The 54,734-nt window shown below is 71.6% G+C and carries 42 protein-coding genes and 3 pseudogenes; 24 read left to right on the top strand and 21 right to left on the bottom strand.

Translation table 11 applies throughout. The features are described 5' to 3' along the window. Nucleotides 1-150: 150 nt before the first annotated feature. From IE198_RS32365 to IE198_RS32350, 4 genes and pseudogenes are all read left to right on the top strand, one after another. Nucleotides 151-1,413, top strand: coding sequence for a D-alanyl-D-alanine carboxypeptidase family protein (locus IE198_RS32365; protein WP_189893138.1), 1,263 nt, complete (start codon nucleotides 151-153; stop codon nucleotides 1,411-1,413). 132 nt (nucleotides 1,414-1,545) lie between these two features. Beyond that, nucleotides 1,546-2,334: an Fpg/Nei family DNA glycosylase gene (locus IE198_RS32360; protein ID WP_189893160.1), complete on the top strand. Its 789-nt coding sequence runs from the start codon at nucleotides 1,546-1,548 to the stop codon at nucleotides 2,332-2,334. Between the two features lie 29 nt (nucleotides 2,335-2,363). Next, nucleotides 2,364-2,601, top strand: a pseudogene (locus tag IE198_RS32355) (substrate-binding domain-containing protein); the annotation flags it as partial. A gap of 30 nt (nucleotides 2,602-2,631) precedes the next feature. Next, entirely contained in the window at nucleotides 2,632-3,120 is a 489-nt protein-coding gene (locus tag IE198_RS32350; protein WP_189893157.1) for a flavin reductase family protein, read from the top strand. Between the two features lie 29 nt (nucleotides 3,121-3,149). On the opposite strand, the gene IE198_RS32345 is transcribed toward IE198_RS32350, so the two are convergent. From IE198_RS32345 to IE198_RS32325, 5 genes are all read right to left on the bottom strand, one after another. Beyond that, nucleotides 3,150-4,712: a GMC family oxidoreductase gene (locus IE198_RS32345; RefSeq protein WP_189893132.1), complete on the bottom strand. Its 1,563-nt coding sequence runs from the start codon at nucleotides 4,710-4,712 to the stop codon at nucleotides 3,150-3,152. A 34-nt stretch (nucleotides 4,713-4,746) separates the two neighbouring features. Continuing rightward, complete coding sequence (locus IE198_RS32340) at nucleotides 4,747-6,285, bottom strand: APC family permease (RefSeq protein WP_189893128.1); 1,539 nt, start codon at nucleotides 6,283-6,285, stop codon at nucleotides 4,747-4,749. Further along, nucleotides 6,282-7,751 (bottom strand): aldehyde dehydrogenase family protein, encoded by a 1,470-nt coding sequence (locus tag IE198_RS32335; RefSeq protein WP_189893125.1) that lies wholly within the window; start codon nucleotides 7,749-7,751, stop codon nucleotides 6,282-6,284. The genes IE198_RS32340 and IE198_RS32335 overlap by 4 nt, the downstream gene beginning before the upstream one ends. A gap of 684 nt (nucleotides 7,752-8,435) precedes the next feature. After that, nucleotides 8,436-8,606, bottom strand: coding sequence for a hydrophobic protein (locus tag IE198_RS32330; protein WP_189893155.1), 171 nt, complete (start codon nucleotides 8,604-8,606; stop codon nucleotides 8,436-8,438). A gap of 247 nt (nucleotides 8,607-8,853) precedes the next feature. Beyond that, nucleotides 8,854-9,717 carry a class II glutamine amidotransferase gene (locus tag IE198_RS32325; protein WP_189893124.1) on the bottom strand — a complete coding sequence of 288 codons (864 nt, stop codon included), beginning with the start codon at nucleotides 9,715-9,717 and terminating at the stop codon, nucleotides 8,854-8,856. A gap of 430 nt (nucleotides 9,718-10,147) precedes the next feature. Here IE198_RS32325 and IE198_RS32320 point away from each other — a divergent pair, with 430 nt between their 5' ends. Continuing rightward, nucleotides 10,148-11,662, top strand: a complete 1,515-nt coding sequence (locus IE198_RS32320; RefSeq protein WP_229834683.1) for an MFS transporter — start codon at nucleotides 10,148-10,150, stop codon at nucleotides 11,660-11,662. A 45-nt stretch (nucleotides 11,663-11,707) separates the two neighbouring features. On the opposite strand, the gene IE198_RS32315 is transcribed toward IE198_RS32320, so the two are convergent. After that, on the bottom strand, nucleotides 11,708-12,808 hold the full coding sequence (locus tag IE198_RS32315; protein ID WP_189893122.1) for a carboxylate-amine ligase: 1,101 nt from the start codon (nucleotides 12,806-12,808) through the stop codon (nucleotides 11,708-11,710). Nucleotides 12,809-13,067: 259 nt separating this feature from the next. On the opposite strand from IE198_RS32315, the gene IE198_RS32310 reads away from it, so the two are divergent. The 3 genes from IE198_RS32310 to IE198_RS32300 all read left to right on the top strand — a co-directional run bounded on the left by IE198_RS32310 (nucleotide 13,068) and on the right by IE198_RS32300 (nucleotide 16,825). Continuing rightward, nucleotides 13,068-13,406 (top strand): hypothetical protein, encoded by a 339-nt coding sequence (locus IE198_RS32310; protein ID WP_189893120.1) that lies wholly within the window; start codon nucleotides 13,068-13,070, stop codon nucleotides 13,404-13,406. A 4-nt stretch (nucleotides 13,407-13,410) separates the two neighbouring features. Continuing rightward, entirely contained in the window at nucleotides 13,411-14,589 is a 1,179-nt protein-coding gene (locus tag IE198_RS32305) for an MFS transporter (RefSeq protein WP_444545431.1), read from the top strand. Between the two features lie 151 nt (nucleotides 14,590-14,740). After that, nucleotides 14,741-16,825 carry an FUSC family protein gene (locus tag IE198_RS32300; RefSeq protein ID WP_189893118.1) on the top strand — a complete coding sequence of 695 codons (2,085 nt, stop codon included), beginning with the start codon at nucleotides 14,741-14,743 and terminating at the stop codon, nucleotides 16,823-16,825. 111 nt (nucleotides 16,826-16,936) lie between these two features. Here IE198_RS32300 and IE198_RS32295 read toward each other — a convergent pair whose 3' ends face one another. Next, nucleotides 16,937-17,980 (bottom strand): NAD(P)/FAD-dependent oxidoreductase, encoded by a 1,044-nt coding sequence (locus IE198_RS32295; protein WP_189893116.1) that lies wholly within the window; start codon nucleotides 17,978-17,980, stop codon nucleotides 16,937-16,939. A 105-nt stretch (nucleotides 17,981-18,085) separates the two neighbouring features. Here IE198_RS32295 and IE198_RS32290 point away from each other — a divergent pair, with 105 nt between their 5' ends. Together IE198_RS32290 and IE198_RS32285 are read left to right on the top strand one after the other, a co-directional pair. Continuing rightward, a complete protein-coding gene (locus IE198_RS32290) occupies nucleotides 18,086-18,565 on the top strand; it encodes an MSMEG_6728 family protein (protein ID WP_189893114.1) in 480 nt (159 codons plus the stop codon). Between the two features lie 186 nt (nucleotides 18,566-18,751). Next, nucleotides 18,752-19,330, top strand: a complete 579-nt coding sequence (locus IE198_RS32285; protein WP_189893112.1) for a Dps family protein — start codon at nucleotides 18,752-18,754, stop codon at nucleotides 19,328-19,330. Nucleotides 19,331-19,711: 381 nt separating this feature from the next. Here the strand turns inward: IE198_RS32285 and IE198_RS32280 are convergent, their stop codons facing one another. The 7 genes from IE198_RS32280 to IE198_RS32250 all read right to left on the bottom strand — a co-directional run bounded on the left by IE198_RS32280 (nucleotide 19,712) and on the right by IE198_RS32250 (nucleotide 29,482). Next, on the bottom strand, nucleotides 19,712-20,683 hold the full coding sequence (locus IE198_RS32280; protein ID WP_189893110.1) for a DUF8832 domain-containing protein: 972 nt from the start codon (nucleotides 20,681-20,683) through the stop codon (nucleotides 19,712-19,714). Nucleotides 20,684-20,995: 312 nt separating this feature from the next. Further along, on the bottom strand, nucleotides 20,996-23,131 hold the full coding sequence (locus tag IE198_RS32275) for a SpoIIE family protein phosphatase (RefSeq protein WP_189893108.1): 2,136 nt from the start codon (nucleotides 23,129-23,131) through the stop codon (nucleotides 20,996-20,998). 425 nt (nucleotides 23,132-23,556) lie between these two features. Beyond that, nucleotides 23,557-24,147 carry a GTP-binding protein gene (locus IE198_RS32270; RefSeq protein WP_229834682.1) on the bottom strand — a complete coding sequence of 197 codons (591 nt, stop codon included), beginning with the start codon at nucleotides 24,145-24,147 and terminating at the stop codon, nucleotides 23,557-23,559. Next, on the bottom strand, nucleotides 24,134-24,499 hold the full coding sequence (locus tag IE198_RS32265) for a DUF742 domain-containing protein (protein ID WP_189893106.1): 366 nt from the start codon (nucleotides 24,497-24,499) through the stop codon (nucleotides 24,134-24,136). Before IE198_RS32265 ends, IE198_RS32270 begins: the two co-directional genes overlap by 14 nt. Further along, nucleotides 24,499-24,903 (bottom strand): roadblock/LC7 domain-containing protein, encoded by a 405-nt coding sequence (locus tag IE198_RS32260; protein ID WP_100105847.1) that lies wholly within the window; start codon nucleotides 24,901-24,903, stop codon nucleotides 24,499-24,501. Before IE198_RS32260 ends, IE198_RS32265 begins: the two co-directional genes overlap by 1 nt. Beyond that, nucleotides 24,900-27,155 carry a sensor histidine kinase gene (locus IE198_RS32255; RefSeq protein ID WP_229834681.1) on the bottom strand — a complete coding sequence of 752 codons (2,256 nt, stop codon included), beginning with the start codon at nucleotides 27,153-27,155 and terminating at the stop codon, nucleotides 24,900-24,902. Before IE198_RS32255 ends, IE198_RS32260 begins: the two co-directional genes overlap by 4 nt. A 626-nt stretch (nucleotides 27,156-27,781) precedes the next feature. Next, nucleotides 27,782-29,482: a penicillin-binding transpeptidase domain-containing protein gene (locus IE198_RS32250; RefSeq protein ID WP_189893102.1), complete on the bottom strand. Its 1,701-nt coding sequence runs from the start codon at nucleotides 29,480-29,482 to the stop codon at nucleotides 27,782-27,784. Nucleotides 29,483-29,864: 382 nt separating this feature from the next. On the opposite strand from IE198_RS32250, the gene IE198_RS32245 reads away from it, so the two are divergent. Next, nucleotides 29,865-30,530, top strand: coding sequence for a DUF4389 domain-containing protein (locus tag IE198_RS32245; RefSeq protein ID WP_189893100.1), 666 nt, complete (start codon nucleotides 29,865-29,867; stop codon nucleotides 30,528-30,530). Nucleotides 30,531-31,149: 619 nt separating this feature from the next. On the opposite strand, the gene putP is transcribed toward IE198_RS32245, so the two are convergent. Next, the gene (gene putP / locus IE198_RS32240; RefSeq protein WP_189893098.1) at nucleotides 31,150-34,713 is read right to left on the bottom strand and encodes a sodium/proline symporter PutP; all 3,564 of its coding nucleotides are present in this window, start codon (nucleotides 34,711-34,713) and stop codon (nucleotides 31,150-31,152) included. A gap of 262 nt (nucleotides 34,714-34,975) precedes the next feature. Then, a complete protein-coding gene (locus tag IE198_RS32235) occupies nucleotides 34,976-35,482 on the bottom strand; it encodes a MarR family winged helix-turn-helix transcriptional regulator (protein ID WP_189893095.1) in 507 nt (168 codons plus the stop codon). 72 nt (nucleotides 35,483-35,554) lie between these two features. On the opposite strand from IE198_RS32235, the gene IE198_RS32230 reads away from it, so the two are divergent. From IE198_RS32230 to IE198_RS32200, 7 genes and pseudogenes are all read left to right on the top strand, one after another. Then, nucleotides 35,555-37,657 carry an MMPL family transporter gene (locus IE198_RS32230; RefSeq protein ID WP_189893093.1) on the top strand — a complete coding sequence of 701 codons (2,103 nt, stop codon included), beginning with the start codon at nucleotides 35,555-35,557 and terminating at the stop codon, nucleotides 37,655-37,657. Between the two features lie 406 nt (nucleotides 37,658-38,063). Continuing rightward, nucleotides 38,064-39,635: an SDR family oxidoreductase gene (locus IE198_RS32225; protein WP_189893091.1), complete on the top strand. Its 1,572-nt coding sequence runs from the start codon at nucleotides 38,064-38,066 to the stop codon at nucleotides 39,633-39,635. 37 nt (nucleotides 39,636-39,672) lie between these two features. Further along, nucleotides 39,673-41,037, top strand: a pseudogene (locus IE198_RS32220) (cryptochrome/photolyase family protein); the annotation flags it as partial. A gap of 296 nt (nucleotides 41,038-41,333) precedes the next feature. Beyond that, nucleotides 41,334-42,473 carry a polyprenyl synthetase family protein gene (locus tag IE198_RS32215; protein WP_189893089.1) on the top strand — a complete coding sequence of 380 codons (1,140 nt, stop codon included), beginning with the start codon at nucleotides 41,334-41,336 and terminating at the stop codon, nucleotides 42,471-42,473. Beyond that, nucleotides 42,470-44,035: a phytoene desaturase family protein gene (crtI, locus tag IE198_RS32210; protein WP_189893087.1), complete on the top strand. Its 1,566-nt coding sequence runs from the start codon at nucleotides 42,470-42,472 to the stop codon at nucleotides 44,033-44,035. The genes IE198_RS32215 and crtI overlap by 4 nt, the downstream gene beginning before the upstream one ends. Further along, nucleotides 44,022-45,026: a phytoene/squalene synthase family protein gene (locus IE198_RS32205; RefSeq protein ID WP_189893086.1), complete on the top strand. Its 1,005-nt coding sequence runs from the start codon at nucleotides 44,022-44,024 to the stop codon at nucleotides 45,024-45,026. The genes crtI and IE198_RS32205 overlap by 14 nt, the downstream gene beginning before the upstream one ends. Next, nucleotides 45,019-46,026, top strand: a complete 1,008-nt coding sequence (locus IE198_RS32200; protein ID WP_229834680.1) for a DUF5914 domain-containing protein — start codon at nucleotides 45,019-45,021, stop codon at nucleotides 46,024-46,026. The genes IE198_RS32205 and IE198_RS32200 overlap by 8 nt, the downstream gene beginning before the upstream one ends. Nucleotides 46,027-46,104: 78 nt before the next feature. Here IE198_RS32200 and IE198_RS32195 read toward each other — a convergent pair whose 3' ends face one another. The 5 genes and pseudogenes from IE198_RS32195 to IE198_RS32175 all read right to left on the bottom strand — a co-directional run. Next, on the bottom strand, nucleotides 46,105-47,673 hold the full coding sequence (locus IE198_RS32195; RefSeq protein WP_189893084.1) for an FAD-dependent oxidoreductase: 1,569 nt from the start codon (nucleotides 47,671-47,673) through the stop codon (nucleotides 46,105-46,107). Next, a complete protein-coding gene (locus IE198_RS32190) occupies nucleotides 47,670-48,401 on the bottom strand; it encodes a methyltransferase domain-containing protein (RefSeq protein ID WP_189893083.1) in 732 nt (243 codons plus the stop codon). Before IE198_RS32190 ends, IE198_RS32195 begins: the two co-directional genes overlap by 4 nt. Next, nucleotides 48,398-49,621, bottom strand: a complete 1,224-nt coding sequence (locus IE198_RS32185; RefSeq protein WP_229834679.1) for a lycopene cyclase family protein — start codon at nucleotides 49,619-49,621, stop codon at nucleotides 48,398-48,400. Before IE198_RS32185 ends, IE198_RS32190 begins: the two co-directional genes overlap by 4 nt. Next, nucleotides 49,618-50,046 (bottom strand): SDR family oxidoreductase, encoded by a 429-nt coding sequence (locus IE198_RS32180; RefSeq protein ID WP_189893081.1) that lies wholly within the window; start codon nucleotides 50,044-50,046, stop codon nucleotides 49,618-49,620. Before IE198_RS32180 ends, IE198_RS32185 begins: the two co-directional genes overlap by 4 nt. A 302-nt stretch (nucleotides 50,047-50,348) precedes the next feature. After that, a pseudogene (locus IE198_RS32175) lies at nucleotides 50,349-50,671 on the bottom strand (transcriptional regulator); the annotation flags it as partial. 61 nt (nucleotides 50,672-50,732) lie between these two features. Here IE198_RS32175 and IE198_RS32170 point away from each other — a divergent pair. The 6 genes from IE198_RS32170 (at nucleotide 50,733) to IE198_RS36240 (ending at nucleotide 54,634) form a co-directional block, all read left to right on the top strand. Continuing rightward, nucleotides 50,733-51,452 (top strand): siderophore-interacting protein, encoded by a 720-nt coding sequence (locus IE198_RS32170; RefSeq protein ID WP_189893079.1) that lies wholly within the window; start codon nucleotides 50,733-50,735, stop codon nucleotides 51,450-51,452. 74 nt (nucleotides 51,453-51,526) lie between these two features. Further along, entirely contained in the window at nucleotides 51,527-52,183 is a 657-nt protein-coding gene (locus IE198_RS32165) for an isochorismatase family protein (RefSeq protein ID WP_189893077.1), read from the top strand. Nucleotides 52,184-52,246: 63 nt separating this feature from the next. Beyond that, a complete protein-coding gene (gene argC / locus IE198_RS32160; protein WP_189893074.1) occupies nucleotides 52,247-53,287 on the top strand; it encodes an N-acetyl-gamma-glutamyl-phosphate reductase in 1,041 nt (346 codons plus the stop codon). Beyond that, nucleotides 53,284-53,583, top strand: a complete 300-nt coding sequence (locus IE198_RS32155) for a bifunctional ornithine acetyltransferase/N-acetylglutamate synthase (RefSeq protein ID WP_189893072.1) — start codon at nucleotides 53,284-53,286, stop codon at nucleotides 53,581-53,583. Before argC ends, IE198_RS32155 begins: the two co-directional genes overlap by 4 nt. Nucleotides 53,584-53,600: 17 nt before the next feature. After that, nucleotides 53,601-54,512: an acetylglutamate kinase gene (gene argB / locus IE198_RS32150; RefSeq protein WP_189893070.1), complete on the top strand. Its 912-nt coding sequence runs from the start codon at nucleotides 53,601-53,603 to the stop codon at nucleotides 54,510-54,512. After that, on the top strand, nucleotides 54,509-54,634 hold the full coding sequence (locus IE198_RS36240; RefSeq protein ID WP_268246518.1) for a hypothetical protein: 126 nt from the start codon (nucleotides 54,509-54,511) through the stop codon (nucleotides 54,632-54,634). Before argB ends, IE198_RS36240 begins: the two co-directional genes overlap by 4 nt. Nucleotides 54,635-54,734 lie beyond the last annotated feature (100 nt).

The following is a 54,734-nucleotide window of genomic DNA, read 5'->3' as shown; positions in this document are numbered from 1 at the left end:
GGGGCAAAAGTCATGCCGGGCCCGGAGGCCAGCGGCCCTCTTGCAGGACCGCGGAAAACATAACGGGAGCAGGACGCCGAGACGGCTGCGGCTTCCACCGGTCGGCTCAGCGGACCTGCGCGTCCCCCCACCCGTTCCTACGCTGGCCGAATGATCATCAGATTTACTGCACGGTTGGCCTGTTGTTGCGTGGCGGCCGTCGCCGCGAGCGCCCTCGGACTTCTGCCGGCCTCCGCCGTACCGCGGACCGACACCACACCCCCTCCCACCGCCGCCGACGCGTCGCTGTTGCAGCAGGAGGGAACGCATGTCGGTTCCCTCAACGGCGCGCCCGAACTCCCCGAAGACGTCTCCGCCCTGTCGTGGCTGGTCTCCGACGCCGACACCGGCGATGTGCTCGCCGCCCATGACGCACACCGCAGGCTTCCGCCCGCCAGCACCATCAAGACCCTCTTCGCCGTCACCGCGCTGCCGAACCTGGTGGACGCCGCCCCGCACACGGTCACCGAGGAGGAACTCGAGGCCGTGGGCGAGGGAAGCAGCCGCGTCGGCATCGCCGCCGGCCGCACCTACACGGTCGAGGACCTGTGGCGGGGCGTCTTCCTCAGCTCCGGCAACGACGCCGTGCACGTACTGGCCTCGATGAACGGAGGCTGGACCGAAACGGCCGAGCAGATGCAGGCCAAGGCCCGCGCGCTGGGCGCCTTCGACACCTACGTCGTCTCACCCGACGGCTACGACGAACCCGGCCAGGTGTCCTCCGCGTACGACCTGGCGGTGTTCGGACGGGCCGGACTCGAGGACCCCCGGTTCACGTCGTACGCGTCGACCGTCGACGCGCAGTTCCCCGGCGGCACCGACGACGACGGCAGCCCCACCTGGACGTACGGCATCCAGAACACCAACCGGCTGCTCACCGGCGCGGACGGGGTGGAGAAGTACCAGGGGATCATCGGCATCAAGAACGGCTACACCTCCCAGGCCGGCAACACGCTGATCGCCGCCGCCCGCCGTGACGGCCGGACCCTGCTGGTGACGGTGATGAACCCTCAGGCGGGAGGCGGGCACGCGGTGTACGAGGAGGCCCGGTCGCTGCTGGACTGGGGGTTCGCGGCGGCGGATGACATCGAGCCGGTGGGGTCGCTGGAGCCTCCCGACGTACAGAAGGCTCCGGCGCCAGGGCCCGGGCCCGTCACGCGGGCCGCCACGCCGCCGGCGCACGCCCCGCCGGCCGTCTCTCCGGATGCGGGGACGGGTATCGCATACGTCTGGGTGGGAGCCTTCGTGGGCGCGTCCTGCGTGGCGGCGGCCATCGTCCTGCGGCGGCACCGCAGGGCGCGATTTCCCGAGGTCCGGGCGGCCGGCTCGGCCGTGAACCCGGCCGGCGGCAGCGTAGGCTCGCGGCATGAGTGACGCGGTGCCGCTTCTGATATTCACCGGTTCCTCGTCGAGATCATGGGTTGCTGCGCTTCGGGCGGCTCGAGCCCGGCTGCTGACGCGTCCCGTTGCCCCACCGGGCCGCGATGAGAATCGGTGGAGGATGTCGTGCCCGAGCTGCCCGATGTCGAGGGATTCCGGGAGGTCCTGGCCTCCTGCGCGCAGGGCAAACGGATCGAGCGGGTCGAGGTCGGCGACACGGGCGTGCTGCACGGGGTGAGCCCGGAGCGGCTGCGCCGAGATCTGGAGGGGCGTCGGTTCACGGAGCCGGAACGGCACGGGAAATGGCTGCTCGCCCGCACGGACGGGCCGACCGTACTGCTGCACTTCGGAATGACCGGACAGCTGGTCTGCTGTCGCGCGACGGACCCGCCGCATCCGCACGACCGCGTCGTCTTCACCGTCGGCCGCCGACAACTCCGCTACCGCGACCAGCGCAAGCTGCGCGGCCTGTGGCTCGCCGACGACCCCGACGCGGACGTCGCGCGGATCCTCCACGACCAGGGGCCGGACGCGATGTCGGTGGACCGGGCCGAGTTCGACAGGCTGCTCTCCCGCCGGCACGGCCGCGTCAAACCCGCCCTGACCGACCAGTCGGTGCTCGCCGGGCTGGGCAATCTGCTGGCCGACGAGATCCTGTGGCGCGCCCGCCTGCATCCCACGCGCCGGGCCGACCGGCTGGACGCGGACGAGCGCCGTCGGCTGCACACCGAGATGCGCCGGACCCTGCGCTCGTCGGTACGCGCCGGGCGCGTTCCGCCGAGGAGGACTTGGCTCACCGGCCGCCGTGACGACTCCGACCCGAGGTGCCCGCGCTGCGGCGGGCCGCTGAAGCATGAGCGTGTCGGCGGGCGCGGCACGGTGTTCTGCCCCCGGTGCCAGCCGGAGGGCCGGTGAACGCGGCCGTGCGGCCGGCTCCGCTCCCGATGGCCCAGGGCGTCCTCGACGCACTGAGCCGTGCCGGGCGCAAGGTACCCGAGGAGGTGCCCGTCGGCGGCTTCGACGACTCGCCCGCCGCGCTGTCGACCCGCCCCCGGCCCACCACGATCCGTCAGCCGTGGGACCTGATCAGCGAGGAAATGGTACGAATGCCCCTGGCCCGGATCGGCAGGGAGGACCCCGCGATGGTCACTGCCGACGGAGTTGGTGCGCCGGGAGTCGGCCTGCCCCGGGCCTCGTACGGAAGGACGCGTCATGGTGGCAGTGGACAGGTTCACCGGACTGCTGGATCCGCCGGTGTACGTCGTGACGGCGGCTGCGCACGGGCAACGGGCCGGCTGTCTCGTCGGGTTCGCCTCACAATCGTCGCTGAGTCCGGTGCGGTTCGTGGTGTGGCTGTCCAAGGTGAACCGCACGTACCGCGTGGCGCGCCGGGCCCCGTTCCTGGGCGTGCATCTGCTCCGCAGCGACCAGCACGAGCTCGCCAGGCTGTTCGGTGGCGAGACCGGCGACCGGGTCGACAAGTTCGCGCGGGCACGCTGGGAGCCGAGGGGTGAGGGCGTTCCGGTGCTCGACGACGCCTGCGCCTGGTTCATCGGCCGGGTCGAGGAGCATGCCGACTGGGGGGACCATGTGGGGTTCTGCCTGACACCGGTCGACGCTGCGGCCGAGTCCCTGCCGCGCGGATCGCTGCTCACCCTGGGCGACGTCACCGATCTGCGCCCGGGCCACCCGGCGCCCTGACCGCGGCGCCCTGGTGGGACCGCCCTTCGTCATCCCTCTTTGATCATGTCGGCGCACTTCTCGCCGATCATCATCGTGGTGATGCAGGGATTGACGGTGGTGAGGAACGGCATCACCGACGCGTCGGCCACCCGCAGACCGCGGACGCCCTTGACCCGCAGCCGGGCGTCGAGCGGGGAGTCCGGGTCGCTGTCGGCGCCCATGCGCACCGTTCCCGCCGGGTGGTAGACGGTGTTGTGCGTCTCGCGGATGTAGGCGAAGAGCTCCTCGTCACTGACGGCGGCGGCGCCGGGGGCGAGCTCCGTACCGGCCCATTCGTCCATGGGTGCCTGCGCGACGATTTCGCGGGCCAGCCGCAGGCCGTGGGTCATCACCCGGATGTCGTGCTCGTGCGTGAAGTAGCGCGGGTCGACCTTCGGCTTGTCCCGGAAGTCGCGGGTGCGCAGCCGCACGGTGCCGACGGAACGGGCCCGGGTGACGTTGGGGGTGAGGCAGAAGGCGTTGTCGGAGGTGGGGTAGCCGCGCCGGTAGGTGTTCAGGTCGAAGGGCACCTGGCCGTAGTGGAACATCAGGTCCGGCCGGTCCAGCCCCGGCTCGGTCTCCGCGAAGATCCCGATCTCCCACCACTGGGTGGAGCTGGTGACCATGGGCTGTCGGGCCTCCCACATGATCACGCCCTCCGGGTGGTCCTGGAGATGGGACCCGACACCACGGGCATCGACCCTGACGTCGACGCCCACCTCGCGCAGATGCGCGGCGGGACCGATCCCCGACAGCATGAGCAGCTTCGGCGAGTCGATGGCCCCGCAGCAGAGGATCACCTCGCGCCGGGCGGCGACCGCACCGGTGTGCACCGTGTCGGGCAGCAGGAACTCCACACCGGAGCAGCGCCCGTCCTCGGCGAACAGCAGCCGCCTGGCCTGCAACCCGGTCATGACCTCCAGATTGGGCCGCTTGCCCATGACCGGGTGCAGGTACGACACGGAGGCCGACGAACGGGTGCCGTCCTCATGGGCGTTGATCTGGAACCAGTGGGCACCCCGGACGACCGTGGTGCCGATGTTGAAGGGCGTGGTCGGGATCCCGGCCGCCGCGCACGCCTGCAGCAGGGCTCTGCCGCATGGGTCGTTCGGAGGAACGGTACGCAACTGCACCGGCCCGGACCGGCCGTGGTGGTCGCCGGGGGCGTCGTTCGTCTCCAGCCGCCGGTAGAGCGGGAAGCAGTCGGCCGCGCTCCATCCGGTGCAGCCCAGCGCGGCCCACTCGTCGAGGTCCTCCGCCGGCGCCCAGAAGGCGATGCAGGAGTTGTGGGACGAGCAGCCGCCCAGCACTTTCGCCCGGGCGTGGCGCATGAAGCTGTTGCCGTTCTCCTGGGGCTCGACGAGGTAGTCCCAGTCGTAGCCGGACTCCAGGAGCGCCATCCAGCGGTCGAGCCTGAGGATGTTGTCGTCGCCGACGTCCGAGGGACCCGCCTCCACCACGCAGACGGAGACGTCAGGGTCCTCCGTCAGCCGCGCCGCGACGACGGCCCCGGCGGTGCCGCCGCCGACGACGACGTAGTCGAAGACGGGCGGCGATGTCTGTGCGGGCATGGTCTCTCCCATCACGGGGGCCGGCGGTACCGGGTCAGGGGGCGGTGTCCGCCCGGTGCTCCGCCAGTACGCCCGTACGGTGCCGTTGCACGAACCAGTAGTAGGCGAAGCCGCCGACGGCCACGATGCCGATGAACAAGAACGCCCCCCAGCGCAGATACCAGTGCTGCGGACCCGTCGCGTTGTAGACCTCGGCCCTCGGCCACGCCAGGTTCAGCGACATCGCCGCCCCCCACAGCACCGCAAGGATGTTGACGGGCAGACCGAACCGGCCGAGCGAGAAACGGCCCTCCTGCGGCCGCCACCTGCCACGCAGCCGCTGGACGAGCATCGGCCCCGTCACCATCAGGTACGCCACGTAGATCATGATGATCGCGATACTGGTGATCACCGAGAAGATCTGCGGCTGGTTGACGTTGATGACAAGGATGATCACGCCGACGGCGCCGATCAGCACCGCGGGAATCACCGGCGTCCGGAACCGGGGGCTGACCTTCGCGAGAGCCGAGCCGGCCGGCAGGTTGTTGTCCCTGGCCATCGCGAACATCAGCCGGATTCCGGCGGCGTGGACGGCCAGTACGCACACCGTGATGGCGACGACGACGCACCACAGGAAGATCTCGCCGATCGTCGAGCCGAGCGTCTCGAGCACCACGTACTGCAGTCCGCCGGTGGACAGCTCCTTCGCATGCAGATCGGGCACGGCCATCAGGGCGAACAGCAGGATGAACCCGCCGATCAGGAAGGAGGCGATCAGTGCCCGCAGAATCGCCCGCGGGGCGTTGCGCCCCGGGTCATGGGACTCCTCGCCGAGCGAGGAGGCGGTGTCGAAGCCGTACATCACGTACGCCGACGCCAAGGACGCGGTGAGGAACGCACCGAAGTAGCCGAGGCTCCCGCCGCTTCCCAGCCCGTACGTCTCGGTGAGCACGCTGCTCGGCCCGCGGGTGATGTGGGCCGCGAGGAAGACGATCAGGGCGACGGCCGCGATCAGCTCGATGAAAACACCGGCCGAGTTGATCCGGGCCATCAGCTGTACGCCGAACGCGTTGACCACCGTCGAGAAGAGGATCAGCACCGTGCCCAGCAGGACCGCATTGGCAGCGGCGTCACCCGGCCTGCTGCCGTCGCCGACGAACTGGAACCAGTCGTCGATCTGCGGGAGTGTGATCTGGTAGGCGAGCGCGACGGCGGACAGGGTGACCATGGTGGCCGTCGTCATCATCCAGCCGCCGAGCCAGCCCACGTGCGGACCGCCCATCTTCTTGGCCCAGTTGTAGACCGAGCCGGCGACGGGATAGCGGCCCGCCAGCTCGCAGAAGCAGAGCGCCACCATGAGCTGGCCGGCGAACACCATGGGCCAGGACCACCAGTAGGCCGGCCCGCCGAAGCTGACGCCGAAGTAGAACAGCTGGAACGTGCCGGTGAGGATCGAGATGTAGCTGATCCCGGCGGCGAAGGTGTGGAAGTTGCCGAGTGTGCGCTTCAGTTCCGGCCGGTATCCCAGTTCGGCGAGCGAGTCGTCGCCGTGCACCGTTTCGCGTCCGCCGGGGCCCTCCGCCCTCGTGGTCACGAGAACCACCTCTGCGGAGCGGGCGAGAGTCTCCGCCAGACGTGTTTGGCCTCCTGGTACTCAGCCAGCCCGGCGGGCCCCAGTTCGCGGCCGAAGCCGGACTGCTTCATGCCGCCCCACTCGGCCTGGGGGACGTAAGGGTGGAAGTCGTTGATCCACATGGTGCCGGCCCGGACGCGCGAGGCGACCCGGTGCCCGCGGTCGGTGTCCTCGGTCCACACCGCGCCCGCCAGCCCGTAGACGGTGCTGTTGGCCAGTGCCACGGCCTCGTCCTCGTCGTGGAACCGCTCCACGGTCAATACCGGACCGAAGGATTCGTCGCGGATGACGGACATCCTGGCGTCGCATTCGTCCAGGACGGTCGGCAGGTAGTAGAAGCCGTCCTTGAGTTCGGCCTGCTCCGGGCGCTGTCCACCGCAGCGCAGCACGGCTCCCTCGGCCAGCCCCGCGGCCACGTAGGCCTCGATCTTGTCGCGGTGGGCGGCGGAGATCAGCGGCCCGGTGCGGGCGTTCTCGTCGAAGGGGCCGCCGAGTGGAATGCGCTGGGTCTGCTCGACGATCGCGTCGACGAACGAGTCGTGCAGCTCGTCCTGGACCAGCAGCCGTGCGCCGGCCGAGCAGACCTGACCCGAGTGCAGGAAGACCGCCATCAGGGCGTGGTCGACGGCGGCTGCGAAGTCCGCGTCGGCGAAGACGATGTTGGGGTTCTTGCCGCCCAGCTCCAGGGCCACCTTCTTCACCGTCGGCGCGGCTGCCGCCATGATGCGCCGGCCGGTGACCAGGCCGCCGGTGAACGAGACGAGATCGACCCGCGGGTCCTCGGTGAGCGGAGCCCCGGCGGCGGGGCCCGCGCCGAGCAACAGGTTGGCAGTTCCCTCGGGCAGACCGGCCTCGGTGAGCAGCCGCATCAGCATGACGGCGGTGTGCGGGGTCAGTTCACTGGGTTTCAGCACGAACGTGTTCCCGGCGCCCAGTGCGGGCGCCACCTTCCACGCGGTCTGCAGCAGTGGATAGTTCCAGGGAGTGATCAGTGCGCACACACCCACCGGCTCGTGGACGACTCTGCTGTCGACGCCCGGGTCCCCCGTGTCGACGACACGGTCGCCGCCGCCCGCCGCGACCAGGTTGCCGAAGTACCGGAAGCAGTTGGCGATGTCGTCCATGTCGTAGGCGCTCTCGACGAGCCGCTTGCCCGTGTCGAGGGATTCGGCCCGGGCGAGGGCGTCCTTGTCGCGCTCCAGCAGCTCGGCCGTGCGCAGGAGCAGGGCTCCGCGCTCGGCGGCCGGGGTGCGGGGCCAAGGGCCGTGGTCGTAGGCCTCGCGTGCTGCGGCGATCGCCGCGGCGGCGTCCTTCGGCCCGGCCTCGTCGACCGTCGCGACGAGCGAACCGTCGGCCGGGCAGCGGATCTCCCGCGTTCCGCCCTCGGCAGCGGCGGTCCAGACGCCACCGATGAAGAGCTCCGGCATGGCGACCTCCAAGGATCGGACGGGCGTCCGATGAGTCAATCACCGACAGTAGCGGGGGTGGCCGGAACGCGCAGCGCGGCGGACATGGGCACCGGCCCGCTGCCTCCGCGCGATCACGGTTGGCACCTCGACCGTGCACGCGCACCGTGCGTACTGCCGACTCGAGCTGCACACCGGGGACTGCCCGCGACCGAGAACCCGCCGGGACTCGAGACTCCCGCCGCCCTGTGGGTAGGGCCGCTGCTGAGTGAGCCGAGTCGGCTCACGGCCGCCGCCGCACGGCACTCCGCAACGTCGGCGGCTGAGAGCCGTCCTGCTGAACCAGTTACGGATGGCGTCCCGGCACGCCCACGCCCACCGACACCTCAATGCGATGAGGGGCGGGTCGTCGTCGGTGTGGTGCTCCAGCCGGAACTGCGCCTCACCGACCGCGGAAGGGGCGTATCCGTGCGAGCTGTGAGAGGAACGGCAGGGAAGTTGGCCGCGGCGCTCCACGCCGTGCCTGCCCGCCGCACCGGCCTTCTGAAATTTGGCAAGTGCGGCCTGGCGCAGGCACTGCCCGGCGTATGAGCGACCAGCCGGCCCAACCGTCTCGCCCCGGAGTTCTCGAGCGCCTCGACCTGCCGGCGAGATACTGCATCGACGGCGGCGTGCACACCGCCCCCTTTTCGGGCGCGGGAATTTCTACCAGCGGTACCAGCGGCTTCGCCGCCCGCCCGAAGCGGCCGGCCGGATCACGAATCCCAGCAGCCACAGCACGAGGATCACGGCGGCGATCCACCAGAGCGCCTCCAGGGCAAAACCGGCCCCGAAGAGAATGAGCACGAGCAATAGGACCAGAAGCAGGGGAATCATCTTCATCGCCTCCGAAATTCCGTATGCCCCGTGCCGTAAGTGACATTCGTGCGCGGTCGCCTCTTTCCCCGGAACTCCCACCGGGAGGTTTGGTGACGGTCGGCGTGCGGGGCGGGCGGCCGCTCCCCGTGAGGTTCCCGGGCCGGGCAGCGTGCGGAAGCGAGGACGGGGGCGAGTGGGCAGCGCCGGCGCGCGGGCAGGCCGAACCGGTGAACGACGACCGGTTCCGTGGAAGCCGGGCCGGAGGTCAACGCACCGGATGGTGCGACAGTTCACCGTCCGTCGTCAGCGGGACGAACTCCTGGACGAAGTCGTCGCCGGCCCCGACGAGACCGCAACTGCTCTCGGGGAACTCGTTCCAGGCTCCCGGCAGCCCGCTGAGCGGCTCCGACACGACGAGCCGTGTCTCGACGGACAGCCCCTCCAGGAACTGCAGGTCGGGGTGCAGCTCGCGCAGAGTGTCGACCTCGGCGCTGTAGTAGAGCGACCGCGAGCGCCGCTCGCTGGAGTAGCGGAACGCCCACAGCCCCTTCCCGTCCGTCACCGCGACGGTCATCTGCAGTGGATGCTCCACGCCGTGCCGGCGGCCCAGGGTCTCCACATGCCCCGCCATGCGGGCGACGGCCGTCAGCGGGTCCTGGTCCAGGCCGAAGGTGAGCGCCAGGTAGAACATCACCTCGGAGTCGGTCGAGCCCTCGATGTCGGCGAACAGGGACGGGTCGATGACCAGGCAGAGGTCCCGGCGCAGCCGGTGGAAGTCGGCGATCGCGCCGTTGTGCATCCACAGCCAGCGCCCGTGGCGGAACGGGTGGCAGTTCGTCTGCTGGATGGCAGAGCCGGTCGACGCCCGGATGTGGGCGAAGAACATGTGGGAGCGGATGTGCGCCGAGATCTCGCGGAGATTGCGGTTGTTCCACGCGGGCCCCGTTTCCCTCACGACGGCCGGGGTGCCCATCCCGGGGCTGTACCAGCCGATGCCGAACCCGTCTCCGTTGGTCGTCTCGACCCCCATCCTGGCATGCAGGCTCTGGTCGATGAGGGAGTGTGCGGGGCGGTAGAGCACGGAGTCGAGGAGCACGGACGTGCCCGTGTAGGCCAGCCATCGGCACATCTGGGACCTCTCCTCTCCGCCCCCGGAATCGGCGCCTCTCTGCCTGTGCGGCCCGACGCTTCCATGGTCACTTGTCCTGCCGGTTGATCGCCACGCAGGACCGAAGCGGGTGTCCGGCCGCCCATGAGCCTGACTGTCAATGCACCGCCCGGCCCTCCAGGGCCGGCCGCGGGCCGGGGCGACGATCTCGCGGACCGGCCGTGCCCGTCTTCCGCCTGCCGCCCGGTCCGGGCAGGGCCGCATGACCGCTGCAGCGGGGCCCGGCGCCGCGGCCGTTCGTCCGGCCGCGGCCCGGACTGCGCACCGGCCGTCGGTGTGTCCTCGCGCCGTTCGCGAGCCGGTCGGCCCCGGAGCTGCCACAGTGGCGGTGGAGAAGTCGGTGCGCCTCGATGGAACCGCGCGCGGACTACGGTGCAGATGAGGTGGTCTTGTGACATCGGATGCGTCCGGCGGGACCCCGCCGAGCGGTGTCCGACCGCTCGCAGCAGGCGACCTCTCCGGCCGGCAGCGGTGGCAGGCACTCGCCGTCTGTCTCATGGCGGGTTTCATGACACTGCTGGACGTCTCGATCGTGAATGTGGCCCTGCCGTCCATCCGTGAAGGGCTCGACGCGCAGGAGTCCGTCCTGCAATGGGTGCTGTCCGGGTACGCGCTGGCCTTCGGACTCGTGCTGGTCCCGGGCGGGCGCCTCGGCGACGCGCGCGGGCGTCGTGCGGTGTTCATGCTGGGGCTGGCCCTGTTCACCCTGGCCTCGGCCGCCTGCGGTGCTGCCCAGTCGGGCACCTGGCTGGTCGTCGCCCGGGTGGCGCAAGGATTCGCGGGAGGCCTGATCACGCCCCAGATCTCGGCGCTGATCCAGCAGATGTTCCCCGACCACGAACGCGGTCGCGCCTTCGGCGTCTTCAGCACCGTCGTCGCTGTCTCCACCGCCGTCGGCCCCCTGCTCGGCGGACTGATCATCCAGCTCGCCGGGGCACAGGAGGGGTGGCGCTGGGTGTTCTACGTGAACCTCCCGCTCGGTGCGGTCTGCCTGGTCCTGGCCAGGCGGCTCCTGCCCGACACCCCTTCGGCGGGCCGGATCACCGTGCGCCGGCTCGACCCCGTCGGTGTCGTGCTGCTCGGGGCCGGAGTACTGACACTGCTCCTGCCGTTCGTCCAGACGCACCAGTGGGAGGGGCCGTGGAAGTGGCTGCTGCTCGTCCCCTCCGCGGTGCTGCTCGCGTGCTTCGTGGGCTGGGAGCGCCGTTGGCGGGAGCGCGGCGAGGAGCCCGTACTGGACCTGTCGCTGTTCCGGGTCCGCAGCTACTGGCTCGGATGCCTGCTCATCCTCTTCTACTTCGCCGGTTTCACGTCGATCTTCTTCGTCTCGACGCTCTATCTGCAGAGCGGCCTCCAGTACAGCGCGCTGCTGGCCGGGGCCGCCATCACGCCGTTCGCAGTCGGCTCGGGGGTCGCCGCGAACGTGGGTGGCCGGCTGGTGAGCCGGTTCGGCAGACCCCTGATCACCGTCGGTCTGACGATGGTCGCCCTGGGGCTCACCGGAACCGCGATCGCCGTCGGGCTGGTTCCCGGCCGGGGGGCCGGATGGGCCATGGCGGCCCCGCTGCTGTTCGCCGGGCTGGGCGGCGGCCTGGTGATCGCGCCCAATCAGACGCTGACCCTGGGCCAGGTGCCGGTGGGTTCGGCTGGCAGCGCGGCCGGCACGCTGCAGACCGCGCAGCGGGTCGGCTCCGCCGTGGGCATCGCCGCCGTCGGTTCGGTGTTCTTCGCCAATCTCGGTCCGGGTGACTGGTCCTCCGCCTTCGACGCCGGACTGATCGTGTCGGTCGCCTTCGTCGTGGCTGCTCTGGTCATCTCGCTGGCCGATTACGTCGTCGGGCGCAGGCTGCGCCCGACGACGACGCCGGCGGCTCGCGACCGGTGCGCCCGGTCCGGTCGCCGGTGACCTGAGGCCGAGGCCGTCTCGGCGTGATCAACCCTCTCGGCGTGATCAAGGGGCCGTGGTCTCCGCGACCACCATCTCGGTCACCGCTTTCACGCCGCCCTCCGCCAGTGCCCGCCGCTGCCGGTCGGCCGGTGTGCCGTCCTGCAGCAGCCGGTGCACCAGCGCCACCACCTCCCGGCTGTCGCCCGCGGCCTCCAACGCGGGCGCGATGTGCTCCATCAGCAGCGCGACGACGTCGCCCGCGCTCCGCCGCTCCCCCGTCGCGGTGATCAGATGGCCGTTCAGTCCATGCCGGGCGGCCTGCCAGTTCGCTGCCTGCACGATCTCGGGAGGGCCGGTGATCACCGGCGTACCGGCTTGGGCCTCGTGGATCGCGACGGTGACCAGCGCGCGTACGATGCCGGCGAGCATGACCGCTTCGTCGGCACGCAACTGAACGTCGGGGCAGCGGACTTCCACGGTCGGGAAGCGGTCGGACAGCCGGGCCTGCCAGTACAGCTGCCCGGTGTCGGAGATGATGCCGCTGGCCAGCAGCGTTTCGATACGCTCCCTGTGGTCGTAGAGGTCCCGGAAGGCCGGCGGCGGCCCGCTGACCGGCCAGCGCCCGTAGATCACGGTGCGCCAGCTGGCGAATCCGGTGTCCTGCCCGTCCCACAGCGGCGAATTCGCGGACATGGCGACCAGCACGGGCAGCCAGCCGCGGATGCGGTTCAGGACAGCCACCCCGATCTCGCGCGACGGCACCGCCACATGTACGTGCATCCCGTTGACCAACTGCTCCGCCACCAGTTGCGGGGCCTGCACACGCATGGCGCGATAACGGGGCTTCTCGGTCACCAGCGCCGACACGGCCCCCCTGAGCGGCGGCGTCGCGCAGGCAGCGAGCCGGCAGCCGTTGGCCTCGGCGGCGGCGCCGACCGCGTGCCGCATGCGCAGCAGGTGCCCGCCGACCTCCTCGAGGTCGGTGCACACGGGCGTGGCCACTTCCACCTGCACCTGCAGCAGCTCCGAGTGCAGTTCGCCCTCGCCGATGATCGGTGCCAGGCCCGCGGCCGCGCGCACCTGCTCCGCCAGCGATACCGGCACCCATGTCTCCGGGTCGAGCAGCAGATATTCCTCTTCCACCCCTAGGGTGACCGGTTCCATGAGGCCAGTCTCACGGGCCGGGTCACAGGAACCGTGCAGGACACAGGGCGGTCGCCCGAAAGGCGTCGCGGGCCGCCGGCTCGCCGCACACCGGCGCAGCAGTGAATCAGCGACCGTCGCCCACCCGTATGGCGGGCCGGGAGCGCGCGCCGAGGCGCGCTGGCTCCGCGACCCGGCAGCCGTGCGGTATTCCTGACTGAGGCCCGCAGGCGAGGTCGCGCCGGCTTCGGCCCTGCTCGTTCACCCGGTGGGGGTCCCCATGCTCGTCATGCTCGTCCACCCGAGCGCTCCGATGTACGCGGACGGGCGCGGCCCCGCCCCGCGCCCGCCGGCTCGCCCTCACCGGGCACGATCGCGTCGACGACCCCCTCGGCCTGTTGCAGCACGTCTCCAGGCCTCGCCGGAGGCCGCCGCGGCGGGGCAGTTCAGCCGCGTCCACAACGCCGACCGCCAGATCGCCGACCACCGCCGCCCCGTCCAGTACGAACTGCCCCTGCCCACACCTCGTGCCACGGCCCCGCACCGGCAGGACCCGTACATCCACACCAAAGCCCAGCCACGGCGCCGGGAGGCCGACGCCGAGCACGACGGGGTGTGACGTGATCCGTTGCCGGCGACCGGGCTATCCGGCCGCTGCCGCCGTGTTCGCCGTCGGGATGGCCGGGACCACCCTTCCCACGCCGTTGTACGGGCTCTATCAGGAAGAGATCGGGTTCTCCGAGCTGATGGTGACCGTCGTCTTCGCCGTGTACGCCGTCGCGGTCATCACCGTGCTGCTGGTGGCGGGCAACTACTCGGACGAGGTCGGCCGCAGACCTGTCCTGCTGTGCGCCATGGCCCTGTCCGCCGCGAGCGCGGGGTGCTTCCTCCTGCAGAACGGTCTGCCGCTGCTCTTCACGGGGCGGCTGCTGTCCGGCGGGGCGGCCGGTCTGCTGAGCGGCGCGGCGACGGCGGCCGTCATCGAGCTGGCCGGTCCCGGGCAGAAGGCGCGGGCCGGGTTCGCCGCCACCGCGGCGAACATGGGTGGTCTGGGCTGCGGCCCCCTGCTGTCCGGCATCGTCGCGCAGTACACACCCTGGCCGCTGACTCTGCCGTTCTGGATCCACCTCGGGCTGGTCGCCGTGGCCTCGGGGGTCACCTGGTTCCTGCCCGAGACCGTGACGGAGACGAAGCGGTGGCCCCCGTTGGCGCCGCAGGGGGTCAGGGTGCCGCCCGAGGTGAAGGGTGTGTTCGCGCCCGCCTCGCTGGCCGCGTTCGCCGGCTTCGCGCTGCTCGGGCTGTTCACGGCGGTCGCGCCGAGCTTCACCTCGAGGACGCTCGGGGTGGACAACCTCGCGGTGTCGGGCGCGGTGGTCTTCTGCGTTTTCCTCGCGTCGACGCTCGGGCAGTCCTTGACCCGCAGGGTGGGCGCGCGACGAGCACTGCCCGCGGGGTGCGCCGTCCTCGTCGCGGGCCTGCTGCTGGTGGCCTCGTCGCTGATCTCCGAGTCCATGCTGCTGCTCGTCCTGGGCGCCCTGTGCGGCGGCGGTGGCCAGGGACTGGCCTTCCGCGCCGCACTCACCCTGATCGGCGGAGCGGCCCCGGCGCCGCACCGCGGTGGCACCATCTCGGCGTTCTTCGTCGTCGCCTATGCGGGCATCTCGCTGCCGGTGGTCGGCGTCGGCGCCCTGGCGACATGGCTCGGGCTGCGCCCGGCCGGGCTGATCTTCACGGCTTTCGTGATGCTGCTGGCTGCCTGTGCGGGCACGTACGCCGCGCGCAGACCGCCGGCCTCGACGTGACCGCAATACCTCCTCCGCAGGTCGATGCCGGCCGGTCAGGGCGCCGCCTCAGTGCGGCGGCGGGCGGCACCGGGTCACCCGAGCCCACAATGAGAACGCGGGCACGCCCCGTGTCATCGTCCGCGCGGACACCGGCGGAGAGGAGCCCGCCATGGCGGCAGACCGGCGTACCGCACCCGCGCGGGCGGAGGCCGTGCGCCGCGCCGTGCGCGTCACGCTCGCGGCGTCCGCGGGTTTCTACCCCCTCGTGTACGGGCTCCACCAGCCCCAGATGTCGCTCTACGCCCTGTTCGCGCCCGTCGCGCTGGGCATCCTGTCGCCGATCCCCGGCTCCGGGAGGCAGCGGGCCGCCGTCGTCGTTGGCTCCCTCCCGGCGGGTCTGTGCCTGGTGGCGCTCGGGACCGCGCTGGCCGCGAGCACCGCGGCGGCAGTGGCCGGGATGGTGGTCGTCGGTTTCGTCCTCGTCTTTGCCGCGGTTGCGGGACCGCGGGCGGCCGGGGCCGCTCCCGGGCTGCAGCTCTTCTACATCCTGGCGTGCTTCCCGCCGTACGCCCCCGAGACGCTGTGGCAGCGGCTGGTCGGGCTGGCGACCGGCACAGTGCTGTTGGCGCTGTGCGAACTGCTGGTACTGCCCGTCACCGGGAGTCCCTCCTACCGGTCCCGACTCGCCCTTGCCGTGCAGGAGGCCGCCCGCGCCGCGGCGGACGCGGCCGACGGGGCTGCGCCGCCCGATGCGGCCGCCCGGTTGCGCGCATCCAGCAACGGGCTGCGCCTGTCCCGTCTGCCGCCCGCCGAACGGCCCGCAGGGCCGTGGCGCTCCGCCCGCGCCCTTTCCCAGGCCGGTGCCACTACGCGTCGGCTGCTGGAACAGCTGGCGCGGCTGGCCGAAGCCCCGGAGCGGGACCCGCGTCCCGACCCGTCGTCGGCGGTGCTGCTGCGCCTGGTCGCCTCGGTCTGCGCCACGACAGCGGCGTCCCTGCATTCCGGGCGCGCCGACGGCGAACCGGCCGCCCTGCCGCGGGCGATCCAGGACTTCCAGGAGGCCCGCGTGGGCCGCACGGCGGCCGGAACGGCTCCCCGAGCGTCCGTCCTGCGCTGCCAGTCGGCGGTGCTCGCCCTGGCGGCGTCGGCGGACATCCTGCGGACCGCCGTCGCGGTCGGCACCGACGGCCGGCGCACGGCGCCGATCGAGCCCCGTGAACTGTTCTGGTACGCGCACTCCTCCACCGCGGCACTGTGGGCGCGACGGCTGGCCGGCAACACCACGCTGCGGTCCGTACTGTTCCAGAACGCCGTGCGCACCGCGATCGGCCTCGGTGCCGCCCGCCTGGTCGCCGGCTCGCTGGAACTGACCCACGGATTCTGGGTGCTGCTCGCCGTGCTGACCCTGGGCCGCACCACCGCGGGCGAGACCTGGACCACCGTACGGTCGGCGCTGGCCGGCACCCTCGTCGGTGCGCTGGCCGCGGGCCTGCTGCTGTACGCCGTGGGCCGTGACCCGGAGGCCTACGCGGCGGTCCTTGCACCTGCGATGCTGGCCGCGTTCACGCTGGGGCCGCTGTTCGGCGTGGCATGGGCCCAGGGCCTGTTCACCCTGGTGGTGGCCTCCGCCTTCTCCCAACTCGCCCCCGCCTCCTGGCAGCTGGCCGAGGCCCGGATCGTGGACGTACTGGCCGGCAGTGCCGTCGGACTGCTGTGCGGGCTGGTCGCCTGGCCGGCCGGTGCCCGGCGGGAGGTGCGCCGGAGCATGGCCGGTCTGCTGCGGGCCACGGCTCCCCTCACCCCGGCCACAGTCTCCGCCGTACTGTCCGACCGGCCGGCCACCGTACCCGCCGAAGCCACCTGGCACGCCCTCCACAGTCTGCGGCTGGCGGAGGCGGCGTACGCCCAGTACCGGAGCGAGCCGCACGACGACTCCCGCGCGCCGACCGACTGGCACGCGGTTCTCCTCACCGCGCAGCACGTCCTGATCGGCGCGCAATGGCTCCCCCGTCTCGACCGCTCGGCCACCGGCATCCCGCCCGCCGCCGCCGACTGGGCGCGCACGACGGCCGCCCGCCTGGCCGACGCAACCGACCGGACCGCCGACCGCTGCAACGGCGGGGCCACGGCTCCGTGGGACGGCCCGCCCCCGGTACGGATTCCGGTCGACGCCCCGGCGCGCCCCACCCTCGTCGACCTCGAGCAGTGGCTGAACGGCCTCGCGGAGGATCTGCGCCGCATCGCCTCCTCCTGACGGTCAGGCCGAGGAACCGGCTGCCCGCGGGCCGCCCGACGGACGGCACGCGCGGCGTGCGGCCTCGAGGCCGCACGCCGCGCGTGCCTCACGTGCTTGCCGATCCGCCGCTCACAGGCCGCGGCGGCGGGCGCCCGTCGTCAGTTCGCACACGCGGGCCTCGACCTCGGCCGAGAACGGGTGCCGGTGGGCGGCCACCGCCGCTCGGGTCTCCTCCGCGATCAGGTCGGCGTTGATCTGCGCCGCCGCGGTTGCCCCCGCCGCCGCCGCGGCACCCACCTGGGCGGACACGTCGGTGACGTTGCCCGCGGCCCACACCCCGGGAACTTCGGTGCGGGCGGCCGCGTCGGCGGGAATGTGTTCACCGGCCCCGGAGGGGTGTTCCACCGGCAGCAGCCCGAGGCCGGTGAGGAAACCGGCGCGCGCCGTCATCCTCGGCGAGACCGCCAGCGCGTCTCGGCCGACCAGCGTGCCGTCGCTCAGTCGTACGCCCGTGAGACGGTCCTCGATGATCTCCAGCGACACCACTTCGCCGTCCACCACGCGGATGCCGCGGGCCGCCAGCTTTTCCGCCTCCTCGCCGGCCGGCGGGGGCATGGTGTGGGAGAAGTATGTGACGTCGTCGCTCCACTGGCGAAACAGCAGCGCCTGGTGGACGGAGAGCGGCCCGCCGGCCAGCACGCCGATCGCCTGGTCACGGACCTCCCATCCGTGGCAGTACGGGCAGTGCAGGACGTCCCGCCCCCACCGTGCCCGCAGACCCGGCACGTCGGGCAGTTCGTCTCCCAGTCCGGTGGCCACCAGCAGCCGGCGTGCCCGTGCGGACCTGCCGTCGGCCAGCGCCACGGCGAAACCGGCGTCGTCAGGCGCCACGGCAGCGACCTCGGCGGAGACGATTTGGCCGCCGTAACCGCGGACCTCGGCCCGGCCGCGCCGCAGCAACTCGGCCGGCCGCATCCCCTCCCGGGCGAGCAGCCCGTGCACACCCGCCGCCGGGGCGTTGCGCGGAGCGCCCGCATCGATCACCACCACGGAGCGCCGCGCCCGCGCCAGCACCAGCGCCCCGCTCAGCCCGGCTGCGCCACCGCCGAGCACCACTACGTCATAGCCGTCCCTCAGCTGATCGGTCACCTTGACCACCTCCACGACGACCATGCGCACCTGACACCGGAATCGCAAACATTGTTGCCGTTCTGGCAAATGATCTGCCTCGGTCAGGTGCCGGTCGACGGAGGACGCCCGAGCCGGTAGACACAACATGTGCAGACTTTTCTCCCCTGTCCCGACTTCGCGGAGTCCGCAGCGGCGCTCGATCCGAGGCGGCTCGGCAAGCAGCGGGTCGAGGCGCTGCAGGTGCTCCGCGGGCTGATCGTGCCCGGATACGGCTGGCGAAGGCACCCGGCGGTCCGCATGTGGGCGGGATACGAGGAGGCGCTGGTCCGGTACGGCCTGGAGGTCTGCGGCGCATGGACGGCCCAGGGACGCGCGGACACCTGCGCCGTCACGCTGGTGAACGACCTGGCCGGGTCCCGGCAGCGGCCCGGCGACACCGTGCGGTCGCAGGACCGGCTGGCTGCCGACGGCGATCTTCCGCCGTGGTTGGGCGACCCGGCTTTTCACCGCAGCCACCAGTCGTCACTGCTGCGCAAGGACCGCGAGTTCTACGGTGACCGGTTCCCCGGGGTCCCGGACGACCTGCCGTACGTCTGGCCGAAGTCGGACCGCGAGCCCAGCACATGAGGAGACCGCGCGCCATGAGCCCATCGGCCGGGTCGCCGGCCGGCCGCGGGTGTCCCGGCGTGCGCGGCTCGTCACCTGCGTCCGCACCGGTGAAAGATCGCTCGCGCCGCACGCGGCCACGACGGCGGTGACCGCTCCGGCTGTTTTCCTGGACACCTCAGCATCAGGACACCGAGGAGCGCCATCGTGTCGTCACAGCGTCCGGACATCTCCTACACCGTGCCGGGGATGAGCACGCAGGAAAGCGGGCAGATCATCTCGCTGCTGCAGATGCGGCTGCACTCCCTCAACGATCTCGCGCTCACGTTGAAGCACGTTCATTGGAATGTCGTCGGACCGCACTTCATCGCCGTGCACGAGATGATCGACCCACAGGTCGACCAGGTCCGCGCCATGACGGACGACCTCGCCGAGCGGATCTCCACCCTCGGCGGCGAACCCAACGGCACCCCCGGTGCGCTGGTCGACGAACGCACCTGGAACGACTACTCGATCGGCCGTGCCGAAGCCATCGAGCACCTGGGTGCGCTGGACCTCGTCTACACGTCCGTCATCGAGGACCACCGCGAGGCCATGCAGGCCACCGAGACCTCCGACCCGGTCACCCAGGACATGCTCATCGAGCAACTCCGCGGTCTGGAGCTGTTCCAGTGGTTCGTCCGCGCCCATCTCGAGTCCAGCGGCGGCAAGCTCAGCACCCACGGCGCCACGACCGAGACCGCCGCCGCGAGCCAGGCCGCCGACCAGGCCCGTGACCAGCCCTGACCGGCCTGGAACCCCAGATGTGGGCGGCAACCACGGGCACCGGCGTGTGCTGCTCGAGCGCAGGTCGGTGCCGATGAGCCCCCGTACCGGGCGAGTTGCGCAGCGCGTCCGGAACGGAGGTCCCGGCGCGCCGGTCAGTCGGTCTTCCGCTGCTCCGCCGGCGGGTCCGGCTCCGGGCGGAGATCCGGCATCATGGCCCCGTCGGTTCCTTCGACGGGCCGGACGGCACCACGCGCCGGGCCCCGTCGGCCGCTGACGGACCGACGTTCAGCCCTTTGCCGAGTCGCACGGTGCACGCCGGCCTTCCCGCCTTACCCGAGCGAGGGGCGGGCCGTTGCGGGCCGCCCCTTCGTCGTCGACAGCGCATACCGTCCCGGCGTGTCAGTGCTGATGTCCGGACGACTCGTGCCCCTCCGGCTCGGGCTGCTGTGCTGCAGCTACGCCGGTCTGCACGGTGAACGCCGCGGTGCGGACCTTGCCTTCGTGCTGGAAGTCGAGGAAGAGGCGGTATGAGCCCTTGCTGGGGGCCGTCGCAGTGAAGGAGATCTCCGGTCCCGGCTTCGTCCTTCCGTCACCGGGTTCGCCGTTCGGGTGGACGTGCAGATAGGCGAGGTCCCCGGATCGCAGCGCGACGAGGTGACCGTAGGCGCCCAGGTAGGGCTGCAGGTCGGTGACGGCCCGGCCGTCCTTGGCGACGCTGAGCTTCAGTTCACTGCCCGTCCCGGGCCGAAGGTCGCCCTTGAGCGTCACCTCGTAGCCGTCCACGGTCGCCTTCCGCTCCGAGCGCGGCAGGGGCTGCGGGTTCGAGGCGCCGGCGACGGCCAGGTCCGCGCCCAGCGTGAGACCCGAGTCCTTCGCCGCGGGCGCGAAGTCGGCGAAGACCCGGTACCCGCCGGCCTTCGGCAGTTCGACGCGGGTGGACCAGGTGCCGTCCTCGGCGCGCACCGGATGCAGATGGCGATACGTCGTCAGGTCGCGGGAGGCCACGATCAGATGAAGCTCCTTGCCGTGCTCACGGCGGAAGTCGGTCACATTGCGGCCGGCGTCCTGGTCCACGATCGCGAAGCGCAGCTCGCTCGCCTTGCCCGCCTCGACGCGCGGGGTCTTCAGATCGAGGGCGAAGCCCTGGTCGGCGATCTGGAGCCCGCCCGGCAGTGATGTCTCACCGCCTCCCGACTGGTCGTGGCCTTCGTGCGCACCGACACCGTCCTTCTCCTTCGTGGCGTGTCCGGCGTGCTCCGCCGGCTCCGTCTCGGCGACGACCGGGTCCACGGCGCTGCCCACTCCGTAAGCCGTCCCGAACGTCGCCGCGAGCGCCGCCGCAAAAGCCGTGATCTTGAGACCGGTGTTCATGACCTGCTCCTTCGTCAAGGCCGCTCCGGATGCGACCACACGTACCAGGATACCCCCAGGGGGTATGAAGTCAACCGGTGGCGACGCATGTCCGGGGCCCGCCGACGGGCCGACTCCGGGGCCGTGATCTCATCAGCCGCACCGCGGTCCCTCGGCCGGCGTCGGCGTCGCAGCGTCACACCGAGCGCCAGTCCCGCGGTCAGGCCGACGAAGGCGCCGACGGACGCCCGCATGCCCAGCGCGGCTGCCCTCGACGGGCGAGCGGGCGGGTCGCAGCGTGAGCGCACACAGAGGGGAGTCGGCGCCCGATGCTCAGGCCTGCGCGGCGACGACGCGCTGGACGGCGAGCAGGGCGACGTCGTCGATACGCTCCGGGGCGTCGCGTCCGGCCAGGAACTCCACCAGCTCGCCGAGATCCACTTCCTGCTCGCTCAGGTTCCCCCAGCGGTGGATGTCGTCGATCATGTTGCGCACGCACACGTCGATGTCGGCGTCCCGGCGCTCCACCAGCCCGTCGGTGAACAGCACGAGCGCTTCGTCGCCGGCCATGGCCGTCCTTGTCGTCGGGAACACGGCGGCGGTATCGACCCCGAGGGGCGGGCCGCCCGTCAGGACTACTTCGCTCACCACCCCTCGCTGAATACGCAGAGGATGGAGGTGTCCCGCCCTGGCGCCCAGCAGGGTACCGGCCTTCGGGTCGAGGACGAGGTAGGTGCAGGTGGCGAAGCGGTCGGTGTCGAGATCGCAGAGAACCCGGTTGACCTGGCCCAGGAGGGCTCCGGGTGGCAGGCCCGCCTCCGCGCAGGCCCGCAGCGCCACACGCAACTGCCCCATGACGGCGGACGCGTGGGCGTCGTGACCCTGGACGTCGCCGATGACGAGGGCCGCGGTCCCGTCCCTGAGGGGAAGAAGGTCGTACCAGTCGCCTCCGATGTGCATGCCCTGCGTCCCGGGCAGGTAGCGGGAGTGCACTTCGAGCGAGTCCAGCGTCGGCAGATGACGCGGGAGCATCGCTTCTTGCAGGTCGGTGGCGCGCTGATGCTCCGTGTCGAACAGCAGCGCGCGCTCCAGGCTCTGCGTCAGGATGACGGCCACGGCCGTGTAGAACGTCCGCTCACCGGAGTCGAACTTCCGTGGTCCGGCGAAGGCGATGAGGCAGGCACCGGTGATGTGGTCCGTGGATCCCAGGGACAGGACCACCCACGACCGTGGCGGTACGTTGCCTGTGGCAGCGAGTTCGGCGAGTTCCGGTCCCGTGTGCCTGCTGAGGTCCTCGATGAACAGGGCCTGCTCCTGCATGGCAGCCATGGCCATGACGGTGTGGGCGGGTCCGCGCAGGTGCGACAGCGCGGGGGCGATCGCTGTCTCGCCGACGATGGTCAGCCGGCCGGCCTCCTCGATGCCGAGGATGAGGTTCTCGGCGCCCAGGGCCGGCCGTGCGAGTTGGGTCATGACCCGGGTGACGTCCTGCACCGTGACCGCCTGGGACAGCGCCCGCGTGAGCGTGAAGAGGAACGAGTCCCGGGAGCTGTCCGCCGACACCGAGCCGCGCGGGGACCGGTCGTGCTCGGCGCCGGTCTCCATCACCAGGCCGAGCGCACGGGCGGGACGTCCCTGGTCGTCCAGGATCACGCGGCCGAATTCGGCGACCGAGTGCACACTCCCGTCGGCGTGCCGGACGCGGTAGCCGAGGTGGTAGCGACCGGCTTCTTCCGCTGCCCCGTGCGCCCGGGCGGTGACCACCTCTTCCGTCACCCGGGCGATCGCCGCCTGAAGGACGGGCACGTCGTCCGGATACAGCAGGGCGAAGAACGTCTCCCCCTTGCCGTCGAACGTCGCCGGATCGACCCCGTAGATGGAGCATGTCCGCTCGTCCCAGTACACGTTGTCGGCTGTGAAGTCCCATGCGAAGACACCGGCGTGCGCCGCTTGCGCAGCCTCGGCGAGCGGTGTGGCGTCGGCGCGTGCTGTGCCGCCTGCACGTGCTGTGCCGTCCGCGTGGGCTGCGCCGTCCGCTCGCTCTCCGCCACCGGCGTGTGCGGACAGCGCACGGGCGCAGCATTCCGCGAGCACGTCCAGTGCCTCCGGGCGGTCCCGCCATGCGCCGTCCGAGCTGCCGCCGTCGAGGGCGACGGCCAGCGCGCCCCACGGAGGGCCTTCGGAGGACAGGGGCAGTACATGCGTCTGCCGCCCGGCGGCGTTCAGCAGCGTGCGCCGTCCGGTGCGCAGTGCATCGTGGACAGCGTCGAGCAGGCGGTCGCTGTCGTCGTCCGACTCCGCCGGACAGCGGTGCAGGCCCGCGTCGCCCCGCATGTACAGGAAGGTCCGGCCGGCCGGGAAACCGCAGGCGCCCTCTTCGTCGATCGTCAGGGCCTCCAGAAGAGCGCGGGGCTCACGGCAACGCAGCACCTGCGCCAGCAGGTCCACGAGCCCTGCGGGTTCGAACATGCGGGAGCCACACCTTCCCGGATCAGGGACCGGATGAACGATCCCAATCTTAGGAACATCGACTGACATCCTCGCTCGCTGGGACGGATCGGCCGCGGATCACACGGCCACGCACCTGATGCGGCGGCGGGGGTCTACCGATCGGGTGACCCGGGCGTCCACCGCCCGGCGCGCCGGTCCGTCCGCCACGACGACGCAGGGTCGCGAGAAGCGGCCCACCACGGACCACCCGGCGGACGTGCTCGCCGGTGCACGCCCGCCCGGCCAGGACCGTACGCGGCGCAGCAATCGTGGGCAGCTCTGGGAGTACCGCCATGAACGCTCTCGCTCGCGCCCTCCTGGAGGCTGCCGCACGCGGCGACGCCGACGCCGTACGCACCCTCGACGAAGGCGCCACGGTCGACGCCCGCGAGGAGCACGCTCCTTCAGACGGACGCAGCGGTCCTTGCCTCGGCGATGAGCATGTCGAGGAGCGAGAGCAGGACGTCACGGCCGTCCTGACGGGAGCGGGCGTCCAGCATGAGGACGGGAGTGCTCGGGTCACGCAGGTGCAGCGCCGCCCCGATCTCCTCCGCGGTGTACAGCTGCTCGCCGTCGAAGCAGTTCGCGCCGACCACGAACGGAAGGCCGCGGTTCTCGAAGAAGTCGACGGCCGGGAAGCTGCGGTCCAGGCGCCGGGTGTCGACCAGCACGATCGCTCCGAGAGCCCCGTTCAGCAGGTCGTCCCACATGAACCAGAAGCGCTCCTGGCCCGGAGTACCGAACAGGTAGAGGACGACCCCGGCGTCGGCGAGGGTGATACGGCCGAAGTCCATGGCGACGGTGGTCACCGTCTTGGACTCGATTCCGTCGAGGTCGTCCACGCCGACACCCGCGGCCGTCAGCCGCTCCTCCGTACGCAGCGGCTCGATCTCGGAGACCGTCTCGACCAGCGTCGTCTTGCCGACGCCGAATCCCCCGGCGATCAGGATCTTGACGGGGGCCGCTTCACGGGCAGGGGAGTCATATTCCGGCAAGGCTGTCCCTGATTCTCATGAGCAGGTGGACATTGGTGGTCTCGGCCTCCGCCAGGGGCGGCCGGTGGTGGATCAGGCCGCGGTCCGCGAGTTCGCCGAGAAGGACCGTCATCGGAGTGAGGCGCATGTGCATCCGGGCCGCGATCTCGGCGACCGCCCGCCCGTCCGGAGCCGGGCACATGGAGAGGATGGCCTGCCACTCGGTGGGCAGGCCACCGCCGGCGTCCGCGGCGACCGCCGCCGTGATCGTGGTGTCCATGGTCAGGACGGTGTGCGGAGCGGCTGTACGGCCATCGGTCAATGCGTACAGCCGAGTCCTGCGGCGGCCTCCGTGCTGCGGGTCGTCCGGCATTACGACGTGGGCGCCTGGGTGCGCTCAGGTGTGCCCAGCCACTCACCGAGCGCCTGCGCGGTGCGCACCGCCTCGCCGCCCAGTTCCCCGAGCCTCGCCTTGCGGGAGGTCACGACGATGAGCGTGCTGCCCTCTCCACACCCGACGATGCAGAGATACCGGTCGTCCATCTCGACCAGCTGGCGGATCACCCGGCCCCCGTCGACCTCCCTGGAGATGGCCTTCATCGTGGCCGCGATCCCGGAGGATGCCGCGGCTATGCGCTCCGCCTGGGGCCGTTCCAGCAGGTAGGCGCTGAGTTTGATCCCGTCGTTGGAGAGGAGCACGGCTCCCTGGACACCGGCGATCCTGCTCAGGTTGTTGTCCAGGATGCTGTAGATCATGTCGTTCGATGTCGTCGTCATGGCTGATCCTGTCGGAGCTCTTCTTCTGCTGTCTGGGTTCCGTGCTCGTAGTCCGCCCAGGCGTCGGCCACCTCTTCGGGTGTCGCCGCGCTCCGACCGACCGCAGGTTCCGGTGCGCGTGGCTCACGCAGCTGCTCGGCGATATGGGTCTGCGGGACACGCTCGGGCAGGGCGGGCCGCGAGTCGCCGTCCGGCGGCACGGGCCGAACCGGGAGCGTGCTCTCCCGCGACCGCTCGTGCGTCCGACGGCTCGGCAGACCGGACCGCGAATGCAGGACCAGTTCGGGCTTGCGTTCTTCGAGGCGGCGCGGTGGGGGGACGGGCTGAGGGGGGGCGGACCGTACCGACGTGCGCGTCTGTTCCCGCTCGGTCGGCACGAGCAGTTCCTTGGGAATGATCACTACGGCCGACGTCCCGCCGTACACCGACCTGCGCAGCGTGACCCTGGCCCGGAGTTGCTCGGCGAGGTGGCCGACGACGAAGAGACCCAGCCGGTGTGCGTTCTCCGCCAGGACGGCGTACGGCGGGGCCGAGTGGAGCCGCCCGTTCATCTCCTCGTAGGCCGCGGGTGTCACTCGCGGACCGCGGTCCTCGATCTCGACCGACAGACCGTCGGCCACCAGGTCCGCCCGGATGACGACCTTCGACTTCGGTGGGGAGAATCGGGTGGCGTTGTCGAGCAGCTCTGCCAGGAGGTGGCTGATCTGGCTGATCGCCTGCGGTTCCACGCTGATCTCGTCCAGGGCCTGTCGCTCGATCCGCCGGAAGTCCTCGACCTCGGCGGCGGCCTCGCGCAGCAGGTCGGCGACGCGCATGGGTTCGGTGTGCGGGTCGGGGATCTCACCGCCGGCCAGGATGAGCAGGTTCTCGATCTGCCGCCGCATGCCCACCGTCAACTGGTCGGACCGCATCAACTGGGCGAGGAGCGCTTCGTCGTGCCCGAAGGTGTCCTGGAGGTCTTCGGTGAGGCTCAACTGGCGGCTGACCAGATTCCCGGTGCGTGAGGCGATGCCCGCGGCGAACATGCCGAAGCCCTGTCGCTCGTTCGCGAGTGTCCTGTGCCCGTCGACGGATACGGCGACGACCCGGGCGAACGCGTCGCTGATACGTCCGACTTCGTCCTGTTCTCCGCGGACCGTGGGCAGCGTGTCGGCTGTGACGACTTGCCCTCGCTGCAGGCGGTCGACGACGTCCGGCAGCGTGTCCTCGGCGATGGTCACCGTGCGTTCGTGCAGTCGGCGCAGGCGGCGCAGCACCGAGCGCGTGGTGAACACGACGACGGCTGTGACGAGGAGCAGCGCGCCGCCGCTTCCCGTGATCAGCCAGGCGACCTCCGTCTCGAGCTCCGCCGCCTCGGTGTCGGCCTGGGCGAGCAGCCCCCGTGCCCGGCTGGCGTTCAGCTTCTCCAACTGCGGCGCCCACTTCTCGTGCGCGGCCGGCCAATCGCTGACCGCCTGGGGCAGTTTCACGCCGAATCGGGTGTCCGTGTGCTCGGACACGACCTCGTTCTCGATGCGCGTCTTGGTCTGCCAGGCGTCCGAGTGGGCCATCTGAGCGTAGAGCTCGTTCTCCTCGGCAGGCAGATACGGCACGATCCACATGTCGTACAGGTACCTGTGGGCGCCGACGGCGTTCACGATGTCGGCGAACCTCGAGGTGCTCAGCTCCCTGGCCGGCCCGGCCTGCGCGAGGATCGTGTCCTGCTGCGCCAACATCTCGGCGGCCGAGAACAGGGCGACGACCACGCGGCCTTCCTGGGTGAGCCCGCCGTCTTCCGTGTGGCTGAACTCGTCCTGGTAGAAGCGCACCATCTGGCTGATGACGCCGGTGTAGTAGGCGAGCGTACTGTCGGCGCTGCCGCTGCGGGCGTCCGCGCGTTCGCGGTAGGCATCCAGGTCGTCCAGGCCTTCCGTCACCTCCAGGAGGCGACGGTCCGCCTGCTCGGACCGTGCCCCGCCGGTGGACGACGACCGGCGGAACTCGGCGGCCGCCCGGTCCGTGGCGGCGCGCCGTTTCCGCAGGTCCTCCCCGGAAACGGAGGCGCCCGCCCACCTCGCGGCAGTCAGCGTCCGCTCGGCCTGCATCTCGACCATGAGCTCATACAGGGGTACGCCGATCCGCTCACCGGCCGCCACGTCGGCGCGCAGGTGATGCGCACGGTCCATCAACCGGTCCGCGGTGATGGAGGCTTGGACACCCATCGCCATGGTGGGCACCACCGCCAGCCAGATGAGCAGCGTACGCAGGCGCACGGTACGCCGCCGACGAGACTTCGACCGGCCTCGTGACCCTTCGGGTTCTATGGGAGACATCAATCCTCGGGAGCGGGGGAAAGCGGGCGGCTGACCAACAACCGGTCAGGCGCAGTCCTGGGGAGGGGACTGAGGGAACGACTGGTTCCGGTTTCGGTGGGACACAGGGGTGCCGATCATAACCAGCCACGCCGAGAAAGAGAGGGCTTGCCGCAGTGATCAATCACGTGGTATTGGCAGCGGAAAGTGTTGCGAACCGGAGGCCGCGTCGGACCAACCGGTACGCCTACCGAGGCATCCGGCGCCGCGCACGGTTGTCATCGGTCGCCTTCCGCTGCCGCGACCACTCCGGCGGGGGAGGCCGAGCTTCGCACGACGGTGCGGACGGCCCGGCACTGGCGATATGGCCCTCAGCGGGTTGCCGAAATTTCGCCATGTACGGGTGAGCAGTTCGTCGCCTCACTCTCCGGCACCACGGGAGGAGCGCCCTCCTGGAGCGCCGTCTTCACCGAACAACCGGCGAGCAACGGTGGGAGTCGGCGTCCTCCGCCGACCGCGACGACGAGACACGACCGAAGGTGCGCACCGGCATGCCCGTGGGATTCCTTCCCCGCTGGGGGCGGCCGTCAGCTGCCCGCCTTCAGCACCGCCGCCACCAGCGGCCCCGCCGACTTGCCGCCCCGGCCGCCCTGTTGCACCACCGCCGCCGCGGCGAGGTCGCCGCGCCATGCGGTGAACCAGCCGTTGGGTTCGGCCTGGCCGTCGACCTCCGCGGAGCCCGTCTTGCCCCCTATGTCCGAGCCGACGCCCGCCATGGCCTCCGCCGCGGAGCCCGATGTCGCGGTGTAGTTGAGGAGTGCGTGCAGCTGCGTCTGCGCGGTCGCATCCAGCTTGCGCGCGGCCGTCGCGAACGTGCGGCCGTCGACCTCGGGCGGGACCAGGTACGGCTGCCGGAAGACGCCCGTCTTGGCCGTGGAGATGATGGATGCGACGTTCAGCGGGTTCATCCGTACCCCGCCCTGCCCGAGGAGCGACGCCGCCATCTGCGCATTGCTCTGCACCGGCACGGCCCCGTCGAAGCTGGAAACCCCGATCGACCAGTTGTTGAGCCCGAGCCCGAAGACCTGCTGGGCCTGCTTGGTCAGATCGTCGTCGTCGAGCTTTTCGGCCTGCGTGATGAAGGCGGTGTTGCAGGAGGCGGCGAAGCTCGATCGGAACGTGCCGTTCTTGATCTCGAACTTCTCGACGTTCTGGAACTTCCAGCCGCCGTGCGACGCGTACTTGGGGCACGGATGCGGCTTGTCGATCGACGCGAGGCCCTTCTCCAGCAGCATCGACGACGTCACGATCTTCATCGTGGAGCCGGGCGCCAGGGACCCCTGGAGAGCCGTGTTGAAGCCATGGCTCGAATTGGCGGCGGCGAGGATCTCCCCGGTCGACGGCTTCATGACGACTATGGACGCCCGCTTGCGCTCACCCACTTCCCGCTCGGCGGCAGCCTGCACAGTCGCGCTGAGCGTGGTCCTCACTGTCCCCGGCGTGCCGGCGGACAGTGTCAGCAATGTCTTGTCGGGGGTCTCGTCGTCACGCTCCTCGCTCTTTCCCGAGCCGTCGTCCTTCCGCGGGACCTCCGCGCTGCCCCCGCGGACCACCCGCAGTTCGATCCCCGCCGTGCCCCCGGCCTTCTTGCCGTACTTCTCCCGCAGCCCGTCCAGGACGGTGCCGAGCGAGGGGTAGTCCGCCTCGGTGAGCTCCGCCCCGTCACGGTCCACCGCCTTGACGGGCGGGTCCCCTGCCTCACCGGTGACCAAGGTGTCGCCCTGCTTCAGGTCCGGGTGCACGACGGACGGCTGCCACCCGACGAGTGGCTTGCCGTCCGTCGCCCGGCGGACGACCGTGAGGCGGGAGTCGTAGGCCAGGGGCTTGCTCCTGCCCTTGTACGAGACCGTGCCGGAGACCTTGAACGTCATCGTGGCGCCGGACGCCTCGCCACGGGTCAGCGTCACATCGTCGATGTGCGCGTTCTTGCGGAACCCGGTCAGCGCGGTCTGCGCCGCCGCCGTGTCGTCGGTGTACGCGGCGGCCTTCGCGGCGTTGCCTTTCTGCCACGCGGTGAGGAACCCATCGGCCGTGGCCCGGACCTCGGCGGCCGTCACCGGGCCTGCTTTCAACGTCTTCGCAGTGCCTCCGGCCGTCGAATCCTCGTCCCCCGCGGCGCCGTACATGCTGTATACGGCGCACCCCGCGCCCCCCACGACCACCGCGACCACGCCGCCGATCAGCGCAGGATGCGCCCTCCTGCGCCTGGCGCGCCCTCTCTTGCCCACTAGTCCTCCGACGTTCGTCGATCCCCCAGATCCTCACCAAGAGGTCCCCCACACTAGGGGCGGCAGGTGTGCGGCCTTTCCTCAGCCCCCGCAGGGAGAGCGCCGCCGCAGCTGGCCCGCCGCATCGCCGCCGTGGCCGCCCTCCTGGGTCCTGTGGCCGCCGCGACATCGCCCCGGTATCCCGCGGACCGGCTGTTGGACTCGGTCCGGCTGTCGACGTGCTCGTCCTGCTGCCCCTCAGGCGCGTTGGGACGGCTGTGGCAAACCCGAGCAGAAGTGACGGGTCGCGACCTTCCACCACGCATGCGAGTCTGAGTTCGTCGGCGATCACATCGGCAGGGGCACCTGCCGACCGGGACACTCAAAAGGAGTTGTGCCTCCCATGATTCCTGCCGCCGCCTCAGCCGTGCGTATCGAGGCTTCTGTCGATCCTCGGCTGTCCCGATGGATGTGGCTGGTGAAATGGCTTCTCGCCATTCCGCACTACGTCGTGCTGTTCTTCCTGTGGATCGCCTTCATGCTGGTGACCGTCATCGCGTTCTTCGCCATTCTTTTCACCGGCCGGTATCCTCGGGCCCTCTTCGACTTCAATGTCGGTGTGATGCGCTGGAACTGGCGTGTCAGTTATTACGCCCACACGGCACTTGGCACAGACCGGTACCCGCCGTTCACCCTCGCCGACGTGAAGGACTATCCGGCGCACTTCGACATCGCCCATCCCGAGCATCTCTCGCGTGGTCTCGTCCTGGTGAAGTGGTGGCTGCTGGCGATTCCGCAGTACATCGTCGTCGGGATTTTCGTCGGCGGCTGGGGCAATGACGACAGCTGGCGTTACAGCGGGCTGATTCCCTTTCTGTCGCTCGTCGCGGTGATCATTCTGGCGGTCAGAGCCAAGTATCCCGGCCATCTCTTCGACCTCCTGATCGGTCTGGCCCGCTGGGTCGCCCGGGTCACCGCCTATGCCGCATTGATGACCGACCAGTACCCGCCGTTCCGGCTCGACATGGGAGGACTGGAGGCGGTCCCTGCGACGACGCGGCCGAGCTGACCACCCCCGATCCCCTGGCGAGCGTGCGGCCGGGCGTACGCCGGTCGTGCTCGGGCGGTGGGGCGACATCGGTGACGCCGCAGCCGTCGGCAGTCGCGTCTCCGCACCCGCCGCCCTGTCGGCCGGCGTCCCTGCACCGCACATCCCTCGGCCCCGAACAGGCATGCCACCGCGGCGCCGATGCCTCCTGGTCCGCGAGTGCCGGGACGGGCGGCAGCCACGCCGACCGCCGGACGCCAGTGGCGCCTCAGCGCACCCGCCACCAGAGCCCGGCCTGGAGCCGTCCACCAGGACGTTGTGGGCGGGTCCTTCGACAGCTTGGCGGTGCACTCGAGCTCCGGGTGACGCGAGCGCCCGAGGAGCGCCGGTGCATCAACGCTTTACCTCGGGGGCGGCCCCGGCAGGAGCCGAAGGTCCCTGGCGGCTGAGCGGTGCGTCCCCGGTCGGGTGAGCGGTGTGTCCCCGGTGGGGTACGCAGCGTCGGCCGCATCGGTCTCCGCCGTGACGGGGGACGCCGCCTCCCGGAATGCCTGGCTGCGGGACGCACGGCGAGGGGGGCCGAGTCCCGAACACGGCGCTGCCGCCTTGGAGTTCTCAGCGTGCCGCGGGGCCACGTCGGCTACTCGGTGGCAAGGGCCTGCTCCGTCCAAATGATCTTTCCGGCCGATGTGTAGCGGGTGCCCCACCGGTGGGCGAGCTGGGCCACGATCAGCAGGCCCCGCCCGCCCTCGTCCGTGGTGCGGGCATGGCGAGGACGTGGTGCGGTGCTGCTGCCGTCGGACACCTCGCAGATGAGCTCGCGATCGCGGATCAGGCGCAGGTGGACCGGTCCGGCCGCGTGGCGGATGGCGTTGGTGACCAGTTCGCTGACGATGAGCTCCGTGGTGAACGCCAGATTGTCGAGATTCCACTCCGCCAGTTGGCCGACGGCGAGGCTTCGGGCGTGCGCGACGGCGGCCGGGTCGCTGGGCAGGGGCCAGGAAGCGACCTGGTGCGGCGCGAGGGACCGGGTCCGGGCGAGGAGCAGGGCGGCGTCGTCCGGCGGGGGGCCGGTCAGCAGCGCGTCGACCCCTCCCCGCCCGATCTCCTCCAGCGTCGCTCTCGGCACGGCGAGGGCAGCGCCCAGCTGGGAAATCCCCACGTCGATGTCGCGGTCGAAGGTCTCGACGAGGCCGTCGGTGTAGAACGCCATGAGACTGCCCTCGGCCAGCTCCAGTTCGACGGACTCGAAGGGAAGGTAGCCGAGGCCGAGCGGCGGACCCGCGGGCAGGTCCAGGATCTCGACGCCGCCGCCGGGGCGGATGAGCAAAGGCGGGAGGTGCCCCGCCCGAGCCAGGGTGCACCGCATGCTGACCGGGTCGTACACGGCGTACAGGCACGTGGCCCCCAGGAACGCCGCGCCCACGGCCTCGTCCTCGTGCGCCGCCGGCTCCTTGTCGTCGTACGGCCCCATGAGACCGATGACCAGGTCGTCGAGGTGGGCGAGCAGTTCGTCCGGGGCATAGTCCAGGTTGGCGAGCGTGCGTACCGCCGTGCGCAGGCGTCCCATGGTGGCCGCCGCGTTCATACCGTGTCCGACCACGTCGCCGACGACCAGGGCGACCCGGGCGCCGGACAGCGGGATCACGTCGAACCAGTCGCCGCCCACGCCGCTCGGGGCGTCGGCCGGGTGGTACCACGAGGCCACCTCCAGAGCGGATCCCCCCGTCAGTGCCTGCGGCAGCAGGGAACGCTGCATGGAACGGGCCGCGGTGCGCTCCCGCGTGAACCGGCGTGCGTTGTCGACGCACACCGCCGCGCGCGAGACGATCTCCTCGGCGAGACGCACGTCGTCGTCCTCGAAGGGACGGCGCCGGGACCGGGCGAAGGTGGCCACGCCCAGGGTGACGCCGCGCGCCCGTACCGGAACCACCATCAGCGAGCGGAAGTCGTACTTCAGGATGGATGTGCCGAGCGACGGGTCCTCGGTCACCCATGGGCTGGCGGCGCGGTCCAGCGTCCGTTCCAGCAAGGTCCTGCTCTCCAGCAGGGAACGGGTCACGGGTGAGGAGGGGGCCCGCCGGACCGCCTCCCCCACGGCGAGGCTGCCCTCCGGGCAGCCCTCGCGCACCGACGCCTGTCCCGCGCGACGGATCACGGGTGCCATGCCGACGGGTCCAGGGGCCGGTTCCTCGCCTCTCATGACGGAGTCCAGCAGGTCGACGGCGACGAATTCGGCGATGGACGGCACGGCCTCCTCGGCCAGTTCCTGTGCGGTCCGGGTGATGTCCAGTGTGCTGCCGATCCGGGCACCGGCGTCGTTCAGCAGGGCGAGGCGTTTCTGGGCACGCCAGCGTTCGGTGACGTCGATGACCATGTAGAGGATGCCCACGGTACGGCCGTGGCGGTCTTTCATTCCGAAGAAGGAGACCGAGTCCGCGCGGCCACGGTCGGGATCGCTCTCGACGCGGAACTCGGAGTCCATCACCGGATCCCCGGTCCGCAGGACCGTGCGCATCTGTTTCTCCAGGAGTTCGGCCTCCGCTCCTGGCAGCACGTCGCCCACCTGCTTCCCCAGCCGCTGTTCGAGGGGGATCAGGCGGTCCAGGGGTTCGTTCACCCAGACGTAGCGCAGATCCGTGTCCAGGACCGCCATGCCGACCGGTGCGTGGGTGAGGAACGGGGTGAGCACCAGCTGACTCACCCCTCCTCCCGGCATCCGCCAGAAGGCCCGCTTCGGCGGCCGGCCGACGTACCGACCGAAGAGGAGGGCGCCGGCCGTGGCCACCAGGACACCGGGAACCATCTCGTAGATGCCCGACTCGAACGGCCCGAGCAGCGGGTTGATGTCCTCCCACAGCAGCACCGTGAGCGCACCCGACACGATGCCCGCCATGGCCCCCGCCCAGGTCATCCGCGGCCAGTACAGCGACAGCAGCACGACCGGCCCGAAGGCGGCGCCGAAGCCCGCCCAGGCGTGCGCGACGATGCCCAGTACCCCGTCGCCCTTGAGCGCGATCACGAAGGCCACCACGATCACCACGACGACGGCACCGCGCCCGATCCGCACCAGCGACTTGTCCGAGGCGCGCCGGTTGAGGAACGCGTGGTAGAAATCCTCCGTCAGAGCGACCGACGACACCAGCAACTGGCTGTCCGCGGTCGAGATGATGGCGGCCAGCACGGCGATCAGCATCACCCCCGCGACCCAGGGGTTGAGCAGCGTCTGGCACAGGGAGATGTACACCGTCTCGGGGGCGGACAGCGGGGGGTCGACCTCCCCGATTCCCGCGAGGCCCACGAGCGTGGCGCCGACGAGCACGACGACGACCCACGCCGTTCCGATACGACGGGCCGCGGGGACGTCGCGGGTGCTCCGGATGCCCATGAAACGGGCCAGGATGTGCGGTTGGCCGAAGTATCCGAGGCCCCAGGCGAGCAACGAGATGATCGCAACGGCACTGAGCGACCCGTCGGCCGACCACTGGCCGGCCTGATAGTCGACCTGGGCGTCCAGGTCGTGCAGGCCCGGCTCCCTGCTGTTGAGGGCGTCGCCCAGAGAGCCGAAGCCCCCGAGAGCCGTGATGGCGGCCACGGGCACCACGATCAGGGCGGAGAACATGAGCAGGCCCTGCAGCACGTGCGTCAGGCTCACCGCCAGGAAGCCGCCCAGGCACGAGTAGATGACGATCACCAATGCGGTCAGAGTGACCCCGAGCCCGTAGCGGATGCCGAAGACGGTTTCGAACAGCAGCCCGCCCGCCACCAGACCACTGCCCACGTAGACGGTGAAGAACACCAGGGTGACCGCTGCCGAGACCATCCTGAGCATCCGGGTACGGTCCTCGAACCGCTCCTCCAGGTAGGCGGAGAGGCTTACGGCGTTCTCGGCGCGCTCGGTATAGGTGCGCAGCCTCGGCGCGACGAACAGCCAGTTCAGATAGGTGCCGATCGCCAGGCCGACCGCGATCCAGGCGTAACCGATGCCTGCCGCGTAGACGGCCCCGGGAAGCGCCAGGAACAGCCAGCCGGACATGTCGCTCGCCCCTGCGGACAGGGCGGCGACCAACGGACTGAGCCGGCGCCCGCCCAGGGCGAAGTCGGCGAAACTGCGAGTACGGGTGTAGGCCCAGACACCTGTTCCGATCATGGCGAGCGCGTACACGACGAACGTGGTGACGATCGGCGCACTCAAGTTGAACATATTGTCCTCGCCCGCGCGGTTCGCGATCCGGGGTGCGGATGCCGGCCCGCCCGACAACTTCACGCCCTGGCGACAAATGTACAGATTTCGGCCATCAATGAGCATTTGAGCGCACGGCGGTGCCCGACCGGACTTCTCGGCGTGATGGGAATCGGTGGGTGCCGTTCGCCCGAAAGGGACCGTGCCTCCTATCGGCATTTCTCCGCACGAACGGCGAACGGTTACGGTTCAGCCGACCACCGGGAAGCGGCCCACCCGGCACCTACGCGCCGGGAGCGGCCTGGCGGCGCAGGACGACGAGCTCCCGGTTCATCTCGGTCAGAAAGCGGACGACTACGGCCAGTTCCTCGTCGGTGAAGCGTTCGCGTGCGATCCCGGCGCAGCGGGCCAGGGGCCGGAAGTACTCCCCGGCGACGCTTCTGGCCGTCTCCGCGTAGTGCAGGTGCACCACGCGGCGGTCGTCGACAGCCCGGACACGGCGGACGTGACCCGCCTTCTCCAGCCGGTCGATGCACGCGGTCACCGCGCCGGAGGTGAGATTGAGCTGTTTGCGCAGTTGACCGGGCGTCATGGGCCCCTCGGCGGGGTCGGTGTCCAGGATCGCGATCAGGGCCTGCACATCGGTGAGATGCAGCCCCTGTGCGTGGGCGAACTCGTGAGCGATGCGGTTGAACTCGCCGTTCATCCCGCGCAACAGGACCACGAACGATTGCAACCCCGTCGAGTCGTCCTCGGGAGGAGATGACGCGCGGTCGTCTTTGCCGTCCATGTGTCCAGTATAGATTCTCTCAATCATCGAGATACTTGATGGCTGACTTGTTTCGACAGCTTGGGGATGCTCATGAGAACGACGCCGCCGTGGGCGCGATGGCTCGTACCGCTCGTCCTGCTGCTCGTCTGGCTGGGGGTGGGAGGCACGCTCGGGCCCTACGCCAGCAAGCTGGGCGAGGTGGCCACCAACGACCAGGCCGCGTTCCTGCCGCAGAGCGCCGAGTCCACGAAGGTGCTCACGGCGCGTGAGGCGTTCGACCAGTCCGAAACCCTGCCCGCCGTCGTGGTCTGGACGGCGGACGGCGGCCAGGTCTCCGAACGGCAGCAGGCCGCGGCCACCCGCGCGGTCGACGAACTCGCCGGACGGCCCGGGGTCGTCGGCCGCCCTTCGCCCGCCCTCCTTTCCCACGACAAGGAGGCGATGCAGGCCGTCGTCCAGCTCGAACCCGACCTGGGAGAGGCCCTGCCGGACGTCCTCGCCGAGGTTCGCCGGACGGCGCAGGGCGTGCCGGACGCCACGCCGCAGATCGCCGGCCCGGCGGCGAGCCGGAGCGAGCTTTCCGACGCGTTCGCGGGCGTGGACGGGCTCTTGCTGGGCGTGGCACTGGCAGCGGTGCTGCTGATCCTGCTGCTGGTCCAACGGAGCGTCCTGCTGCCGTTCCTGATCATCCTGGGCTCCGTCTTCGCCCTGGGCCTCGCGTGCGCCGTCGTCTACGCGCTGGCGGACCGGGACCTCGTACGGGTGGACGGCCAGGTGCAGGGCATCCTCTCCATCCTCGTGATCGGCGCCGCCACCGATTACGCGCTGCTGCTGTCCGCACGCTTCCGCGAGGAGTTCGCCGTGCGCGGCGACCGGGCCGCGGCCGCGGTGGCGGCGGTGCGCCGCTCGTTCGGTGCCATCACCGCCAGCGCGGCCACCGTGGCACTCGGCCTGCTGGCGTTGCTCGCCAGTGACCTCACCAACAACCGCGCCCTCGGGCCGGTCGGCGCCATCGGCATCGTGTGCGCCGTGCTGTCCACGCTCACCTTCCTTCCGGCCGTTCTCGCACTGCTGGGCCGCAGCGCCTACTGGCCGTCCCGGCCGAAGGCATCGGACGCGTCCGGCGAGGGGCACGGCGTGTGGCGCCGTGTCGCCGCGACGGTGGACGCCCGACCACGCCGGACATGGGTGGTGACCGCGCTCGCCCTGACTGTCTTCGCGGCCTTCTCCCCGTCACTGTCCGCCAAGGGCGTACCGCTGGACGAGATCTTCGTGAACGACGCCTCCTCGGTCGCCGCCCAGGAGACGCTCGGCGAACACTTCCCCGGTGGCTCCGGCAACCCCGCCGTCATCATCGCGGACGCCGACCGTGCCGCTCAGGTGACGGCCGCGGCGAGGAGCACCGACGGCGTGGCGTCGGCAGGGCCGGTGTCCGCTTCGGGCCGTCCGACTGCCGACGAGCCGCTCGTCGTCGACGGCCGCGTCCGTATCGACGCCACGCTGGAGGCCGCGGCCGACAGCGACGCCGCCAAGGAGACGATCCAGCGGCTGCGCGAGGACGTACACGCGGTTTCCGGTGCCGAGGCGCTGGTCGGCGGGTACAGCGCGCAACAGTTCGACACCCAGCGGACCGCCGCCGCCGACCGAACCGTCATCGTGCCCCTGGTCCTCGCCATCATCCTGCTGATCCTGGTGCTGCTGCTGCGCTCACTGCTCGTTCCGGTGCTGCTGGTGGCGACCGTCGCGGTCAACTTCCTGGCGACGCTCGGGGTCTCGGCGCTCGTCTTCGAGCAGCTGCTCGGATTCAGCGGCACCGACGCCTCCGTGCCGCTGTACGGGTTCGTGTTCCTGGTGGCGCTCGGGGTCGACTACAACATCTTCCTGATGTCCCGGGTACGGGAGGAAGCGCTCGCGCACGGCACCCGGCAGGGGGTACTGCGCGGGTTGTCGACGACCGGAGGAGTGATCACCTCGGCCGGTGTCGTACTCGCCGCGACGTTCTCCGCCCTGATGGTGATCCCGCTCGCCTTCCTGGTCCAGATCGCGTTCATCGTGGCCTTCGGCGTCCTGCTCGACACTCTCGTGGTCCGCTCACTCCTGGTGCCCGCGCTGGTGATCGACATCGGTCCCCGCGCGTGGTGGCCCAGCGCCCTGGCCCGCAACGGCGGCACCGGATCCGCGAGCGGACCGTGACCACCCGGCGGGAGGGGGCCGACGCGCCGGGGCCGTCTTCCGTTCCTGCGGTGGGCGGACGGACACGGCGCCGGCGGCCGGGCGGACCACCGCCGGCTCCCGCCCTGCGCGCGAGTGGGCGGGCGGTCACGGACACCTTCGTGCATCCGTCCGTGCCTTCTCGTACGAAAGGTTGTGTGGGCGGTCGGCGCCCGGCCTCTGCGACAGGAGAGCACGTGCACGGCGTGGCGATGGACGGGGCCCGTACGGCGGGCGGGCCGGGACGCCGCGCCGTCCCGTGCGCCCGGGCCGTCCCGTGGGCCCTGGCGGATGCGGCGACCGGCCGCAGCGCCGCGACGTCCCCGGCCGTTGCGGACATGATCGGTGCCACGGGGCACCATCGTCGGCGCGAGCCAGGAGGAGACACGTGGGCACGGACGGACAGCGGCACACGGAGCGGCTGCACTGTCTGGTCACCGGAGCGTCCGGATACATCGGCGGGCGTCTGGTACCGGAACTGCTGGGGGTGGGCCACCGGGTACGGTGCCTGGCCCGCTCCCCCGGCAAACTCCGCGACCATCCCTGGGCCGCAGACGTCGAGACGGTTCAGGGGGACGTCACGGACGCCGATTCGGTCTGCGCGGCCATGCGCGGGATCGACGTCGCGTACTACCTCGTGCACGCCCTCGCAAGCGGCTCCGGGTTCGAGGAGACCGACCGGCAAGCGGCCCGGCTCTTCACCGAACAGGCGCATGCCGCAGGGGTACGGCGGATCGTCTACCTCGGCGGGCTCACGCCCCGGGGCGTCCCGGAAGCGCAGCTGTCCCCGCACCTGCGGTCCCGCACCGAGGTCGGGCGGATCTTCCTGGACGGGCCGGTGCCGGCCACCGTGCTGCGCGCCGCGGTGGTCATCGGCTCGGGGTCGGCGTCGTTCGAGATGCTGCGCTATCTGACCGAGCGCCTGCCGGTCATGGTCACGCCCAGGTGGGTGCACACCCGCACGCAGCCCATCGGGGTACGGGACGTGCTGCGCTATCTCGTCGGCTCGGCCACCATGCCGGCCGATGTCGACCGGGCGTTCGACATCGGCGGCCCGGACGTCCTGACCTACCGGGACATGATGCGCCGGTACGCCGTCGTCGCCGGACTGCGGCGGCGGGTCATCGTGCCGGTACCGGTTCTCACCCCGGGACTGTCCAGTCACTGGGTCGGCCTGGTCACCCCGGTGCCCGCCAACCTGGCCCGGCCCCTGACGGAGTCGCTGCGTCACGAGGTCGTCTGCCACGAGCACGACATCGCCCGGTACGTACCCGACACCCCGGGCAGGCCGCTGCCGTTCGACGAGGCGCTGACCCTGGCGCTGCGCAGGGTACGGGAGGCGCAGGTCGCCACCCGCTGGTCGTCCGCCGCCGCACCAGGGGCGCCCAGCGATCCGCTGCCCACCGACCCGGACTGGGCCGGCGGCAGCCTCTACCAGGACAAGAGGCAGTTGTCGGTCGACGCGTCCAGGGAGTCCCTGTGGCGAGTGATCGAGGGAATCGGCGGCGACACCGGCTGGTACTCGTTCCCCCTGGCCTGGGCGGTCCGGGGCCGGCTGGACCGGTTCGTCGGCGGTGTCGGCCTGCGCCGCGGACGACGTGACGCCGAGCACCTGCGGGTCGGTGACTCGCTGGACTTCTGGCGGGTCGAGGAGATCGAGCCCGGACGGCTGCTGCGTTTGCGTGCGGAGATGCGGCTGCCGGGTCTGGCATGGCTCGAGATGTGCTCCGAGACGGACGAGGAGGGCCGCACCCGTTATCGGCAGCGCGCCCTGTTCCACCCCCGGGGCCTGCTGGGCCACGCCTACTGGTGGTCCGTCTCCCCGTTCCACGCCGTCGTCTTCGGCGGCATGGCCCGCAACATCACCCAGGCCGCCGCCAAGGGCATGAGAGCGCGTGGGACCCCGGCGCAGGCCGGCCGCGCCCGGCGGCCCCGCCGCGCGCGAAGAGTCCGTCATTAGCGCAACAGCACCGCAGCACCCCACCGGGAGTCATGCCATGACCGTCGCGGTCGTCCTGTTCACCTCGGACCTGCGTCTGCACGATCATCCGCCGCTGCGCGCCGCCCTCGCGGCGGGCGACGAGGTGGTACCGCTGTTCGTCCGCGACCCCGGTGTCCGGGCGGCGGGCTTCGACGCACCCAACCGGCGTGCCTTCCTCGCGGACTGCTGACCGATCTCGACGGCTCCCTGCGCCGGCGCGGTGGCCGGCTCGTGGTGCGCTCGGGGCCGGTCGTCCGTGAGGTCGGCGCGGTCGTCGCCGAGTGCGGCGCCGCGGCGGTGCACATGGCCGCGGGCGTCACCCGGTACGCACACCGGCGGGAGGAGCTGCTGCGCCAGGCCCTCGGCGAACGCGGCGTGGCGCTGCGCGTGCACGACGCGGTGATCACCGCCGTCGCGCCGGGCACCGTGACGCCCGCCGGCAGCGACCACTACGCCGTGTTCACCCCCTACTTCCGCCGCTGGTCGCGCGAGCGGCTGCGGGAGACCTGTCCGGCGCGCGCATTGTGCGCGTCCCCGACACGGTGCGCGGCGAGCCGCTCCCTCTCCCGGCGAGCCGTCCGGAGTCTCGCCGGGCCTTCCCTCAGGAGGCGAGACGGCGGGCCGTGAACGGTTCTCGCGGTGGGTCCGGTCGGGGTTGTCCAGGTACGACGAGCAGCACGACGACCTGGCGGCTGACGCGACCTCACGGGTGTCGCCCTATCTGCATTTCGGCGCCCTCTCGCCGGTGGAACTCGCCCGGCAGGCCCGCGCGCAGGGGGGACCCGGGGTGGAGGCGTCCGTCCGCCGGCTGTGCTGGCGCGACTTCCACCATCAGGTCCTGGCGGCCAGGCCCGAATCGTCCGTCCGGGACTACCGCACCCGGCACGACCGGTGGCGGACCGAGGACGAGGCGGCCGAGGACATCGCCGCCTGGCGAGAGGGCCGTACGGGCTATCCGGTCGTCGATGCTGCGATGCGCCAACTGCGCCACGAGGGCTGGATGCACAACCGGGGGCGCCTGCTGGTGGCCGGCTTCCTGACCAGGACCCTGTACGTGGACTGGCGGATCGGAGCCCGGCACTTCCCGGACCTGCTCGTGGACGGCGACATCGTCAACAACCAGCTCAACTGGCAGTGGGCCGCCGGAACCGGCACCGACACCCGCCCCCACCGCGTCCTCAACCCCGTGCTCCAGGGCAGGCGCTACGACCCGAGCGGCGCCTACGTACGCCGCTGGGTGCCCGAGCTTCAGGACATGGACGACCGGGCCGTGCACGAGCCCTGGCGGCTCCCGGAGGACCGACGCGCGGGGCTCCGCCATCCCGCCCCGTTGATCGGCCTAGCCGACGGGGCGGCACGCTTCCGGCACGCCCGCGGCCGCGTCTGGGGAGCCACGCGCCGTACGCAGGCGTCGGCGTACCTGCCCCCGTTGCGGTCCCCCTGGCTCTCCAGGCGCCGCCCCCTGCCCGCGGTGCTCCTGGAGCTTCGCCGACCGGCATCGCGTCGGCCCGGAGACCGCCGGGCTGAGCCATCGCCAGGAGACCTGCGCCGCTGGGCCGGTGGAGTGAGCGGTTCCCCGGACAGGCCCCCGACGGGGCGGCAAATCGGCGCATCCGCACCCCGGTGGGGTACAGAAGCACAGGTGTACAGGTGACCGATGGTGAAGAGGGGCCGAGCATGCTTGGACTGCGGCCGACCGTGGCGGAACCGGCGGGACTCGTCGACGAGCCGCTCACGGCCCTCGACGCCTGCAGGGCCGTCGAGACGGTCCTGGGACACGTCCTCGACGCGGGTCTGGACCGGGCCCGCGGCGTGGACCCCGTGTTCGCCCTGGACGTCGCCGGCCGCGTCGCAGCGTTCGTCCGGCGCGGTGGGAAGCGGCTGCGTTCCGCGTTCGCGTGGTGCGGATGGCGGGCCGTGGGTGGCTCGGGCGACGCCACGGCGGTCGTGCACACGGGAGCGGCCCTCGAACTCCTCCAGGCATGCGCCCTCATACACGACGATGTGATGGACGGATCGCTGCTGCGCCGGGGAGCACCGGCGATGCACGTCGACCTCGCCCGCATGCACTGGGCAGCACGGATGACCGGCTCGGCGGAGTCGTTCGGGACCTCCGCCGCCGTGCTCGCCGGCGACCTGGCGCTGGCCTGGGCGGACGATCTGCTGACGGAGACGGCACTCGGTTCGCCGCACGGCCCGCGGCTCTACCGCGAGTGGCAGGCGATGCGCGGGGAAATGGTCGCCGGGCAGTACCGCGACCTCCACGCGCAGGCAAGCGGCTCGTCCGGCGTCGACGAGGCGCTGACCATCGCCACCCTCAAGAGCGCCCTGTACACCGTCGAGCGGCCCTTGGCGCTGGGCGCGTCGCTGGCCGCCGCCGGCCCGTCCCTGGACGCGTTGCGTGCCGCCGGCCGGTGCGCGGGGTTGGCCTTCCAGCTCCGCGACGACCTCCTCGGCGCCTTCGGTGACCCGGCGTCGACGGGCAAGCCGGTAGGCGACGACCTGGGGTCACGCAAGCTCACCTACCTCCTCGCCGTCGCCCTCGAACTCGCCGACGCCTCCGGGGACAAGGAGGCCGCAGCCGTACTCGCCCCGTCAGCGGGCCCCCGGCCGGAGCACACCGTCGAGCACATGCGAAGGGCGTTGGAGCGGACCGGCTCCCGGGCCGTGGTGGAGTCGAAGATCGTGGAGTTGGCGACCACGAGCCTCGGGCACTTCGAGGCCACCGGCGCCGAGCCCGCCGTCCGACGGGAGTTCGCCGCGCTGGTCGAACGGGCATCGTGCGTCACCCCGCTCCGCACCCAGGGGGACATGTGAGGACGGTGACGGGACCGACCGACCACGTCGTCGTGGTGGGTGCCGGACTGTCCGGCCTGGCCTGTGCCCTCCACCTGCTGGGCGCCGGCCGCCGGGTCACGGTCGTCGAACGGGACGCCGGTCCGGGCGGCCGGGCCGGCCGCGTACGGCTCGGCGGATACCAGGTGGACACCGGTCCCACGGTGCTGACCATGCCGCACCTGGCCGACGAGGCCTTCGCGGCCGTCGGCGACAGCCTCGACCACCATGTCGAACTGGTGGCCCTGCACCCTGCCTATCGGGCGGCCTTCGCGGACGGGACCTCGCTCGACGTACACACCGGCGGCGAGGCGATGGAGGCGGAAGTGCGGCGTTTCGCCGGACCGACGGAGGCGGCGGGCTACCGCAGGCTGCGGGACTGGCTTCAGCGGCTGTACCGGGCGCAGATACGACGCTTCATCGACACCAACTTCGACTCGCCCCTCCCACTCCTGCACCCGGATCTGGCACGTCTGGCGGCGCTCGGCGGCTTCGGGCGGCTGGACCACCAAATCGGCCGCTTCCTCTCCGACGCCCGGCTGCGCCGTGTCTTCTCCTTCCAGGCCCTGTACGCCGGGGTGGCCCCCGCCCGAGCCCTCGCGGCCTACGCGGTGATCGCCTACATGGACACCGTGGCCGGCGTCTGGTTCCCCAAGGGCGGCATGCACGCGCTCCCCCGCGCCATGGCCGCGGCGGCTGCCGACGCCGGTGCCCACCTGCGATGGTCGGCCGAGGTGAGCACGCTGGAACGCTCGGCGGACCGGGTGAGGGCCGTACACCTGGCCTCAGGTGAGCGGATCCCTTGTGACGCGGTGGTGCTGAGCTGCGAACTGTCGGCCGCTCACCGGCTCCTGGGGCGAGCTCCCCGACGCCCGGTCCGGCTGCGGCACGCACCCTCGGCAGTGATCCTGCACGCCGGGACGGACCGCACCTGGCCCGGCCTCGCCCATCACACGCTCTCCTTCGGGGCGGCATGGGAGCGCACGTTCGACGAACTGACCCGCTCGGGAGCGCTGATGAGCGACCCGTCCCTGCTGATCACCCGCCCGACGGCACACGATGCCACCCTCGCGCCGCCGGGCCGCCACCTCCACTACGTCCTGGCCCCCTGTCCGAACACCACCGTCGGCCCCGCCGCCGCAACCTGGCGGGACCTGGGCCCGCGCTACCGCGACAGCCTGGTCGACGAGTTGGAGCGCCGGGGCCTGGACGGGTTCGCGGGCAGCATCGAGGAGGAGCTCCTGGTGACCCCGCTGGACTGGACGGCACAGGGCCATGCGGCGGGCAGCCCCTTCTCGGTCTCCCACACGTTCGCCCAGACCGGGCCCTTCCGCCCGCGCAACCTGGTACGCGGACTGGACAACGTGGTGCTGGCCGGCTGCGGGACCACCCCCGGCGTCGGCGTCCCGACGGTGCTCATCAGCGGCAAACTCGCCGCCGCCCGCGTCACCGGCTCCTCGGAGCGCCACCCCGCTCGAACCCGGCCGGCCCCGGCCGCCGCCCCGCCCACCCCAACCGCGGCAGGTGCCGATGACCCGTCGTGAACTGGACGCCGCCGGGATCACCGATCCGTCCCTGCGCGCCGCATACAGCCGATGCCGGGGGCTCAACGCCCGTCACGGCCGGACCTACTTCCTGGCCACCCGTCTGCTGCCCCTGGAACGCCGCTCGGCCGTGCACGCGCTGTACGGCTTCGCCCGCTGGGCGGACGACATCGTGGACGCTCTCGACCGGCGCCGGGCACCCGAGGAGCGTGACCGGCTGCTGCACTGTCTGGAGAGCGACCTCGCGCACGGGCTGCGTACCGGCCGCGGGGACGAACCCGTGGTCCGGGCCGTGGCGGACACGGCCGACCGGTACGACATCGAGCCCACGCTGTTCGCCGACTTCCTGGCCTCGATGCGCGCCGACCTGACCGTCACGGACTATCCGACCTACGCCGACCTGCAGAGCTACATGCACGGCTCGGCCGCGGTGATCGGCCTGCAGATGCTGCCGGTGCTCGGTACGGTCGTTCCCCGCGACGAGGCGGCGCCGCATGCGGCGGCCCTCGGGGTGGCCTTCCAGCTCACCAACTTCCTGCGGGACGTGGGCGAGGACCTGGACCGCGGCCGTGTCTACCTGCCCGCGGACCTGCTCGCCGCCCACGGTGTGGACAGGCCGCTGCTGGAGTGGAGCCGCCGCACGGGCCGCCGCGACCCGCGGATCCGCGCGGCGCTCGTCGCCGCGGAGGCCATGACCAGGGACGTGTACCGGGCGGCGGAACCCGGCATCGCCATGCTCGACCCGCGGGTGCGCCCCTGTATCCACACCGCGTTCACCCTGTACGGCGGCATTCTCGACGCGATCGCGGGCCATGACTACACCGTGCTGCATCACCGTGCGGTGGTCTCGCGCGGCCGGCGTGCGGCCACCGCCGCGGCCGGTGCCGTACACGTGCTCGGCGCCCGGTGGCGCGCCCGTGCCCCGCGTCCGGCGCCCGTGGCAAGCGGCACGGCACGGCACTCGAGTGGGAGGGACACGGGCAGTGAGTGACCGAGCGGACAGGACTCGCTGGACATCGCCGCTGCGGCGGCGCCGTGGCCCGGAATGGGCGGCGCAGTCGCCGACCTGGCGGGAGGCGCGGCCGGCGCTGATCTCCGACGCGCTCAAACGGGCGTGTGCACGTCGCTCCGGCAACTGGTTCGTCGTCGGTGCCTCCCGGGACGTGCGCGCCGGCGGGCGCCCGTGCGGCAGGACGGTGGGCGGCGTCGAGGTCGTGCTGTGGCGCTCGGACACGGGTGAACTGCGCGCGGGTCCGGGCGCCTGCCCACATCTGGGTGCCCCTCTGCGCGACAGCCGCGTGGTGTGCGGCAGGCTGGTGTGCCACTGGCACGGACTGGCCCTGGACGGTTCTCCGTTCGCCGGCTGGACGCCGTACCCCGTGCACGACGACGGGGTGCTGGTGTGGGTACGGCTGGACACGGTGGGCGGCGAGGAGCCTTCGCAGCGCCCCGTCGTGCCGGTGCGGCCCACGACAGGCAGCCGGGTGGACGCCGTGTTCACGACGGTGGGGCGGTGTGAACCGCAGGACGTGGTGGCCAACCGGCTGGACCCCTGGCACGGCTCCTGGTTCCATCCGCAGTCCTTCGTCGACCTGACGGTGGTGCGTGAGCCGCAGGGTGACGATGACGACGCTTTTGTCGTCGACGTCTCCTTCCTGGTGGCGGGGCGTCTGGTGGTCCCGGTCCGCGCCGAGTTCACCGCGCCGGAGCCGCGCACGGTGGTCATGCGCATCACTCAGGGCGAGGGAGCCACGTCCGTGGTGGAGACCCATGCCACGCCGCTGACCGGTGCGGCCGACGAGCGGCCACGGACCGCCGTGGTCGAGGCGGTCGTCGCCACCTCGGACCGGCGCGGCTTCGCGCTGGCCCGGGCAGCAGCCCCCGCGCTGCGCCCGTTGATGCGCTGTACGGCCGGGCGCCTGTGGCGCGACGACCTGGCCTACGCCGAACGACGCTGGGCGCTGCGCAGCACCGGACGGTTCCCGGGCTGACGGCGCCGGGCGGACGAGGCCGGGTCGTGGTCGTCCGGGCCGGGACGCTCGGCGGCCGGGGGCGCCGGGGAGCACCGGCTAGGCGCGCGCACGGCGTGCCACGAGTGCGCCGAGTGCCCGCAGCGCCGGGGAACGGCCCGCCCGGGGAACCGTCCACAGCACCTGGCCCCGGATGCCCCAGGCGGCGAGCAGGGCCCCCGCCGCCAGGAAGCCGGTGGTGGCGGCGCGTTCCATGAGCGCGACCGGAAGATCGCAGCGGATCGCGTCACCGGCAAGCGTCAGCCATGGGTGGGGCGTCCGCACGGTTGGTCGCCGGTGGTGGGAGCCGACGGCGAAGAGCGGGCAGTCCGAGCGCCACTCGTGCCGGACGTCGACGATGCGCGCCTGACGCGTCTCCGGGTACACCTGCTGCAGTTGCTCGACGAGCCTGTTCTGCACCTTCTCCGATTCCGCGTCGGCGGCGACGGCGTAGGCGTGCAGTTCCACCACCGAGCCACGGTTCCGGGCGGCCCAGCGCGCGGCCTCGCCCTCGTACCGTTCCAGGACGCTGATGTTGTCCAGGCCGCCGTACCCGCTGGTGCCGAGGAATCCCGCACGAGTGGCGCACACCGGCCGATCGAGCCAGAGCCGGGAGACGAGGAACGGCGGGGCGGTGCGCACCGCGGCGACGTCGTCGCGCCAGGCGGCGGTGCCCAGGCCGGGTGACGCGGCGACGAGCCGGCGCAGTCCCTCGGTGTCGAGGGCGAGCACCACCGCTTCGTGACGGTCCACGCCGGTGTCGGTCCGCACCTCGGCTCCCCCGGCGTCGCGCGGATGGACGCCGTGCACGGGTGAGCCGGTGCGCACGGCCGTCCCGAGGCGCTGGAGGTAGTCGCCGAGCGGCTCCCAGAGCGCCTGCGGGAAGGGGTCGTTCGGCACGTCGAAGAGCAGGCCCTCCGCCGAGCCGAGGAAGTAGATGTGGAACATCAGCAGCAGTTCAGCGGCGGACAGTTCACGCGGATCGGCGAAGAAACTTCGGGAGAACACCTCGAACGCGAGGTGGTGGGCGGCCTCGGGGAAGCGGACCGCCTCCAGGAACGAAGTCGCGGTGATGCCGTCGAAGCGTTCGTAGACCTCGGGCACGCGGACGTCGAGGAGCGGCAGTGCCGCCCGGGCGTCCATGGTGGCGAGGTCCCGCCAGCCGAAGGTGGGGCTCAGGGCGACGAATCCGAGCGCGCTGAACGGCGGGGTCCGCGGGACGCGGGCGAAGCTGTCGGTCAGCCCGCCGCTGTGCCGCAGAGGGTAGTCGGGCAGTGGGGTGAGCCGCGTGAGGGCGGGGTCGGTGCGTCGCAGCAGGCCGCGCAGGTTGTAGTACTGCCGGAAGAAGGCGTGGAAGCCGCGGCTCATGGTCGCCACGGAGCCGTCGGCCAGGCGGGTCCGGCGGCCGGCGAGACGGCCGCCGAGTGATTCCTCCTGTTCGTAGAGGGTCACGCGGGCGCCGCGTTCGGCCAGCAGAGTGGCCGCGGCGAGACCGGCGATTCCACCGCCGACGACGGCGACGGACGGCGCGTCCCCGTACTCGAACCGGTTCCGGCCGGGTGCGGGCATCAGTACCTCGGCCTTGCGGTCGCGGCCCCGTCGGGCGGTACCGCTCGGGCGGGCGCTCATCGGGCGCACCCGGCTGCGTCGGCGCAGGCGTTGCGGGCGAGGAAGGTGTGCACGATGCCGGTCTGCCACCCGGCGACGGGCACGGCGCGCACACCGGTGAAGCCGGCCCGCGTGAGTCGGTCGGTGAAGGCGGGTGCGGTGTCGAAGTCGAGGACGCTGTGCCACAGGTGGCGGTACAGGCCGCGGTCGCCGCTGAGCGTGCCCGCCGGGATGACGACTCCTTGGCACACTGCCGTCCACAGGGCGCGATGCACGGGCGAGCCGCTGAGACAGTACTCGTGGACGGCGAGGCGTCCGCCCGGTCGCAGCTGGGTCCGGACCGCCGCGAGGACCCGGTCCGGGTCGGTGACGTTGCGGAAGAGGTAGGCGGCGAACACCGCGTCGAAGGGGCCCTCCCCGGCCGTCGCCACTGCCTCGGCGGTCAGGTGCAGGAAGCGCACGCCGGCGGGCCACGGTTTGTCCAGTGCGCGCCGAAGCATGCCCGACGAGGCGTCGACCGCCGTGATCCGGGCGCGGGGCGCGGCTCGCAGCAGGGCCCGGGTGGAGGTGCCCGTGCCGCAGCCGAGATCGAGTACGTGGAGCCCGGCTCCCTCGCCGGGCAGCCGCAGGCGGCGCGCCGAGCGGAGCAGGTCGGTGCGGTAGCCGGGGTTGAGGGCCGTGAGGCGGTCGTAGGTGTGCGACGCGTGGTCGAAGGCGCGTGCCAGATCGTGGTCGCGCAGCAGTGTCATCGGGTGCTCTCTCCGATTCGTGGGGCGGTACGGGACCTGCGGGGCAGGAAGGGGAGTTCGACGGCGGTCCGGAGCATCGGGCCGACGGGGGTGCGCAGTCCGATGCCCCACTCCTCCCACGGTGAGGTGGCACCGTCGAGGAAACGCAGCAGGCGCTCCGCGGGAGTACGGCGGAACAGGTCGGTGAAGAACGCGGGGCCGTCGATCCGCCCGGTGTCCAGGGCCCGCAGCAGCACCGCGTCCATTGCGAGCGCCCGCCGCCCGTGGGGTGGTGGCACGGTCCCGCGCCCGTCGCGCAGGGCAGCGGCGATGGCCTTGCTCTGCCGCTGCACCGCGGCGAAGGTGTAGCCGGTGGCCGGACGGGTGGCACCGCCCGCGGTCCCGATACGGAAGACGGCTGCCCCGAGCCGCCGGGGGAAGCGCGCGTCGGTCATGGGGATGACGCCCTGCTCCGCCGCCTCCACGGTGAACGCGCCGAGGTCAAGGATGTCGCGGCTGTAGTGGCCGAGTGCCGACTCGTAGGCCGCTGTGGTCAGCGCCGTCCGGGAGAACTCGGTGTACTCGACGAGCGCCCGGTCCGGCGCCAGCGGAAGGACGTATCCGAACGCGAGTCCGTGGCGCGGCTGCGGTACCCGGAAGTCCATCAGATCGGCGACCGCGGGATCGAACCGGCCCGCGGCCGTGCGTACGAACCAGCCGCGGAAGTGCTGCAGCAGCTGCGTACGGGCCGGAGGCAGGGCGGGCAGGGGGCGGGAGTCGAACACGTGGCGGGCACGCAGCGTCAGCGTCCGGCCGTCGGGTTCCGTGCAAAGGACTTCCGCCCCGCCGGACACGTTGCGCACCGCCTCCGCCGTGGCGCGCAGGACGTGCCCACCGGGGGAACGGGCCAGCCGGGAGTGCACCAGCCGTTCGAACGGTGCGGAGCGCAGCATGCGGTAGAGGAGCGGGGCGGGGTCGACGGTGAACTCGCCGCCGTCGGCGCCGTGGATGCGCAGCCGGGACCAGGAGGCGGTGACCGCTTCGTCGAAGTCTCCGGTGCCGTGGTCCCAGTAGCACCAGGTCCGCTCGGGCGGGCGCAGCGGGCCGTCCGGCGGTTCGACGACGGTCACGGTGGCGGCGCCTGTCTCCGTCAGCCGGTGCGCGAGGCTGAGGCCGGCCGCGCCGCCGCCGACGACGACCACCTCGGAGGTACGGGCGGAGGGTGCGGGACCTCGGCTCACCGGGCCCGCCGTTCGACGACGGGCGTTCCGTTGGGGGCGGTGCGCAGGACCTCGGCGTCCGTCGCCGGCGCATCGGCGTCCGTCGCCGGCGCATCGGCGACGGTTGCGGCCACCTGGCGCGGGTCGCCTCCCGGAAGCAGTGGCAGGGCCGTGCCGACCATGGGCCGATCGGCGGAACAGGTGTTCAGGTGCCCGGGCCGGACGTCCGGCACCCCGACGCCGTCGCCCCGCGCCTCGCGGCGCACGGCGTGGAGCCCGGCACTCGGCGCAGCCCTGGAGGGCGCCTGGGCGGCCCGGGGCAGGCGACGCGAATCGCGTCCGGCGAGGGCCGTGCGTGCACCCCGGCCGGCCACCTCGGCGGTGCGCTCACCGCCGAGGACGCCGGTGGCACCGGCCACCGGAACACGCGCACCGTAGATGTTCACGCCTCACTCCCGGCCAAAGGGTCGACACGTCTCTTCCGTCAGCGCCTCTTCGGGCGCCGGCCGGTCGTGGATGCGGCCGATCGAGGTCGGCCCGACGTCACCCACGCGCCAGGAACCGACTCCGGCGTGCGTACCCGACACCGGCGCGCCGTGCACCGATCCGGTCGCCCGGTGATCCGCGCACAGGTACCGGCACTCACCGAGTGTCGAGGCCGAGGGTGCGGACATCCGCCCAGCGGATCACGTCGGGCCGGCCGATGCCAGGCGCCACAGCGGCCGAGTGCGGCACGGGCGACGTCCCGTCACCCCGACGCGACCGACTCCACGACCGCGACGGCCCCCGACGGACGCGGCAGGCCGGCCACCGCCTGCCCGGCCCAGCCGGGTCCGAGCGTCAGGACGACCGGCTTCCGGCGGGCACCGCGCACCCCCACTCCATCGCGGCCACGTGCTGTGCCAGTGGCCGGCTGGCGGTGGTACGGGACTGCGCCCACGACCCCACCGCGGCCGGCCCGGTCCTGTGCACCGCCGCGACGAGCGACTCGACGGGCAGCGCGCCACCGAACGTGCGCACCGGGATCCCACGTTCGGCCAGTGCGGCGGCGAGCACTTCCAACGGCAGCGTCTCACCCCACAGATCGAATTGGGTTAGGCTTACCTAATCATCGCGACTTCAAGGGGATGCCGTGGGACACGGCTGGCAGGGTGCGGTCCTCAAGCTCATGCGAGGCAAGGACTTCACACTCACCGTCAGATCGAACGAACGACTCTCCGACAGACTCCACCGACTCTCCTTCTCCGACGGCGGGATGCTGCGGGCGACCGGGGTTCACCCGACGATGTGGGTGCGTCTCTGGTTCGACAACGGCGGCCGACCCCACCAGCGCGCCTACACCCTTGTGGATCCCGACCCCGCCGAGGGGACGTTCAGCATGGACTTCGCGCTGCACTCCGGCCGCGCCAGCGACTGGGCCCGCGCAGCACATCCCGGCGCCACCATCGAGGCGACGGTGCAGGGTTCGGAGTTCGCCCCGCCGGATCCCCCGCCTTCCCGGCTTCTCGTCGTCGGCGACGCCGCATCCCGGCCGGCGATCGACTCACTGCTCGGCTCGATGCCACTCACGCCGGCCACGGTCTGGTACGAGACGTCGCACGTCTGCGACAGCGACCACGCTCCGCGGGTCGGCACCGCGTCCCGCGAGGTCGTCCATGTGCCACGCCGAGACAAGGGCGCCCACCTGATCGAGACGGTCCGTGCCGCCCTCCCGGAACGCGTGGACGATGCCTCCTATCTCTGGATCGCCTGCGACACGGCGACCACCCGGGCCCTCGCCTCCTTCGCGCGCAAACAACTCGGCGTACCGACGGAGCGGCTGCACGCTCTCGGTTACTGGCGGGCGACCTGACCGAAACAGGGTTAGGTTAGGCTTAGCTAAGTGCCATGGTGTGGCGCGTGGGATTCTCCCGGGGAGGGACGGTCATGGCCTTGCCGACCATCGAGTCGTATCCGATGCCCGAACGCTCGGCACTCCCCGCATCGTGCGCGTCATGGACCGTCGATCCGGATCGGTGCGCGCTCCTTGTGCACGACATGCAGAACCATTTCGTACGGGCCTTCCCTCCCGGCCTCCCGCCCGTCGTGGAACTGGTCCGCAACATCGCTGCTCTGCGCGAACTCGCCGGGGCACTCGGCATACCGGTGTTCTTCAGCGCCGAGCCCGCCGCCCAGCAGCCCGGCCAGCGGGGGCTCGTCGCCGACGTCTGGGGGCCCGGCATCGGGGACGAGGCCGACGCAGCCGCCATCGTCGGCCCTCTGCTTCCCCGCCCGGGCGAGCACGTGCTGGCGAACGTGCGCCACAACGCCTTCCTCCGGAGCCATCTCGGCAGGCTGCTGCGTCAGGAGAACCGGGATCAACTGATCATCTGCGGGGTGCACGCGCACCTCGGCGTCCTTCTGACCGCCGCGGACGCCTTCATGAACGACATTCAGCCGTTCGTCGTGGCGGACGCCGTGGCCGACTTCTCCGCCGAGGAGCACGCCACGGCACTGCGCTGGGCGGCACGCAGCGGCGTGGTCCGCACGACCGACGCGCTGCTGCACGACCTGCTGCTGCACAGGGTGCCGAAAGACGCGTGACGCCCCTGCCGAACCCTTCGAGCACCGAAACATCCCCAAGTATCAAGAAGAGACGGAACGAAGATGACCGTACGGGTCGCTGTGGCCGGTGCCAGTGGCTACGCGGGGGGCGAACTCCTGCGCCTCCTGTCTTCCCATCCGGAGGTGGAGATCGGCGCCGTGACGGCCCACAGCAGCGCGGGGCACCGGCTCGGTGAGCTGCAACCGCACCTGCCGGCGCTCGCGGACCGGATGCTGGAGTCCACCTCGGCCGACGTGCTGCGCGGACACGACGTGGTGTTCCTCGCCCTGCCCCACGGCGAGTCGGCGCCGCTCGCGCGCGGTCTGGAGGAGGACTCGCTCGTCCTGGACTGCGGCGCGGACTTTCGGCTGCGCGACGCCGCCGCATGGACGCGCTTCTACGGCTCGCCGCACGCCGGGACATGGCTGTACGGGCTGCCGGAACTACCCGGCGCGCGAGCCGAGTTGCCGGGTGCCCGCCGGATCGCCGTGCCCGGCTGTTACCCGACGGCGGTCACCCTGGCCCTGATGCCCGCCTACGCCGCCCGCCTGGTCGAGCCGGAAGCCGTGATCGTCGCGGCCGGCGGCACGTCCGGGGCCGGCCGCGCGGTGAAGCCGCAGTCGCTCGCTTCCGAGGTGATGGGTTCCATGAGCCCGTACGGCGTCGGCGGAGGCCACCGGCACACGCCCGAACTGACGCAGAACCTGTCGCGGTTGGCGGGCGAGCGGGTCACCGTGTCGTTCACGCCGACCCTGGCGCCCATGTCCCGCGGCATCCTCGCCACCTGTTCGGCCCGGCTGCGTCCCGCGGTCTCCGGCAAGGACGCTCCCGACCGGGTACGCGCCGCGTTCGAGGAGGCGTACGCGGACGAACCGTTCGTCCGGCTGCTACCGGTCGGCCGATGGCCGTCCACCGGCTCGGTCGTCGGCTCCAACACCGCCCTGGTACAGGTGGCCGTGGACCAGGACGCCGGCCGTCTCGTCTGTGTGAGCGCCATCGACAACCTGGTGAAGGGCACCGCCGGTGGCGCGGTGCAGTGCATGAACGTCGCTCTCGGCCTGCCTGAGCCCCTGGGCCTGCCCACGAATGGAGTGGCTCCGTGACCGTGACCGCTGCCCAGGGGTTCCTTGCGAGCGGTGTCGCCGCCGGCATCAAGGAATCCGGCGAGGCCGAGTTCGCTGACGCCGCCCCCGCCGTGTGCCTCGACCTGGACGTGGCCATCAACGACGTCCGGGGCTGCCGCGACGGAGCTGCCGGCCCGTCCCGCGACAAGCCGAACATGTCACAACGCCGGATCACCGTCACCGTCGGCCTCCGCGCCGGCGAGGACCCGGCGGTCGTCCGGACCGACGACCTCACCGCCGAGTACGTCCACGAGAACAGCACCTACAGCTCATGAGCGGAGTGGAAACAAGGATGGGGACACCCGTCGATCAGGATGTGGCCGGGGCGGATCCGACCGTCGGGGACCTGCCGTGGCTGGAGGAGCTCCAGGGGCGGACGGTCGTCGTGAAGTTCGGCGGCAACGCCATGGTGGACCCCTCGCTCCACCGGACGTTCGCCCAGGACGTGGTGGAGCTGTGGCACGCCGGGCTGCGCCCCGTCGTCGTGCACGGCGGCGGCCCTCAGATCAGCGCGATGCTCGACCGGCTGGACCTGGAGGTCCGCTTCGAGGCGGGCCTCCGGGTGACCACCCCGGAGACGATGGACGTGGTCCGGATGGTGCTGACGGGTCAGGTGCAGCGCGAGCTGGTCGGCGCCATCAACGCACACGGACCGTTCGCCGTGGGCCTGTCCGGTGAGGACGCGCACACCATGACGGCCGAACGGCGCCCGGCCTGGGTGGACGGACAGCCCGTTGACATCGGTCTGGTCGGCGACATCGTGTCCGTGGACGCGGCGACCGTACGGACGCTGCTGGAGCAGGGCCGGATTCCCGTGGTCTCACCGATCGCCCGCGGTGCGGACCGGGAGGTCTACAACGTGAACGCGGACCTCGCCGCGTCCGCGCTGGCCGTGGCTCTGGGCGCCGAGCGCCTGGTGGTGCTCACGGACGTGGAGGGGCTGTACGCGGACTGGCCGCACAGCACCCAGGTCGTCGAACGCCTCACCGCCGCGGAGCTGGACGGGTTGCTGCCCGAGCTGGCAAGCGGGATGCTGCCCAAGATGGAGGGCTGCCTGCGGGCGGTCCGCGCCGGCGTCGGACGGGCGCACGTCCTCGACGGCCGCGTCCCGCACGCGGTGCTGCGTGGGGTGTTCAGCGAGAAGAGCCCCGGCACGACCGTCGTGCCGGACACTCTGCCGGTGGGCGAGGGAGCCGGCGCATGAGGGCCGACGGGACCTGGAACGCCGTCGGCGCGTCGACCGTGCGACCGGCTCGCGCCCTGACGGTCATGGAACAGGAGATCGCCACCCTCGTGCAGGAGTTGCCCGGCATCCTGGACGGCTGACGTGCCCGAAACACGGAAGGGGCCGGAGCCGTCCGGCGGTTTCTAGGGATCGTCGCAACACGTGGTCGTGTTGATCAGGCCGCGAGTAGTTTATGCAGGC

The organism is Streptomyces xantholiticus, from assembly GCF_014651015.1.
Taxonomy (GTDB): Bacteria; Actinomycetota; Actinomycetes; order Streptomycetales; family Streptomycetaceae; genus Streptomyces; species Streptomyces xantholiticus.
The sequence above is the reverse complement of the archived record's forward strand: the minus strand, read 5'-3'. Positions and strand labels throughout refer to the sequence as shown.

What these genes read in the sequence shown, in the direction of transcription:
- IE198_RS32365 (WP_189893138.1), top strand. Translation starts at nt 151, where the DNA reads ATGATCATCAGATTTACTGCACGGTTGGCCTGTTGTTGCGTGGCGGCC.
- IE198_RS32350 (WP_189893157.1), top strand. Translation starts at nt 2,632, where the DNA reads ATGGTGGCAGTGGACAGGTTCACCGGACTGCTGGATCCGCCGGTGTAC.
- IE198_RS32345 (WP_189893132.1), bottom strand. Translation starts at nt 4,712, where the DNA reads ATGCCCGCACAGACATCGCCGCCCGTCTTCGACTACGTCGTCGTCGGC.
- IE198_RS32335 (WP_189893125.1), bottom strand. Translation starts at nt 7,751, where the DNA reads ATGCCGGAGCTCTTCATCGGTGGCGTCTGGACCGCCGCTGCCGAGGGC.
- IE198_RS32330 (WP_189893155.1), bottom strand. Translation starts at nt 8,606, where the DNA reads ATGATTCCCCTGCTTCTGGTCCTATTGCTCGTGCTCATTCTCTTCGGG.
- IE198_RS32325 (WP_189893124.1), bottom strand. Translation starts at nt 9,717, where the DNA reads ATGTGCCGATGGCTGGCCTACACGGGCACGTCCGTGCTCCTCGACTCC.
- IE198_RS32315 (WP_189893122.1), bottom strand. Translation starts at nt 12,808, where the DNA reads ATGGAACCGGTCACCCTAGGGGTGGAAGAGGAATATCTGCTGCTCGAC.
- IE198_RS32310 (WP_189893120.1), top strand. Translation starts at nt 13,068, where the DNA reads ATGCTCGTCATGCTCGTCCACCCGAGCGCTCCGATGTACGCGGACGGG.
- IE198_RS32300 (WP_189893118.1), top strand. Translation starts at nt 14,741, where the DNA reads ATGGCGGCAGACCGGCGTACCGCACCCGCGCGGGCGGAGGCCGTGCGC.
- IE198_RS32295 (WP_189893116.1), bottom strand. Translation starts at nt 17,980, where the DNA reads ATGGTCGTCGTGGAGGTGGTCAAGGTGACCGATCAGCTGAGGGACGGC.
- IE198_RS32280 (WP_189893110.1), bottom strand. Translation starts at nt 20,683, where the DNA reads ATGAACACCGGTCTCAAGATCACGGCTTTTGCGGCGGCGCTCGCGGCG.
- IE198_RS32275 (WP_189893108.1), bottom strand. Translation starts at nt 23,131, where the DNA reads ATGTTCGAACCCGCAGGGCTCGTGGACCTGCTGGCGCAGGTGCTGCGT.
- IE198_RS32265 (WP_189893106.1), bottom strand. Translation starts at nt 24,499, where the DNA reads ATGCCGGACGACCCGCAGCACGGAGGCCGCCGCAGGACTCGGCTGTAC.
- IE198_RS32260 (WP_100105847.1), bottom strand. Translation starts at nt 24,903, where the DNA reads ATGACGACGACATCGAACGACATGATCTACAGCATCCTGGACAACAAC.
- IE198_RS32245 (WP_189893100.1), top strand. Translation starts at nt 29,865, where the DNA reads ATGATTCCTGCCGCCGCCTCAGCCGTGCGTATCGAGGCTTCTGTCGAT.
- putP (WP_189893098.1), bottom strand. Translation starts at nt 34,713, where the DNA reads ATGTTCAACTTGAGTGCGCCGATCGTCACCACGTTCGTCGTGTACGCG.
- IE198_RS32235 (WP_189893095.1), bottom strand. Translation starts at nt 35,482, where the DNA reads ATGGACGGCAAAGACGACCGCGCGTCATCTCCTCCCGAGGACGACTCG.
- IE198_RS32230 (WP_189893093.1), top strand. Translation starts at nt 35,555, where the DNA reads ATGAGAACGACGCCGCCGTGGGCGCGATGGCTCGTACCGCTCGTCCTG.
- IE198_RS32215 (WP_189893089.1), top strand. Translation starts at nt 41,334, where the DNA reads ATGCTTGGACTGCGGCCGACCGTGGCGGAACCGGCGGGACTCGTCGAC.
- IE198_RS32205 (WP_189893086.1), top strand. Translation starts at nt 44,022, where the DNA reads ATGACCCGTCGTGAACTGGACGCCGCCGGGATCACCGATCCGTCCCTG.
- IE198_RS32195 (WP_189893084.1), bottom strand. Translation starts at nt 47,673, where the DNA reads ATGAGCGCCCGCCCGAGCGGTACCGCCCGACGGGGCCGCGACCGCAAG.
- IE198_RS32190 (WP_189893083.1), bottom strand. Translation starts at nt 48,401, where the DNA reads ATGACACTGCTGCGCGACCACGATCTGGCACGCGCCTTCGACCACGCG.
- IE198_RS32165 (WP_189893077.1), top strand. Translation starts at nt 51,527, where the DNA reads ATGGCCTTGCCGACCATCGAGTCGTATCCGATGCCCGAACGCTCGGCA.
- argC (WP_189893074.1), top strand. Translation starts at nt 52,247, where the DNA reads ATGACCGTACGGGTCGCTGTGGCCGGTGCCAGTGGCTACGCGGGGGGC.
- argB (WP_189893070.1), top strand. Translation starts at nt 53,601, where the DNA reads ATGGGGACACCCGTCGATCAGGATGTGGCCGGGGCGGATCCGACCGTC.
- IE198_RS36240 (WP_268246518.1), top strand. Translation starts at nt 54,509, where the DNA reads ATGAGGGCCGACGGGACCTGGAACGCCGTCGGCGCGTCGACCGTGCGA.